Annotated in this window: 55 protein-coding genes (2 of these 55 running past the window's edge); 32 read left to right on the top strand and 23 right to left on the bottom strand. The window is 70.6% G+C overall.

Annotated elements, in window-relative coordinates; all coding sequences use genetic code 11:
* The 5 genes from ACRAKF_RS17770 to ACRAKF_RS17750 all read left to right on the top strand — a co-directional run.
* Positions 1 to 209, top strand: partial view of a phosphatase gene (locus tag ACRAKF_RS17770; protein ID WP_447038141.1) — the end only. Its footprint begins 607 nt before the window's first position; the window shows 209 of its 816 coding nt (coding positions 608-816); the start codon falls outside the window, past its left edge; the stop codon is at positions 207 to 209.
* Positions 210 to 341: 132 nt separating this feature from the next.
* On the top strand, positions 342 to 551 hold the full coding sequence (locus ACRAKF_RS17765; protein WP_062770509.1) for a helix-turn-helix domain-containing protein: 210 nt from the start codon (positions 342 to 344) through the stop codon (positions 549 to 551).
* A 149-nt stretch (positions 552 to 700) separates the two neighbouring features.
* On the top strand, positions 701 to 799 hold the full coding sequence (locus ACRAKF_RS17760) for a 30S ribosomal protein bS22 (RefSeq protein ID WP_003948845.1): 99 nt from the start codon (positions 701 to 703) through the stop codon (positions 797 to 799).
* A 231-nt stretch (positions 800 to 1,030) separates the two neighbouring features.
* The gene (locus ACRAKF_RS17755; RefSeq protein WP_447038140.1) at positions 1,031 to 2,080 is read left to right on the top strand and encodes an NAD-dependent epimerase/dehydratase family protein; all 1,050 of its coding nucleotides are present in this window, start codon (positions 1,031 to 1,033) and stop codon (positions 2,078 to 2,080) included.
* Between the two features lie 14 nt (positions 2,081 to 2,094).
* Positions 2,095 to 3,150 (top strand): lysophospholipid acyltransferase family protein, encoded by a 1,056-nt coding sequence (locus ACRAKF_RS17750; RefSeq protein WP_447038139.1) that lies wholly within the window; start codon positions 2,095 to 2,097, stop codon positions 3,148 to 3,150.
* 54 nt (positions 3,151 to 3,204) lie between these two features.
* Here ACRAKF_RS17750 and ACRAKF_RS17745 read toward each other — a convergent pair whose 3' ends face one another.
* From ACRAKF_RS17745 to ACRAKF_RS17735, 3 genes are all read right to left on the bottom strand, one after another.
* Positions 3,205 to 4,449 (bottom strand): DUF5667 domain-containing protein, encoded by a 1,245-nt coding sequence (locus ACRAKF_RS17745; protein ID WP_447038138.1) that lies wholly within the window; start codon positions 4,447 to 4,449, stop codon positions 3,205 to 3,207.
* Positions 4,450 to 4,737: 288 nt separating this feature from the next.
* Positions 4,738 to 5,532 carry an ECF subfamily RNA polymerase sigma factor, BldN family gene (locus ACRAKF_RS17740; RefSeq protein WP_447038137.1) on the bottom strand — a complete coding sequence of 265 codons (795 nt, stop codon included), beginning with the start codon at positions 5,530 to 5,532 and terminating at the stop codon, positions 4,738 to 4,740.
* A 356-nt stretch (positions 5,533 to 5,888) separates the two neighbouring features.
* Positions 5,889 to 6,833: an HAD family hydrolase gene (locus ACRAKF_RS17735; RefSeq protein ID WP_447038136.1), complete on the bottom strand. Its 945-nt coding sequence runs from the start codon at positions 6,831 to 6,833 to the stop codon at positions 5,889 to 5,891.
* A 139-nt stretch (positions 6,834 to 6,972) separates the two neighbouring features.
* On the opposite strand from ACRAKF_RS17735, the gene ACRAKF_RS17730 reads away from it, so the two are divergent.
* From ACRAKF_RS17730 to ACRAKF_RS17700, 7 genes are all read left to right on the top strand, one after another.
* The gene (locus tag ACRAKF_RS17730) at positions 6,973 to 7,251 is read left to right on the top strand and encodes a glutaredoxin family protein (protein ID WP_447038135.1); all 279 of its coding nucleotides are present in this window, start codon (positions 6,973 to 6,975) and stop codon (positions 7,249 to 7,251) included.
* Positions 7,252 to 7,596: 345 nt separating this feature from the next.
* A complete protein-coding gene (locus ACRAKF_RS17725; RefSeq protein WP_447038134.1) occupies positions 7,597 to 8,352 on the top strand; it encodes a redox-sensing transcriptional repressor Rex in 756 nt (251 codons plus the stop codon).
* Complete coding sequence (locus ACRAKF_RS17720) at positions 8,349 to 10,055, top strand: glutamyl-tRNA reductase (RefSeq protein WP_447038133.1); 1,707 nt, start codon at positions 8,349 to 8,351, stop codon at positions 10,053 to 10,055. The genes ACRAKF_RS17725 and ACRAKF_RS17720 overlap by 4 nt, the downstream gene beginning before the upstream one ends.
* Entirely contained in the window at positions 10,052 to 11,011 is a 960-nt protein-coding gene (gene hemC / locus ACRAKF_RS17715; protein WP_447038132.1) for a hydroxymethylbilane synthase, read from the top strand. The genes ACRAKF_RS17720 and hemC overlap by 4 nt, the downstream gene beginning before the upstream one ends.
* Entirely contained in the window at positions 11,008 to 12,666 is a 1,659-nt protein-coding gene (locus tag ACRAKF_RS17710; protein ID WP_447038131.1) for a uroporphyrinogen-III synthase, read from the top strand. The genes hemC and ACRAKF_RS17710 overlap by 4 nt, the downstream gene beginning before the upstream one ends.
* 64 nt (positions 12,667 to 12,730) lie before the next feature.
* On the top strand, positions 12,731 to 13,720 hold the full coding sequence (hemB, locus tag ACRAKF_RS17705) for a porphobilinogen synthase (RefSeq protein WP_447038130.1): 990 nt from the start codon (positions 12,731 to 12,733) through the stop codon (positions 13,718 to 13,720).
* 92 nt (positions 13,721 to 13,812) lie between these two features.
* Complete coding sequence (locus ACRAKF_RS17700; RefSeq protein WP_447038129.1) at positions 13,813 to 14,793, top strand: zinc-binding dehydrogenase; 981 nt, start codon at positions 13,813 to 13,815, stop codon at positions 14,791 to 14,793.
* A gap of 59 nt (positions 14,794 to 14,852) precedes the next feature.
* Here the strand turns inward: ACRAKF_RS17700 and ACRAKF_RS17695 are convergent, their stop codons facing one another.
* Both ACRAKF_RS17695 and ACRAKF_RS17690 read right to left on the bottom strand, forming a co-directional pair.
* Complete coding sequence (locus ACRAKF_RS17695; RefSeq protein ID WP_447038128.1) at positions 14,853 to 15,761, bottom strand: NAD(P)-dependent oxidoreductase; 909 nt, start codon at positions 15,759 to 15,761, stop codon at positions 14,853 to 14,855.
* A gap of 841 nt (positions 15,762 to 16,602) precedes the next feature.
* Positions 16,603 to 17,133: a DUF4232 domain-containing protein gene (locus ACRAKF_RS17690; protein ID WP_447038127.1), complete on the bottom strand. Its 531-nt coding sequence runs from the start codon at positions 17,131 to 17,133 to the stop codon at positions 16,603 to 16,605.
* 204 nt (positions 17,134 to 17,337) lie between these two features.
* Here ACRAKF_RS17690 and ACRAKF_RS17685 point away from each other — a divergent pair, with 204 nt between their 5' ends.
* Positions 17,338 to 18,711: a helix-turn-helix domain-containing protein gene (locus ACRAKF_RS17685; protein WP_447038126.1), complete on the top strand. Its 1,374-nt coding sequence runs from the start codon at positions 17,338 to 17,340 to the stop codon at positions 18,709 to 18,711.
* 111 nt (positions 18,712 to 18,822) lie between these two features.
* A complete protein-coding gene (locus tag ACRAKF_RS17680; protein WP_447038125.1) occupies positions 18,823 to 20,016 on the top strand; it encodes an aminotransferase-like domain-containing protein in 1,194 nt (397 codons plus the stop codon).
* 36 nt (positions 20,017 to 20,052) lie between these two features.
* Here the strand turns inward: ACRAKF_RS17680 and argS are convergent, their stop codons facing one another.
* Entirely contained in the window at positions 20,053 to 21,816 is a 1,764-nt protein-coding gene (argS, locus tag ACRAKF_RS17675; RefSeq protein ID WP_447038124.1) for an arginine--tRNA ligase, read from the bottom strand.
* 209 nt (positions 21,817 to 22,025) lie between these two features.
* Here argS and lysS point away from each other — a divergent pair, with 209 nt between their 5' ends.
* Positions 22,026 to 23,807 carry a lysine--tRNA ligase gene (lysS, locus tag ACRAKF_RS17670; protein ID WP_447038123.1) on the top strand — a complete coding sequence of 594 codons (1,782 nt, stop codon included), beginning with the start codon at positions 22,026 to 22,028 and terminating at the stop codon, positions 23,805 to 23,807.
* Positions 23,808 to 23,877: 70 nt separating this feature from the next.
* Here the strand turns inward: lysS and ACRAKF_RS17665 are convergent, their stop codons facing one another.
* From ACRAKF_RS17665 to ACRAKF_RS17655, 3 genes are all read right to left on the bottom strand, one after another.
* Positions 23,878 to 25,050, bottom strand: a complete 1,173-nt coding sequence (locus ACRAKF_RS17665) for a DUF2637 domain-containing protein (protein WP_447038122.1) — start codon at positions 25,048 to 25,050, stop codon at positions 23,878 to 23,880.
* Positions 25,051 to 25,238: 188 nt separating this feature from the next.
* Positions 25,239 to 26,180, bottom strand: coding sequence for a DUF3558 domain-containing protein (locus ACRAKF_RS17660; protein WP_447038121.1), 942 nt, complete (start codon positions 26,178 to 26,180; stop codon positions 25,239 to 25,241).
* A gap of 144 nt (positions 26,181 to 26,324) precedes the next feature.
* The gene (locus tag ACRAKF_RS17655; RefSeq protein WP_447038120.1) at positions 26,325 to 27,311 is read right to left on the bottom strand and encodes a DUF3558 domain-containing protein; all 987 of its coding nucleotides are present in this window, start codon (positions 27,309 to 27,311) and stop codon (positions 26,325 to 26,327) included.
* A 173-nt stretch (positions 27,312 to 27,484) separates the two neighbouring features.
* Between ACRAKF_RS17655 and ACRAKF_RS17650 the strand changes: the two genes are divergently transcribed.
* Positions 27,485 to 28,678: an RtcB family protein gene (locus ACRAKF_RS17650; RefSeq protein WP_447038119.1), complete on the top strand. Its 1,194-nt coding sequence runs from the start codon at positions 27,485 to 27,487 to the stop codon at positions 28,676 to 28,678.
* A gap of 32 nt (positions 28,679 to 28,710) precedes the next feature.
* On the opposite strand, the gene ACRAKF_RS17645 is transcribed toward ACRAKF_RS17650, so the two are convergent.
* The 4 genes from ACRAKF_RS17645 to ACRAKF_RS17630 all read right to left on the bottom strand — a co-directional run bounded on the left by ACRAKF_RS17645 (position 28,711) and on the right by ACRAKF_RS17630 (position 31,354).
* Positions 28,711 to 28,920, bottom strand: coding sequence for a hypothetical protein (locus ACRAKF_RS17645; RefSeq protein WP_447038118.1), 210 nt, complete (start codon positions 28,918 to 28,920; stop codon positions 28,711 to 28,713).
* A 2-nt stretch (positions 28,921 to 28,922) separates the two neighbouring features.
* The gene (locus ACRAKF_RS17640) at positions 28,923 to 29,687 is read right to left on the bottom strand and encodes an SDR family NAD(P)-dependent oxidoreductase (protein WP_447038117.1); all 765 of its coding nucleotides are present in this window, start codon (positions 29,685 to 29,687) and stop codon (positions 28,923 to 28,925) included.
* 251 nt (positions 29,688 to 29,938) lie between these two features.
* Complete coding sequence (locus tag ACRAKF_RS17635; RefSeq protein ID WP_447038116.1) at positions 29,939 to 30,451, bottom strand: GNAT family N-acetyltransferase; 513 nt, start codon at positions 30,449 to 30,451, stop codon at positions 29,939 to 29,941.
* Between the two features lie 57 nt (positions 30,452 to 30,508).
* Positions 30,509 to 31,354, bottom strand: a complete 846-nt coding sequence (locus ACRAKF_RS17630) for an AraC family transcriptional regulator (protein ID WP_447038115.1) — start codon at positions 31,352 to 31,354, stop codon at positions 30,509 to 30,511.
* A gap of 220 nt (positions 31,355 to 31,574) precedes the next feature.
* Here ACRAKF_RS17630 and ACRAKF_RS17625 point away from each other — a divergent pair, with 220 nt between their 5' ends.
* The 3 genes from ACRAKF_RS17625 to ACRAKF_RS17615 all read left to right on the top strand — a co-directional run bounded on the left by ACRAKF_RS17625 (position 31,575) and on the right by ACRAKF_RS17615 (position 34,023).
* Positions 31,575 to 32,180 (top strand): TIGR03086 family metal-binding protein, encoded by a 606-nt coding sequence (locus tag ACRAKF_RS17625; protein WP_447038114.1) that lies wholly within the window; start codon positions 31,575 to 31,577, stop codon positions 32,178 to 32,180.
* Positions 32,181 to 32,332: 152 nt separating this feature from the next.
* Positions 32,333 to 33,421, top strand: a complete 1,089-nt coding sequence (locus ACRAKF_RS17620; RefSeq protein WP_447042046.1) for an LLM class flavin-dependent oxidoreductase — start codon at positions 32,333 to 32,335, stop codon at positions 33,419 to 33,421.
* The gene (locus ACRAKF_RS17615) at positions 33,418 to 34,023 is read left to right on the top strand and encodes an FMN reductase (RefSeq protein ID WP_447038113.1); all 606 of its coding nucleotides are present in this window, start codon (positions 33,418 to 33,420) and stop codon (positions 34,021 to 34,023) included. Before ACRAKF_RS17620 ends, ACRAKF_RS17615 begins: the two co-directional genes overlap by 4 nt.
* Positions 34,024 to 34,047: 24 nt before the next feature.
* Here ACRAKF_RS17615 and ACRAKF_RS17610 read toward each other — a convergent pair whose 3' ends face one another.
* The 7 genes from ACRAKF_RS17610 to ACRAKF_RS17580 all read right to left on the bottom strand — a co-directional run bounded on the left by ACRAKF_RS17610 (position 34,048) and on the right by ACRAKF_RS17580 (position 40,706).
* Positions 34,048 to 34,593, bottom strand: coding sequence for a Pycsar system effector family protein (locus ACRAKF_RS17610; protein WP_447038112.1), 546 nt, complete (start codon positions 34,591 to 34,593; stop codon positions 34,048 to 34,050).
* A gap of 65 nt (positions 34,594 to 34,658) precedes the next feature.
* Entirely contained in the window at positions 34,659 to 35,036 is a 378-nt protein-coding gene (locus tag ACRAKF_RS17605; RefSeq protein ID WP_447038111.1) for a hypothetical protein, read from the bottom strand.
* Entirely contained in the window at positions 35,033 to 36,007 is a 975-nt protein-coding gene (locus ACRAKF_RS17600) for a hypothetical protein (RefSeq protein ID WP_447038110.1), read from the bottom strand. Before ACRAKF_RS17600 ends, ACRAKF_RS17605 begins: the two co-directional genes overlap by 4 nt.
* Before the next feature lie 18 nt (positions 36,008 to 36,025).
* Positions 36,026 to 38,263 carry a hypothetical protein gene (locus ACRAKF_RS17595; protein WP_447038109.1) on the bottom strand — a complete coding sequence of 746 codons (2,238 nt, stop codon included), beginning with the start codon at positions 38,261 to 38,263 and terminating at the stop codon, positions 36,026 to 36,028.
* A gap of 56 nt (positions 38,264 to 38,319) precedes the next feature.
* Entirely contained in the window at positions 38,320 to 39,066 is a 747-nt protein-coding gene (locus tag ACRAKF_RS17590; protein ID WP_447038108.1) for a hypothetical protein, read from the bottom strand.
* Positions 39,067 to 39,214: 148 nt separating this feature from the next.
* A complete protein-coding gene (locus ACRAKF_RS17585) occupies positions 39,215 to 39,958 on the bottom strand; it encodes a Crp/Fnr family transcriptional regulator (RefSeq protein WP_447038107.1) in 744 nt (247 codons plus the stop codon).
* Positions 39,959 to 40,097: 139 nt separating this feature from the next.
* The gene (locus ACRAKF_RS17580; RefSeq protein WP_447038106.1) at positions 40,098 to 40,706 is read right to left on the bottom strand and encodes a hypothetical protein; all 609 of its coding nucleotides are present in this window, start codon (positions 40,704 to 40,706) and stop codon (positions 40,098 to 40,100) included.
* Positions 40,707 to 40,870: 164 nt separating this feature from the next.
* Here ACRAKF_RS17580 and hemL point away from each other — a divergent pair, with 164 nt between their 5' ends.
* The 8 genes from hemL to ACRAKF_RS17540 all read left to right on the top strand — a co-directional run bounded on the left by hemL (position 40,871) and on the right by ACRAKF_RS17540 (position 49,937).
* Positions 40,871 to 42,196 (top strand): glutamate-1-semialdehyde 2,1-aminomutase, encoded by a 1,326-nt coding sequence (gene hemL / locus ACRAKF_RS17575; protein WP_447038105.1) that lies wholly within the window; start codon positions 40,871 to 40,873, stop codon positions 42,194 to 42,196.
* Positions 42,193 to 42,897, top strand: a complete 705-nt coding sequence (locus tag ACRAKF_RS17570; RefSeq protein WP_447038104.1) for a histidine phosphatase family protein — start codon at positions 42,193 to 42,195, stop codon at positions 42,895 to 42,897. Before hemL ends, ACRAKF_RS17570 begins: the two co-directional genes overlap by 4 nt.
* Before the next feature lie 261 nt (positions 42,898 to 43,158).
* The gene (locus tag ACRAKF_RS17565) at positions 43,159 to 44,391 is read left to right on the top strand and encodes a hypothetical protein (protein ID WP_447038103.1); all 1,233 of its coding nucleotides are present in this window, start codon (positions 43,159 to 43,161) and stop codon (positions 44,389 to 44,391) included.
* 90 nt (positions 44,392 to 44,481) lie between these two features.
* Positions 44,482 to 45,129, top strand: a complete 648-nt coding sequence (locus tag ACRAKF_RS17560) for a TlpA family protein disulfide reductase (RefSeq protein ID WP_447038102.1) — start codon at positions 44,482 to 44,484, stop codon at positions 45,127 to 45,129.
* 10 nt (positions 45,130 to 45,139) lie between these two features.
* The gene (locus ACRAKF_RS17555; protein WP_447042045.1) at positions 45,140 to 45,904 is read left to right on the top strand and encodes a cytochrome c biogenesis CcdA family protein; all 765 of its coding nucleotides are present in this window, start codon (positions 45,140 to 45,142) and stop codon (positions 45,902 to 45,904) included.
* A gap of 3 nt (positions 45,905 to 45,907) precedes the next feature.
* Positions 45,908 to 47,689 (top strand): cytochrome c biogenesis protein ResB, encoded by a 1,782-nt coding sequence (resB, locus tag ACRAKF_RS17550; protein ID WP_447038101.1) that lies wholly within the window; start codon positions 45,908 to 45,910, stop codon positions 47,687 to 47,689.
* Positions 47,686 to 48,786, top strand: coding sequence for a c-type cytochrome biogenesis protein CcsB (gene ccsB, locus ACRAKF_RS17545; protein WP_447038100.1), 1,101 nt, complete (start codon positions 47,686 to 47,688; stop codon positions 48,784 to 48,786). Before resB ends, ccsB begins: the two co-directional genes overlap by 4 nt.
* Positions 48,787 to 48,989: 203 nt before the next feature.
* Positions 48,990 to 49,937 carry a DMT family transporter gene (locus tag ACRAKF_RS17540; RefSeq protein ID WP_447038099.1) on the top strand — a complete coding sequence of 316 codons (948 nt, stop codon included), beginning with the start codon at positions 48,990 to 48,992 and terminating at the stop codon, positions 49,935 to 49,937.
* Here the strand turns inward: ACRAKF_RS17540 and ACRAKF_RS17535 are convergent.
* On the bottom strand, positions 49,828 to 50,730 hold the full coding sequence (locus ACRAKF_RS17535; RefSeq protein ID WP_447038098.1) for a LysR family transcriptional regulator: 903 nt from the start codon (positions 50,728 to 50,730) through the stop codon (positions 49,828 to 49,830). The genes ACRAKF_RS17540 and ACRAKF_RS17535 overlap by 110 nt on opposite strands.
* A gap of 10 nt (positions 50,731 to 50,740) precedes the next feature.
* Positions 50,741 to 51,052 carry a PLDc N-terminal domain-containing protein gene (locus ACRAKF_RS17530; RefSeq protein WP_447038097.1) on the bottom strand — a complete coding sequence of 104 codons (312 nt, stop codon included), beginning with the start codon at positions 51,050 to 51,052 and terminating at the stop codon, positions 50,741 to 50,743.
* Positions 51,053 to 51,142: 90 nt separating this feature from the next.
* On the opposite strand from ACRAKF_RS17530, the gene ACRAKF_RS17525 reads away from it, so the two are divergent.
* From ACRAKF_RS17525 to ACRAKF_RS17515, 3 genes are read left to right on the top strand one after another with little or no spacing between them, the layout of a single operon-like run.
* Positions 51,143 to 52,600, top strand: coding sequence for a menaquinone biosynthesis decarboxylase (locus tag ACRAKF_RS17525; RefSeq protein WP_447038096.1), 1,458 nt, complete (start codon positions 51,143 to 51,145; stop codon positions 52,598 to 52,600).
* On the top strand, positions 52,597 to 53,499 hold the full coding sequence (mqnP, locus tag ACRAKF_RS17520) for a menaquinone biosynthesis prenyltransferase MqnP (protein ID WP_447038095.1): 903 nt from the start codon (positions 52,597 to 52,599) through the stop codon (positions 53,497 to 53,499). Before ACRAKF_RS17525 ends, mqnP begins: the two co-directional genes overlap by 4 nt.
* Before the next feature lie 25 nt (positions 53,500 to 53,524).
* Entirely contained in the window at positions 53,525 to 54,223 is a 699-nt protein-coding gene (locus ACRAKF_RS17515; RefSeq protein ID WP_447038094.1) for a UbiX family flavin prenyltransferase, read from the top strand.
* Here the strand turns inward: ACRAKF_RS17515 and ACRAKF_RS17510 are convergent.
* Positions 54,220 to 54,357: a hypothetical protein gene (locus ACRAKF_RS17510; protein WP_447042315.1), complete on the bottom strand. Its 138-nt coding sequence runs from the start codon at positions 54,355 to 54,357 to the stop codon at positions 54,220 to 54,222. The genes ACRAKF_RS17515 and ACRAKF_RS17510 overlap by 4 nt on opposite strands.
* A 122-nt stretch (positions 54,358 to 54,479) precedes the next feature.
* On the opposite strand from ACRAKF_RS17510, the gene ACRAKF_RS17505 reads away from it, so the two are divergent.
* Positions 54,480 to 54,935, top strand: a complete 456-nt coding sequence (locus ACRAKF_RS17505; protein ID WP_363248101.1) for an Lrp/AsnC family transcriptional regulator — start codon at positions 54,480 to 54,482, stop codon at positions 54,933 to 54,935.
* Positions 54,936 to 54,998: 63 nt separating this feature from the next.
* Positions 54,999 to 55,874, top strand: the 5' portion of a protein-coding gene (mqnE, locus tag ACRAKF_RS17500; RefSeq protein ID WP_447038093.1) for an aminofutalosine synthase MqnE. The gene runs 288 nt beyond the window's last position; only the first 876 of its 1,164 coding nucleotides appear in the window; its start codon is at positions 54,999 to 55,001; its stop codon lies off the right edge, out of view.

The raw sequence follows: 55,874 nt of genomic DNA, 5'->3' as shown, positions 1-55,874 counted from the left end.
TTGTCGTAGGAGACCACGGATGGGTCTGCGGAGCAGGTCAGCTGGGGTTTGAGGCGATCGGTCTGGCGGATACGGATGATCCCGCGCTGTTCGTCGGAGAGGCCGAGGGGCGGGTGTCCGTCGTCGTTCCGCTTGATGACGCTGTGCGGTCTGATTACTACCGACCGCTTACTCGCTATGTACTCAATCGAGCGTGTCTGTCACAGTAGGCGGCCGATGGCTGCTCCTCTTCCCCACTCGCATCATCCGCCCCTAGTCTGGGGAGTGAGCGCGCAGCGACGAAGAGTCACCGGAAGGGGAAGCCGGTGCCCGTCATGTGCGGAAGGTTCAGGTGGGGTGTCATGGCTGAGAACCAGAGGCCGCTGAACGAGGTTCAGTTTCTGACCGTGGCGGAAGTCGCCTCGGTGATGCGAGTGTCCAAGATGACCGTGTACCGCTTGGTGCACAGCGGTCATCTGCCCGCCATCCGGGTCGGAAGGTCCTTCCGGGTTCCCGAGCAGGCGGTGCACGAATACCTCCGCGAGTCGTATGTGGGGGTCGAGGCAGGCTGAGCGCGGGGGCCTCAGGGCCCCTCGCCGGAAGGGCTCCTCCACCCTCGATTACGTCCTCCACGCCGGGACGGGTAGGCTAGGCCGACGTAGGTCGTGTGGGCCCAGTCTGCTGCCCCGCACTTAGTGAAGAGAAGTGAGCGAGGGTAGTCGTGGGCTCTGTTATCAAGAAGCGGCGTAAGCGGATGGCCAAGAAGAAGCACCGCAAGCTGCTGAAGCGCACTCGCGTTCAGCGTCGCAACAAGAAGTAAGCGACCGCTGCACAGCGAGACCGAAGCCCTCCCGTCATTTTGGCGGGAGGGCTTCGGCATGTCCGGAGCCGGACGCGGTACTTGAGCACGGGGCGGTTGGTCCGTACGTGCTCCTGTGTCCGTCGTCACTTCCCGCCGCGCGCGGTCATCACAGCGCAACACGGACCGGCTAGCGTGGGCCGGGACACGGACTGGTGCGCGGCGAGGGCTGGGGAAAGGCAGGCGCTGATCTTGGGCAAGGTCGTGCTCGTGACCGGAGTGGCCCGGCAACTGGGCGGAAGGTTCGTCCGGCGCGTCCAGCGCGATCCCGAGGTGGACCGGGTGATCGCCGTCGACGCGGTAGCGCCCGAGCACCATCTGGGTGGCGCCGACTTCATCCGGGCCGACATCCGGCAGCCCGCGATCGCCAAGGTCCTCGCCGAGTACGGCGTGGACACGGTCGTCCACATGGACGTCACGGCGACGGCGCTGGGCAGCGGCAGCCGGGGCTCGGTCAAGGAGACCAACGTCATCGGCACCATGCAGCTCCTCGGGGCCTGCCAGAAGTCGCCGACGGTGAAGCGGCTCGTGGTGAAGTCCAGCACCAGCGTGTACGGCTCGGCGCCCAGGGACCCCGCGGTCTTCACCGAGACGACGGTGCCCAAGTCGCTGCCGAGCGGCGGCTTCGCCAAGGACACCGTCGAGGTCGAGGGCTATGTGCGCGGCTTCGCGCGCCGCCGCCCGGACGTCGCGGTCTGCGTACTGCGCTTCGCCAACATCCTCGGGCCCATGGCCGACTCCCCGCTCGCCGAGTACTTCTCGCTGCCGGTCCTGCCGACCGTGTTCGGCTACGACCCGCGCCTCCAGTTCGTCCACGAGGACGACGCGATCGAGGTGCTCCGCCTGGCCTCGCACGAACCGCGGCGCTCCACGCTCAACAGCGGCACCTTCAACATCGCGGGCGACGGCCTGCTCCTGCTCTCCCAGTGCTCACGGCGGCTCGGCCGCCCCACCGTGCCCGTCCTCCTGCCGGCCGTCACCTGGGTCGGCTCGGCGCTGCGGACCATGGGCGTGACGGACTTCTCGCCGGAGCAGCTCCGGCTGCTGACCCACGGCAGGGTCGTGGCCACCCGGCAGATGCGCGAGACACTGGGTTTCGAGCCGAAGTACACCACCGCGGAGGCCTTCGCGGACTTCGTGCGCAGCCGCGGTCCCGGGCTGCTGCCGCCGGGTGCCCTCGCGGGGGCAGTGGACCGGATCGCCGCGCTGCCCTTCGCGGGCGGCAACCGATGCGCCAACTGAGGAGAGCGCCAACGATGGCGGACGCCAAGGTCATTCCGTTCGACGACGACCGGCCGCGCGCGGCGGCGCAGCGCCCCCCGCGCCGCAGGCCCACGCCCCGCCACAAGGGTGATCCCGCGGCCGTGAGCGAGGTCAAGGCGCTGCCAGGACGGCAGCAGGAGGGCGCGCAGGGCGCCGAACCGGAGGCCGGGCGTCCAGAGCCGGCGGGGAGGCCGCCGGAGCCTCGGGGCGGCGGCCTCGACCGCCGTATCGCGGGAGGCCTGGCCTTTCTGCGGCGACGGCTGACGGGTGAGTACGAGGTCGACGACTTCGGGTACGACGAGGAGCTCACCGACCAGGTCCTGATGTCGCTGCTGCGCCCCGTCTACGAGAAGTACTTCCGGGTGGAGGTGAAGGGCGTCGAGAACATCCCTGCCGAGGGCGGGGCCCTGATCGTCGCCAACCACTCAGGGACGCTGCCGCTGGACGGCCTGATGATGCAGGTCGCGGTGCACGACAACCATCCGCAGGGCCGGCATCTGCGGCTGCTCGCCGCGGACCTCGTCTTCATGCTGCCGGTGATCAACGAACTGGCCCGCAAGGCCGGGCACACCCTGGCGTGCGCCGAGGACGCCGAGCGGCTCCTGGAGCGGGGCGAGCTGGTCGGGGTGATGCCGGAGGGGTTCAAGGGCATCGGGAAGCCGTTCAGCGAGCGCTACAAGCTCCAGCGGTTCGGCCGTGGCGGCTTCGTGTCGACGGCGCTCCGGGCGGGCGCTCCGATCGTGCCGTGCTCGATCGTGGGCGCCGAGGAGATCTACCCGATGATCGGCAACGCGAAGACGCTGGCGCGGGTGCTCGGCATCCCGTACTTCCCGATCACGCCCACGTTCCCGTGGCTCGGGCCGCTGGGGGCGATGCCGCTGCCGACGAAGTGGACGATCCAGTTCGGCGAGCCGATCCCGACGGACGGCTATCCGCTGGAGGCGGCGGACGATCCGATGCTGATGTTCAACCTGACGGACCGGGTGCGCGAGCAGATCCAGCACTCGCTGTACAAACTGCTCGTGCAGCGACGGTCGGTGTTCTTCTAGAAGTGGGGGCGTCCCCTGGTGGGGGGCGCCCCCATCACGTACTGACTACGGCCGCTACTTCTCGTCGTCGGCGTTGGCGTCGAGGCCGAGGTCCGGGAGCAGGCCGGGCAGGAGCGGGGGCAGGGTGACGTCCGGTTTGGCCGGGGTCTCCTTGCCGGGTTTGCTCCTGCCCTCCGACGGCTCGGCGCTCGTCTTCTCGTCCGGTGGGTCGAGGAGACCGCCGACGCTGCCGCCGAGGACGTCGTCGTCGCCGTCACTCCGGTGGGGCGAGGACGGCTGCTCCTCGTGGGTGTCGCCGGTGCCGCCGCTTCCACCGCTGTCGGGGGAGGAGGACTGCCTGCCGGTGTCGTCCGAGCGGCTGGGGCTCTGCGGTGTCCCGCCGCCCGGACCGTCCTTCCGCGGGAGACGGGGGAGCCGGGCCCGCAGGGGTTCGACGTCGTTCTCTATGGCGTCGAACACGGAGTCCACCTGGTCGCTCATGTCCCCGAGCTGGACGGGGAGCCGGCCCTGGAGGTCGCTCCAACTCTCCCGGTGCGAGCGGGAGAAGGCGGAGAGCGCCTGCATGGGGTCGAGCGACCCGTCGCGTTCGAACGCCTGGTGCAGCAGACGGTGACCCTCGCTGGCGTCGTGCTGCATGCCGGTGAGGGCTCGCCTGATCTCGCCGATGGACTCGTGGTCCAAGGGGCCCGAGCGGCCTCGCTCCATGAGCCTGTGTGCCTCGTTCAGACGGGTGGAGGCCTGGTCGAGGTAGATCTCGCCGCGGTCGGCACCGTCGTCGGCCAGGCCCAGCTTGAGGTCCTCCATGCCGCGCTTGAGGCCGTACAGCGAGTCGCCGGGGAGGGCGTCGGAGCTGGCGGCCGCGATTCCGCCGAAGGCGCCCGCCGCGACGCCGACGGTGAGGCCGCCGGCGGCGATGCCCTTGGAGAGACGGGAGCGCGGCCGCAGTCTGTTCAGCGGGCCGGCTCGGTGCGCGCCCTTGCGGGAGCGCTGTTCGGGCACCGCGGCACTGCCGTCGAGGAGCATGGCCTCCATCGCGGCCACGAGCTGGGCGCGCTGGACGACCTTGACCTCGGGGTCGAAGACGGGTTTGGGCAGCGCGTCGAGGCCTTCCGTCAGGGCCAGCATGCGGCCCTGCTCGGTCGGCCCGGCGCTGGCCGCGGTGGTTTCGGGGGACTCCTCGGCCGCGGGCGTGGACGCGGAGTCCTCGGACTGCTCGGCCGCCGGGCGCTGGTCGGAATGTTCATCCAGGGCCTGGGCGAAGGCGTTCGCCCGCCGGTGGGCCGATACGTTCGCGATCACTGGCGGCACCTCCTCTCGTCATGACGGTCGACTCCCCAGGGGGTCCTGAGGGTTGCCTGTCCGACCGCTTCCACACGTTCGAGTGAGCGTATGGCGTTTCCCTCGCGCCTCGGGAGCGGAGGGAACGGTCGGTGGCGACCACAGGGAGCCTGCATCCCGCACAACGAGCGTCGCGGCACTTGGGTTACGGACTAAGGATGATCGGACCGCGAAGAGTCGCCAAGGGGCCGTGGGAGCCAACTGGCCGCCACGTGCAGTGAGTCAACCGCCGCTGAAGGCTGCCCAGCGCTACCGCACGTCGTCCGGGAGGAGCCGCGCGAGCGTGCGCACCGCGCGGTACTGAAGGGTTTTGATCGCACCCTCGTTCTTTCCCATGACCCGCGCGGTCTCGGCGACGGAGAGGCCCTGGAGGAAGCGCAGGGTCACGCACTCCTGCTGCTGGGGATTGAGGCGGCGGACGGCTTCGAGCAGTGCCGTGTTCGACAGGTGCTCCAGGACGGAGTCCTCGGGGCTGCGCTCGACCTCGTTGGCGTCGAGCATCTCGCCGGTGGTCACTTCGAGGCGGAACCGGCTCGACTTGAAGTGGTCGGCGACGAGGTTGCGGGCGATCGTGACCAGCCAGGCGCCGAAGTCGCGGCCCTGCCAGGTGAAGGTGCCGATGCGGCGGAGGGCGCGCAGAAAGGTCTCGCTGGTGAGGTCCTCGGCGGTCGCCTTGCCGCCCACGCGGTAGTAGATGTAGCGGTAGACCGTGTCGCTGTACTGGTCGTAGAGGCGGCCGAAGGCGTCGGACTCGCCGGCCTGGGCGCGTTCGACGAGCTCCATCATGCGGGCGCTGTCACTGTCCGCCGCGGGACGGCGGTGGGTGGTCGTTGAAGTGGCGGCAGCGGCGCCGGAGCGGACCCGTCTGCTGACAGCCGCACCGCCGTCCGCCAGGGCGTGGCACGGCCCGGCGGGTGCGGGGACGGCGAATGCGGGGACGGCGGGGACGGCGTACGCGGTGGGGACGAAGCCGCGCAAGCGGTCGATGACCGTTGCGCGCAGCGTAGCCAGGCCCGAGGCGTCAACCCCGACGTGTGGGTACACGGGACTCCCAGAGGCAGAGCTTCCATCACGTGCAGTTCCGGACCATTCACTCGTCGTGACGACAAGCGGTGACGAGCGAGGCCCGTTCATGCGTCTGAGGAGAATAACGCTTCGTACAGGTAGCGCTACACCCAGTTGCTCAAATCGTCGATTACGTCGCTTCTGTAACCGATCCACGCACAGTTGAGCAGCAGAGAGTGACCGTTTATTGATCGCTTCGGTTCACATTCCGTCTTCACGCGAGGCGTGTTGTGGCCGAGTCCATCCCGTGTGACTGCGGGGGAACGGGACGGGGTAGGACCGCGGAATGCGCGCCGGGAGGCGGCGACGTCAGAGGGCGGCCGGGCCGCGGCGGCTCAGTGGCGGCGGCGGTGCAGGGCGATGGCGGCGGCGGTGCCGCCCGCGACCGCGCCCACGCCCGCGGCGGCCGGGATGCCGACCTTCGCGGCCTTGCGGCCCGTGCGGTAGTCCCGCAGCCGCCAGTCCCGCTCGCGGGCGTGCTTGCGCAGCTTGGCGTCGGGGTTGATCGCGTAGGGGTGGCCGACCAGCGACAGCATCGGGATGTCGTTGTGGGAGTCGCTGTACGCGGCGCAGCGGGCGAGGTCCAGGCCCTCGGCGGCGGCCAGGGCGCGGACGGCCTCCGCCTTGGCGGGGCCGTGCAGGGGCTCGCCGACGAGCTTGCCGGTGTAGACGCCGCCGACGGACTCGGCGACGGTGCCGAGGGCGCCGGTCAGGCCGAGGCGTCCCGCGATGACCGTGGCGATCTCCACCGGTGCCGCGGTGACCAGCCAGACCTTCTGGCCCGCGTCGAGGTGGGCCTGGGCGAGGGCGCGGGTGCCGGGCCAGATGCGCTCGGCCATGTACTCGTCGTAGATCTCCTCGCCGATGGACATCAGCTCGGCGACGCGGTGGCCCTTGACGATGGAGAGCGCGCTGTCGCGGGCGTCCTGCATGTGCTCGGGGTCCTCGACGCCGGCGAGCCTGAACCACGCCTGCTGCCAGGCGAACCGGAACAGCTCCTGGCGCTCGAAGAACTTCCGCTTGTACAGGCCGCGGCCGAAGTGGAAGATCGCGGCGCCCTGCATCACGGTGTTGTCGAGGTCGAAGAAGGCGGCGGCCTTGTCGTCGCCGACGACGGGGAAGGCGGGTTCCGCGGGGCCCTCGTCGGGCGTGGTGCGCCCCGCGAGTTCCTCCAGCTCCTGGGAGGACTTGCGTGCTGCCTCAGCCGAGGCCTCGCCTGCCAACACGCTCCGCGCCGTGGCGGAGCGCCTACGGGGGGTGAGCCATCCGAGAGCGGCCATGCCGTGAGCATAGCCAGTCCGTCAGGTGGTTCCGGAGTCGGCCGGATGCGGGGGCCGTGAACTCTCCGCGACCGGGCCGTTAAGCGGGCCGCGCCCTCGGAGGCCCGCCGGGCGGGGGCGCCGGGGCGAGAATGGCGGTATGAGCCCGATTTTTCGTCGTACGGAGAAGAAGAAGCCCGCGGAGCGCACGGTGACCCTGATCGGGAAGCCGGGCTGTCATCTGTGTGATGACGCACAGCAGGTGATCGAGAGGGTCTGCGGGGAGCTCGGCGCCGCGTGGGAGAAGAAGGACATCACGCGGGACGAGGAGCTGCACCGGGCGTACTGGGAGCAGATCCCGGTGGTTCTGGTGGACGGCGAGCAGCACACCTTCTGGCGCGTGGACGAGGCGCGGCTCCGCCGGGAGCTGGCGGGGTAGGGCACTGGCCCCGGCGCGCGGCCGGGGCAGGTCGTTCGTCCGGGCGTGGTTACTGACCAGGCAGTCCAAAGAACCCGCAAAATCGTCTAGGCTTTGGGGCGGTTTTGTTCACGGGGGTGATGATCGCGAGGAGTGTGTGCGGTTTTGCCCCCTTCAGGTGAGCAACGATGCTGCCCGCGCGCCGGTTCCACGATTGCGCGCCGGGGGCGCGTGACCCCCATCACGTTGGCCGGGCAAAACGGACACCATCTTTGTGCACGCGTTCACAAAGGCATAGCCTGCAGGGGACGGGGCGGTCTGGGGACGAGTGACCGCCTGCAGCCCCGCTCTACCCGCAGGAGCACCGTGGCAACTGGCCGAACTCACCGACCGGCGACCCGCAGCCGAGGAATTCCCGAGGCCACCGTCGCCAGGCTTCCGCTGTACCTCCGCGCTCTCACCGCACTGTCGGAGCGCTCGGTGCCCACGGTCTCCTCCGAGGAGCTCGCGGCCGCCGCGGGGGTCAACTCCGCGAAGCTGCGCAAGGACTTCTCCTACCTCGGTTCCTACGGGACGCGCGGCGTCGGCTATGACGTCGAGTATCTCGTGTACCAGATCTCCCGTGAGCTCGGCCTCACCCAGGACTGGCCGGTTGTCATCGTCGGCATCGGTAACCTCGGCGCCGCCCTGGCCAACTACGGCGGCTTCGCCTCGCGTGGTTTCCGCGTCGCGGCGCTGATAGACGCCGACCCGGCAATGGCCGGAAAGCCCGTGGCGGGCATGCCCGTGCAGCACACCGACGAGCTCGAGAAGATCATCGAGGACAACGGCGTCTCGATCGGCGTCATCGCCACCCCGGCCGGCGCCGCCCAGCAGGTCTGCGAGCGGCTCGTCGCCGCCGGCGTGACCTCCATCCTGAACTTCGCGCCGACCGTGCTGTCCGTGCCGGACGGCGTCGACGTGCGCAAGGTCGACCTCTCCATCGAGCTGCAGATCCTCGCCTTCCACGAGCAGCGCAAGGCCGGCGAGGACGCGGCGTCCGACGACGTCGCGCCGCCCGTCGCCGCCAAGCACCACCGCAAGGGACCCGACGGGGATGTCCCCGCCGTGATGCCGGCATGAGCCTCCTTGTCGTGGGGCTGAGCCATCGCAGCGCCCCGGTGAGTGTCCTTGAGCGGGCCGCGCTGAACGCGGACGCGCAGGCCAAGCTGTTGCAGGACACTCTGGCCGCCGAGCCCGCCACCGAGGCGGCCGTGCTCGCCACGTGCAACCGCATCGAGCTGTACGCGGACGTCGACAAGTTCCACGCGGGCGTCGCCGAAGTATCGACACTGCTCGCGCAGCACAGCGGCCAGAGCCTGGAAGAGCTCACCCCCTATCTGTACGTCCACTACGAGGACCGTGCCGTCCACCACCTCTTCTCGGTGGCGTGCGGGCTCGACTCCATGGTCGTGGGCGAGGGGCAGATCCTCGGGCAGATCAAGGACACCCTCGCGCGCGCCCAGGAGCTGCACACCGCGGGCCGGCTGCTCAACGACCTGTTCCAGCAGGCCCTGCGGGTCGGCAAGCGCGCGCACTCCGAGACCGGCATCGACCGGGCCGGGCAGTCGCTCGTCACCTTCGGCCTGGAGCAGCTCGCCGCGCGCGAGCCGGTCGGGGAGTGGGTCAAGGGCAAGCGCGCCCTGGTGATCGGCGCCGGTTCCATGTCCTCGCTCGCCGCGGCGACGCTCGCGCGCGCCGGGGTCACCGAGGTCGTGGTGGCCAACCGCACGCTGGAGCGCGCCGAGCGGCTCGCGGAGATCCTCGGCGAGTCCGGCTCCACCGGGATGACGGCTCGCGCCGTCCCCATGGACGCCGTCGCCGACGAACTGACACGTGCCGATGTCGCCGTCTCCTGCACCGGAGCGACCGGCCTGGTGCTGACCGCGGACGTCGTCTCGGCCGCCGTAGCGGGCCGCGTGCCCGCGACGGCGCGCGTCGGTGACGTACCCGCGCAGGCCAGGAGCGGTTCGGCGGGCACCGCCGTGCGCCCCGTCGACACGGGCGAGGAGCCCTGCCCCTTCGACCTCTCCACGGCTCGCGGCTTCTCCGTGGCCGGTGACGCCGCCGTCGCCGGGATGGACGCCGCCTCCCTGGAGCAGCACGGAGCCTGGGTGGACAACGCCCCGGCCGGGCGGCGCGAGGGCACGGCCCCCGACCCGCAGGCCGAGGCCGAGGCGATCGCCGCGCTCGTGGCGGCCGCGAACCGCTCGGGCCGGCTGCCGGAGCGGCGCGGCCCGTCGCCCTGGGCCGGTGCGGCCCGCGTGGCGGTGCTCGCCCTGCTCGACCTCGCCATGCCCCGTGACATCGACGCCGCCGTGCACCGGATCCCGGGCGTGCGGCTCGTCGACATCGAGTCGCTCGCCGACGCCTCGGCCGACGCGCCCATGGCCGCCGACGTCGAGCAGGTGCGGAGCATCGTCTCCGACGAGGTCGCGGCCTTCGGCGCCGCACAGCGTGCCGCGCACATCACGCCGACCGTGGTCGCCCTGCGCACCATGGCCGCCGGTGTGGTGGCCGGTGAGATGGCCCGGCTCGAAGGACGGCTGCCGGGCCTGGAGGACAAGCAGCGCGCGGAGATCACGCAGACCGTGCGCCGCGTCGTGGACAAGCTGCTGCACGCGCCGACGGTGCGGGTGAAGCAGCTCGCCGGTGAGCCCGGCGGCGCCGGGTACGCGGACGCGCTGCGGACGCTCTTCGACCTCGACCCGCAGACGGTCGCGGCGGTCAGCAGGGCGGACCACACGAACAACGAGAACGACGACCCGAATAGAGGCCGGGCATGACCGAGAGGGCTCTCAGGCTCGGGACCAGGCGCAGCACGCTGGCCATGGCCCAGTCGGGCCAAGTTGCCGAAGCGGTACGGCAGTTGACGGGACGTCCCGTCGAGCTCGTGCCGATCACCACGTACGGGGACACCTCGCGCGAGCACCTGGCGCAGATCGGCGGCACCGGCGTCTTCGTCGCCGCCCTGCGCGAGGCGCTCGTCCGTGACGAGGTCGACTTCGCCGTGCACTCGCTCAAGGACCTGCCCACCACGCAGCCCGAGGAGCTCGTGCTCGCGGCCGTGCCGGTCCGCGAGGACCCGCGCGACATCCTCGTCGCGCGCGACGGCCTGACCTTCCCGGAGCTGCCCGCGGGCGCCCGAGTCGGCACCGGCTCGCCGCGCCGCATGGCGCAGCTCAACGCCTACGCGCGCAGCCACGGCATGACCATAGAGACCGTGCCGATCCGCGGGAACATCGACAGCCGCATCGGATACGTGCGCGACGGGAAGCTCGACGCCGTCGTGCTCGCCGCCGCCGGACTCAGCCGCGTCGGCAGGATCGACGAGGTGACCGACTTCCTGTCGGTCGACACTGTTCTGCCCGCCCCCGGCCAGGGGGCACTGGCGATCGAGTGTGCCGCGCACAACGCGTCACTCGCCGCCGCGCTCGCCGAGCTCGACGACCCGTACACACGGGTCGCCGTGAGCGCCGAGCGGTCCCTGCTCGCCGCCCTGGAAGCCGGTTGCAGCGCGCCCGTGGGCGCGCTGGCCGACTTGCTGGCCGACGGGCAGATTGTCAAGGAGATGCGCCTGCGCGGCGTCGTCGGCACGACCGACGGCTCGACGCTGGTGCAGCTGTCCACCACCGGTCCCGTGCCCGAGACGGAGACCCAAGCCTTGGCGCTCGGCCGTGAACTCGCGGACGAGATGCTTGCCAAGGGCGCGGCCGGTCTGATGGGGGAGCGAGAACTTTGAGCCCCACCTCGAACCTTCCCGGCATTCCCGCACACGGGCACGTCACCTTCCTGGGTGCCGGACCCGGAGATCCGGGACTGCTGACCCTGCGCGCCGTCGAGGCGCTGACCCGAGCGGAAGTGCTGATCGCCGAGCCGGATGTGCTCGACGTCGTCCGTGTGCACGCCAGGGGAGGTGTGGACACACCCCTGCCTACGGCAACTGACGACATGTCAGCAGCCCCTGACACGGCGGCTTTCCGAGCTGCCGCCAATCTTGTCATGGAGGCCGCGAGGGGCGGCAGGCGGGTCGTGCGTGCGGTCAGCGGCGACCCCGGCCTCGACACGTACGCGGCCGAGGAGATGCTCGCCTGCGCCGCCGAGGGCATCCCCTTCGAGGTCGTCCCCGGCATCGCGGCGGCCGTCGGCGTGCCCGCGTACGCCGGTGTGCCGCTGCGCGACGCGCAGGGCACCGACGTGCGGTTCATCGACGCCCGTACGGCGTCCGGCCGCTGCTGGAGCGAGGTCGGCGCGTCCGACGGGACCGTGGTGGTCTCGACGTCGCTCGACTCCGTCGCCGCCGCCGCGGGCGAGCTGGTGGCCGCGGGCCGCAAGCCCGACACCCCGCTGACCGTGACCGTCGGCGGCACGACGACGCGCCAGCGCACCTGGAACGCCACCCTCGGCACCATCGCGCAGGTCTTCAAGCAGACGAAGGTGCTGCCTTCCCCCGAGGGGGGCCGGCCGGTCATAGCCGTGGTCGGTGAGCGCAGCTCGGCCGCCCAGCGCGACCAGTTGTCGTGGTTCGAGTCGAAGCCGCTCTTCGGCTGGCGGGTGCTCGTACCGCGTACGAAGGAGCAGGCCGCCTCGCTCTCCGACCAGCTCCGCTCCTACGGGGCCGTGCCGCACGAGGTGCCGACCATCGCGGTCGAGCCGCCGCGCACGCCCCAGCAGATGGAGCGCGCAGTCAAGGGGCTCGTCACCGGACGGTACGAGTGGATCGCCTTCACGTCCGTGAACGCCGTCAAGGCGGTGCGTGAGAAGTTCGAGGAGTACGGGCTCGACGCGCGTGCCTTCGCCGGGATCAAGGTCGCGGCCGTCGGTGAGCAGACCGCCGCCGCGCTGATCGCCTTCGGCGTCAAGCCGGACCTGGTGCCGAGCGGCGAGCAGTCGGCCGCCGGTCTCCTGGAGGACTGGCCGCCGTACGACCCGGTCTTCGACCCGATCGACCGGGTGTTCCTGCCGCGGGCCGACATCGCCACGGAGACGCTGGTCGCGGGTCTGATCGACCTCGGCTGGGAGGTCGACGACGTGACCGCCTACCGGACGGTGCGCGCCTCGCCGCCGCCGGCCGACACGCGGGAGGCGATCAAGGGCGGCGGCTTCGACGCCGTGCTCTTCACCTCCTCCTCCACGGTCCGCAACCTCGTCGGCATCGCGGGCAAGCCGCACAACGTGACGGTGATCGCCTGCATCGGCCCCGCCACGGCCAAGACCGCCGAGGAGCACGGGCTCCGGGTGGACGTGATGGCTCCCGAGCCCTCGGTCCACAAGCTCGCCGAGGCGCTGGCCGAGTTCGGTTCGCAGCGGCGGGCCGCGGCCCTGGAGGCCGGGGACCCGGTGACACGGCCGAGCGAGCGGCGGCCCGGTTCGCGGCGGCGGCGCACGGCGCCGTAGGTTCGGGTGGGCGGGCGCACCCCGCCCGCCCATGACAACAGCGGTACGAATCCAGGTGAAGTCAGTGACGAAGTACGGGTCATTCCCCGGGTCGCGGCCCAGGAGGCTGCGGACGACTCCGGTCATGCGGCGCATGACCGCCGAGACGCGGCTGCATCCGGCCGATCTGATCCTGCCCGCCTTTGTGCGGGAGGGCATCAGCGCCCCGGTGGAGATCGAGTCCATGCCCGGCGTCTTCCAGCACACCCGCGACACCCTGAAGAAGGCGGCCGTCGAGGCGGTCCAGGCCGGTGTCTCCGGGATCATGCTCTACGGCGTGCCGGAGGAGTCGAAGAAGGACGGCGCGGGAACGGTGGGCACCGATCCCGACGGCATCCTCCAGGTCGCGCTGCGCGACGTCCGCGCCGAGGTCGGTGACGACCTCATCATCATGTCCGACCTGTGCCTGGACGAGTTCACCGACCACGGGCACTGCGGTGTGCTCGACGCCGAGGGGCGCGTGGACAACGACGCGACCCTGGAGCGGTACGCGGAGATGGCGCAGGTCCAGGCCGACGCGGGCGCCCATGTGGTGGCCCCGAGCGGCATGATGGACGGTCAGGTCGGCGTCGCGAGGGACGCGCTGGACCAGGCGGGCCACGAGGACGTGGCGATCCTCGCGTACACCGCGAAGTACTCCTCGGCCTTCTACGGCCCCTTCCGCGAGGCCGTCGGTTCCTCCCTCAAGGGTGACCGCAAGACGTACCAGCAGGACCCGGCCAACGCCCGGGAGTCCCTGCGGGAACTGGCGCTCGACCTGGAGGAGGGCGCCGACATGGTGATGGTCAAGCCGGCCGGTCCCTACCTCGACATCCTCGCGAAGGTCGCCGACGCGGTCGACGTGCCGGTGGCCGCGTACCAGGTCAGCGGCGAGTACGCGATGATCCAGGCCGCCGCGGAGCGGGGCTGGATCGACCGCGACAGGGCGCTCATGGAGTCCCTCACGGGCATCAAGCGCGCGGGCGCGAACATGATCCTCACCTACTGGGCGACCGAGGCGGCGCGGCAGCTCTAGCCGCTCCGGGCGGCGGCTCTTGACCTCAACCTTGGTCGAGGTCGCAGGGTGGCGTGTGTCGAAGCTCGTCCACGCGTTCCGAGGAGCCCACCATGCACGCTGTCGTCCTGCACGAGTTCGGACCCGCCGAGAACCTGACGTACGAGACCTGGCCGGACCCCGTCGCGGGGCCCGGCCAGGCCCGTATCGCCGTACGGGCCGCCGGGGCGCACTTCGTCGAGACCGTGATGCGGACCGGCGAGGCCTCGGACAAGGCGCCGCCGCTGCCGGAGCTGCCCGCCGTCTTCGGCGGTGAGGTCGCGGGCGTCGTCGACGCGGTCGGCCCCGGCGTCGACCCGTCCTGGATCGGCCGCTCCGTCGTCACCGCGCACGGGACACCCGGCGGCTACGCCGAGCTGGCCGTCGCCGACGTGGACGGCCTCCACGCGGTGCCTGACGGCCTCGGCTTCGAGGACGCCGTGACCATGGTCGTGACCGGCGCCACCACCATGGGCCTGCTCGGCATCGCCCGGCTCCGCCCCGAGGACGTGGTCCTGGTGACCTCCGCCGCCGGTGGCGTCGGGCGGCTCGTCGTGCAGTATGCGCATGCCCTCGGGGCGACGGTCGTCGGGGCGGCGGGCGGCCCCGCCAAGGCGGATGCGGTACGGGCGCTCGGCGCCGACGTCGCCGTCGACTACAACCGCCCGAACTGGCAGGAGACGGTGCGCGAACGCCTCGGCGGCGGCCGTCCCGTCACCGCGATCCTGGACGGCGTCGGCGGCGAGAAGGCCGCGTCGGCCTTCGACCTGCTCGGCGACGGCGGGCGGTACGTCGTCATCGGCTGGTCCTCGCAGGAGGCCTTCGAACCGGCCCCCGAACTCCTCGCGGAGCGCGGCATCACCCACGTCAACGCGCTGCTCGAACTCATCGAACACCCCGAGGACGGCCCGGCCCACGAGCGGGAGTCGCTGGAGTCGGCGGCCAAGGGGGAGTTGGTGCCTTCCTGGCAGTCGTTCCCCCTGGCGGAGGCGGCGCGGGCACACGCGGCGATGGAACGCAGGGAGACGACGGGCAAGGTCGTACTGATCCCCTGAACCGCTGAGCCCCTGAACCTCATGGGCCGCTGAACCTCATGGGTTGGCTGCCGCGCGTTTCAGTCCTTCCTCAGGAGCGTGACCAGACGGGACAGGCCGTCGGCGGCGTGCCCCGCCTCGACCGCCTGGTCCAGGAGGTCCTGGAGCGGCCTGAAGAGGTCGTCGCCGATGCCCGCCTGGTCGTACGCGGTGAGGAAGTTCGGCAGCGCGGCCTGGTTGACCGCCAGGGAGGACACGTCGGTCAGGTGCTGCCCGGAGTCCAGCGCCTCGGCCATGCCCGGCACCAGGCCGTCCGTCATCGCGCCGACCCACTCCTTGAGCAGCGGCGCGAACTCACGGGCGGGGACGCCCGCGCTGCCGATCAGGGCGTAGGCCTGCACGACGCCCATCACCATGCCGTACATCCCCGTGAGCAGGGACAGGTCGTACAGCGCGGCGGCGCCCGGGTCCTTGCCGACCCACTTGGTGTCCGCGAGCGCGGCCAGCGTGGGGCGGTGCGTCTCGTACGCCTCTTCGTCGGTGCCGCTGTAGAGGATGTACGCGGCGGGCGTGGCGATCATCTGCGGGACGGCCATGATGCCGCCGTCGATGTACGAGATGCCGTGCTCGCCCGCCCAGCCCGCCAACTCCCGGGCCTGCTCCGGGGTGCCGTTGGTGAGGTTCACGACCGTACGGCCCGCGAGGGCTTCGGCCTCCGGTGCGAGGAGGGCGCGTACGTCGTCGTTGGTCGTGAGGCAGACGATCACGAGCGGGCTCGCCTCGACGGCACCCTTCACCGTGGCGGCCGGGGCCGCGCCCTGCGCCGCGAGGGGGCCAGTCTTGGACGCGGTGCGGTTCCACACGGTGGTGGCGTGGCCGGCCTTGAGGAGCGCGGAGGCGAGCGCGGTGCCCATGAGGCCGAGGCCGAGGACGGATACGGGGGCGGGGGCGGGGGCGGGAGCGGGGGCAGGGGTGCTGGTGCTGGGCACGGGGGCTCCTTGAAGGGGGCGTTCCGGGGGAGAACTCCCGGGTTCTGGGTACGCCTTCGATCCTTGTGGGCCCCTGCGGACGCGACAAGTACGCACTATTTAGTGCGTGCGTGCTCGCCTGCTGGTCAGTGAGTGGAATGGATTAGCGTGGTTGCTCTGGGTGGGTGGCTGATGGAGCCTCCATCCCATGCGGGCATGCGCGGGTCCGGTGGGGGCTGGCTTTCGTCGGCTGATGTCCGAACGGGGCCACGGATGTGCACCGGGATCAACGACAAGGACAAGGGCAAGGCCCCCGCGAGGGAAGCAAAGAGCCCCCGCCCAGCTGGCCGCCCCAAAACCAAAGACGCAGCAACAGCAAGAGCGACGGCCGGGGCAGCGGCCCAGAACCCCCTAGCTGCGCGTGTCGCAGAAAAGTCCCAGCCGGCCGGGATCTGACCTGGGGATTCTGTATTGGCACTTGGGACTTTTCTGCATTCCGCCCCATAGGGCGCAACATGCACCACTCGCGTAACACGCGACGGGCTAGCCCACGAAAGTCAGCCCCCACCGGACCCGAGTGTGCCCACACGGGATGGAGGCTCCATCAGCCACCCACCCAGAGGAACCACGCTGATCAAAAGACGACGGCTACAGCCTGGCGTCGGCGTGTGTGCTGACGGTCAGGAACGAGGTCCAGGCCTCGGGCGTGACGGTGAGGGCGGGGCCCCTTCTGCGGCGATCGACTCACTCGTGCACGCCCGTACGGATTCTCCGCCCGTGTGCGTGTACTGCACGCTCGCGACCGCGCTCTCCGGCGTGTGGGGCGGCGGAGAGCGCGGTCAGCGGGAGGTGGAAGTCGGCGTTACCAGACCAGGGCGTCGGCGGCCGAGGTCTGCCAGTAGCTGACGTACGCGGAGCTGTCCACGTACACGCCGTCCGCCGGAAGCGCCGGCGAAGTCGGGGAGCCCACGCTGCCGTCCATCGCGCGGTTGGAGAAGCTGAGGTCCAGGTCGTGCGTCACGGAGCCGTTGGAGCCGTCGGGGGAGGACGTGCCGATGGACGCGTACGCCGTCTGGCCCGGCTTCAGGGTGACGACGGCCTGGGGCTGGCTCGCCTCCACCCACGGGGTGGCGGACTGGCCCTGGTCGAAGCGCAGGATCGGGGCGCCGTACGCGTAACAGGTCTTCGTGCCCGTGTTCTTGGCCTCCACGAGCAGGTGGTTGACCGGGCGGTCGACCTGCTTGACGGTGACCTTCGTGGTGGCGGCGGTGCAGGTGACCGGGGTCGACTTGGCGGTGGAGGGTGCGGCCGAAGCGGCACCGCCGAGCGCGGTGAGCGAGAGGGCGGCGGTGACGGCGGCGATGGTGGCGGCGGCCTTGGTGCTGATGCGCATGGCGTGTCTCTTTCGATGTGACGGGAGCTACGTGCGCCGCGCCGAGAGGTCCTCCGATGCGGCGTGCTTGTATGGCCCACAGCTTGTGCCGTCTTTCGTCCCAGCAGCCATCGTGAGACGGCAGTACGGGACGCTGGGACGTTCGTACGGCTCTGAACTGGGAAAACGCCGTTCCTTGGAACGGCTGAATGGGATGGGGACAGCGTGGGCGCGGGCGATCTCGCGGAGTTGCTCCGAGAGTTGAAGGAGCGGTCGGGGCTCAGTTACGGGGTGCTGGCCAAGCGGCTGCACGTGTCGACGTCGACGCTGCACCGATATGTGCAGGGAGCTGCCGTACCGACGGAGTTCGCTCCGTTGGAGCGGCTTGCCCGGGTGTGCGGGGCCTCGCGGGAGGAGATGGTCGAGGTCCACCGGCGGTGGATCCTCGCCGACGCGTCGCGCGGAGACCGGAAGGAGGGCGAGCCGACGCCCTCCGCCTCCGCCGCCCCTGCGGCACCGGACGCCGCGTCCGCAAGTGAGGCTCCGGGCCTCGAAGGTGACGCCGACTCCGACGACGGGGCACCCGGCATCGTCATCGGTCCGGCCACCACGGTGGTGGAGGGGCGCGAGGGGAGACGTCTGCCCAGGGCGCGTGTCCTGGTGGCCGCCGGGGTGGTCGTCGCGCTCGGCGCCACCGCCTTCGCCGTGCAGGCCGCCTCCGGCGGTGGGGGCGGCGGCGCACGCGACCACGTGTCCGCCGACTCGCCGAGCGCGTACGGCGGCGAGGCGCAGCGGAGCCCGGCAGGCACCGGCTCCGCCTCGCCCTCCGCGAAGCCGGACGGCAAGAAGTCCGGCAAGGACAAGCCGGGCAAGGACGCCACGGCCTCTGCGAAGCCGGGCGGCAAGGACAGGAAGGGGTCCGGGGGCGAGCCGGGGGTCTCCGGGGACGGGGGCGGCGGCAAGGGCGGCGGTGCCGGCCAGGGTGGTGTCCCGGTGACCGTCTCCACCCAGGCCCAGCACTGGGAGAATCCCTGCGGTCACCCCTACCTCGTCGACAAGGACCCCGGCGTCCTCTCCCCGCCCCCCAACGAGCAGGACGCCGCCAGTTGGGTGGCCGCGAACGGCGGGGTCTCCGCGAGGGACCAGACCGTGAAGCTGACCGTGCAGGGCACGGGCAAGGACACCGTCGTCCTGGAGTCCCTGAACGTCCGCGTCGCCGGGACCAGCGCGCCCCTCACGTGGAACAACTACAAGATGGGGTACATCGGCGTCGGCTGCGGAGGCAACGTGCCCCAGCACTCCTTCGCCGTCGACCTGGACGCGGCGGTGCCCCGCCCCACCCCGCTGGAAGGGGACAGCGGCTTCCCCTACAAGGTGAGCGCGAGCGACCCGGAGGCGTTCTACATCAACGCGACCGCCAACAACCGCTACGTACGCTGGTACTTGGAACTGGAGTGGTCCAGCGGCACCCGGAAGGGCACGGTGCGCATCGACGACACGGGCAAGCCGTTCGCCACGAGTGGCGACAAGGGCCGCCCTGTCTTCGGGTATTCGCTCGACACCAAGAAGTGGATGAAGACGAACCGCGAAGGCGCGTAGGAGCAGGACATAGCGGCGTGCGGGAGCGCTCCCCGTACGTCCGTATCCCGGAATGCCGCCGGTATGCGCCCCACAGGTCATTACGCTGCCGGGAAAACGAAGGAGCCACTGATGACCGTCACCGTTGCCCCTGTCCCCGCGCTCGCGGCCCGCGTCGCCGCCGTCGGCGGCTCTCCCGTGCGGGACATCCTCGCGGTCACCGCGCGGCCCGAGGTCATCAACTTCGCGGGCGGGCTGCCCGCGCCCGAGTTGTTCGACGCGGTGGGGGTGGCCGCCGCGTTCCAGGCCGTCCTGACGGCGACGCCCGGTAGGGCCCTTCAGTACTCCACGACGGAGGGCGAGCCCGTCCTGCGTACCGCGATAGCCGCCCGGACGGCGGCGCGCGGGCCGGCCACCGGGGCGGACGACATCCTCGTCACCACCGGTTCGCAGCAGGCGCTCTCGCTGCTCGCGACGGTGCTCGTCGAGCCCGGGGACACCGTCCTCGTCGAAAGTCCCTGCTACCTGGCGGCACTTCAGGCGTTCTCCTTCGCCGGGGCGCACGTCGTCGCGGTGCCGGGCGACGACGAGGGCATCGACCCGGCCGCGCTCGACGAGCTCGTCGCCGCGCACCGGCCGAAGCTGCTCTACACCGTCCCCACCTTCCAGAACCCGACGGGCCGCACGCTGCCCGCGGAGCGCCGCGCGGAGATCGCCGCCGTGGCCGCGCGGCGGGGCCTGTGGATCATCGAGGACGACCCGTACGGGGAGCTGCGGTTCGAGGGCGAGCGGGTGCCGTGGATCGCCACGTACCCGGGGGCCGAGGACCGCACGGTGCTGCTCGGCAGCTTCTCCAAGGTCATGGCACCGGGCCTGCGGCTCGGCTGGCTGCGGGGGCCCGCGGAGCTCGTACGGGCGTGTGTCGTCGCCAAGCAGGCGGCCGACCTGCACACCCCCACCGTCAACCAGCTGGCGGTGGCGCGGTACATGGCCGACAACGATCTGGACGCCCACGTCGCCCGCGTCGCCCGGGTGTACGGCGAGCGCCGGGACGCCATGCTCGCGGGCCTGCCGTCCGCGCTGCCCGAGGGGTCCGTCTGGAGCCGTCCCGAGGGCGGCATGTTCCTGTGGGCCCGGCTGCCGGGCGCCGTGGACACCACGGAGCTGCTGCGGAAGGTCATCACGCATGACGTGGCGTACGTCCCCGGAGCCCCCTTCTACGCGGGCGAGCCGGACCGGGCGACGCTGCGGCTGTGCTTCGTCACCCAGACGCCGGAGGAGATCGCGGAGGGCCTCCGGCGGCTGGGCGACGCACTGGGGGGCTGAGTCCGACGCACGGTGCCCGGCGCCCGACGCCCGGGCTCAGAGGCGCTCGGGCGTCCTGATGCCCATCAGGGCCATGCCCTGGTGCAGCGTGCTCGCCGTGATGTCGCACAGGAACAGGCGGTTCTCCACCTGGGCCGGGGTCTCCGCCTTCAGGACCGGGCACTCGGCGTAGAACGTCGTGTAGAGCGAGGCGAGCTGGTAGAGGTACGCCGCCAGCTTGTGCGGGGCGTACTCCTGGGCGGCCTCGGCGACCGTGGCCGCGAACTGGTCCAGGTGCAGGCCGAGCGCCCGCTCGGCCGCGACGAGCTCCAGCTCCGGGTGGGCCACCGGCGAGGCCTCACCGCGCAGCCGCAGGATCGACTTGATGCGGGCGTACGCGTACTGGAGGTAGACCGACGTGTCGCCGTTCAGCGAGACCATCTGGTCCAGGTCGAACTTGTAGTCACGCGCGGCCGAGGTCGAGAGGTCGGCGTACTTCACGGCACCGATGCCGATCTGCTTGCCGTTCTCGACGATCTCCTCCTCGGTGAGGCCGACCTTGTCGTTGTTCTTCTCGCGCACGACGGACGTCGCCCGCTCGATCGCCTCGTCGAGGAGGTCGATCAGGCGCACCGTCTCGCCCTCACGCGTCTTGAACGGCTTGCCGTCCTTGCCGAGGACCGTGCCGAAGCCGAGCTGCACCGCCTTGACGCCGTCGGTGAGCCAGCCCGCCCTGCGGGCCGTCTCGAAGACCATCTTGAAGTGCAGGGACTGCCGCACGTCCACCACGTAGACCAGCGTGTCCGCCTTCAGGTTGAAGACGCGGTCGCGGATCGCCGAGAGGTCGGTGGCCGCGTACCCGAAGCCGCCGTCGGACTTCTGGACGATCAGCGGCGACGGGTTGCCGTCCGGGCCCTTCACGTCGTCGAAGAAGACGCACAGCGCGCCGTTCGACCGGACGGCGACGCCGGACTCCTCCAGCATGCGGCAGGTCTCCGCCAGCATGTCGTTGTAGCCGGACTCGCCGACGATGTCCTCGTCGCGGATCGCCACGTCCAGCTTGTCGAAGACCGAGTAGAAGTAGATCTTCGACTCGTCCACGAACCGCTGCCAGATCGCGAGCGTCTCCGGGTCACCGGCCTGGAGGTCGACCACCCGGCGCCGGGCCCGCGTCTTGAACTCCTCGTCGGAGTCGAAGAGCGTGCGCGAGGCCTTGTAGACGCGGTTCAGGCTGGACATCGCCTCCTCGCCGGCCAGCTCGCCCTCGGCGTCCTTGTGGCTCAGCTCGTCCGGGTGTTCGAGCAGGTACTGCACGAGCATGCCGAACTGCGTGCCCCAGTCGCCGATGTGGTGCCGCCGGACGACCTTCTCGCCGGTGAACTCCAGGAGCTGGACGACCGAGTCACCGATCACCGAGTTCCGCAGGTGACCGACGTGCATCTCCTTGGCGACGTTCGGCTGGGCGTAGTCGATCACCGTCGTGCCCGCGTCCGCCGCGTACGGCACACCGAGCCGCTCGCCGTCCGCCGCCCGTGCCGCGAGGTTCCTGGTGATCGCCTCGTCGGTGACCGTGATGTTCAGGAAGCCGGGCCCGGAGACCTCGATGTCCTTGATCAGCTCGGGGGCGGTGATCCCGGAGACGACCTGCGTGGCCAGCTCCCGCGGGTTGCCCTTGAGCTTCTTGGCGAGCGCCAGGAGGAAGTCGGCCCGGTCGCTGCGTCGCAGCAGCGGGTCCGCGGCACCGGCTTCCGGCAGGGCAGCCGAAAGGGCGTCCGCGAGGCGCTGGTGGACGGAGGCGGTGAGGGACGTGACCGGGGCCATGAGCTTCCGTTCTCGTGAGTACGTCAGTACGTGGGTTCTGGTGAACGGGACGCGGTAAATGAGGTGCGTCGTCGTGCCCGTCAAGTGTCCCATGAGGGCGGACACCGCTTCCCCTCCATTGAACGAGGGCCGAGGGCCCGGGACCGGGTCGCTCCGTCTGGGACAATGGCGGAGGCCAGCTTCCAGGAACCCCGAGGAAACAAGAGGACGTGCCGATCGTGGCAGCTCAGAGCACCGATACCACCGACTGGGTCTCCCGCTACGCGGACGAGGTCATCGCGGAGTCGGAGCGTCGTGCCGCGGGCGCGAAACAGTCCGACGCCGCGGCGCCGGTGATCGTCGTCGCCTCCGGGCTCTCCCCCTCGGGTCCGATCCACCTCGGCAACCTCCGCGAGGTCATGACCCCGCACCTCGTCGCCGACGAGATCCGGCGGCGCGGCCACCAGGTCCGCCACCTGATCTCCTGGGACGACTACGACCGCTACCGCAAGGTCCCGGCCGGCGTCCCCGGTGTCGACGAGTCCTGGGCCGAGCACATCGGCAAGCCGCTGACGTCCGTGCCCGCCCCGGCGGGCTCGGCGTACCCGAACTGGGCCGAGCACTTCAAGGCCGCCATGGCCGAGGCGCTCACCGAACTCGGCGTCGAGTACGACGGGATCAGCCAGACCGAGCAGTACACCTCGGGCGTCTACCGCGAGCAGATCCTGCACGCGATGAGGCACCGCGGCGACATCGACGCCATCCTCGACCAGTACCGCACCAAGAAGGACCCGGCCAAGGCGGGCAAGGGCAAGCAGCAGAAGCCCGTCGACGAGGCCGAGATCGAAGCCGCCGAGGGCTCCGGCGCGGCCTCCGAGGACGACGGCAGCGGCGGCGCCAGCGGCTACTTCCCGTACAAGCCGTACTGCGGCCGGTGCGAGAAGGACCTGACGACCGTCGTCTCGTACGACGACGAGAGCACCGAGCTGGTCTACACCTGCACGGCGTGCGGCTTCGGCGAGACCGTCCGGCTCAGCGAGTTCAACCGCGGCAAGCTGGTCTGGAAGGTCGACTGGCCCATGCGCTGGGCGTACGAGGGCGTCGTCTTCGAGCCGAGCGGCGTGGACCACTCGTCGCCCGGTTCGTCGTTCGTCGTCGGCGGCCAGATCGTGCGGCAGATCTTCGACGGCGTGCAGCCCATCGGCCCCATGTACGCCTTCGTCGGCATCTCCGGCATGGCGAAGATGTCCTCCTCCAAGGGCGGCGTGCCGACCCCGGCCGACGCGCTGAAGATCATGGAGGCGCCGCTCCTGCGCTGGCTGTACGCGCGCCGCAGGCCCAACCAGTCCTTCAAGATCGCCTTCGACCAGGAGATCCAGCGGCTCTACGACGAGTGGGACAAGCTGGAGTCCAAGGTCACCGACGGGTCGGCGCTGCCCGCCGATGCCTCCGCCCACTCCCGGGCGGTGCGCACCGCCGCCGGTGAGCTGCCGCGCACCCCGCGACCGCTGCCGTACCGCACGCTGGCCTCGGTCGCCGACATCACCGCCGGTGCCGAGGACCAGACGCTGCGCATCCTGCGTGACCTGGACCCGGCGGACCCGATCTCGTCCCTGGACGAGGCCCGGCCGCGGCTCGACCGCGCCGAGAACTGGATCACCACCCAGGTCCCGGCCGAGGCCCGCACCATCGTGCGCGCCGAGCCCGACACCGAGCTGCTCGCGTCCCTGGACGACGAGTCCCGCGAATCGCTGCGGCTGCTTCTGGAGGGCCTCGACGAGCACTGGTCCCTCGACGGGCTCACGCACCTGGTGTACGGCGTCCCGAAGGTCCGCGCGGGCTTCCCGGCCGACGCCACGGCCAAGGAGCTCCCGCCGGAGATCAAGGTCTCCCAGCGCACGTTCTTCGCGCTGCTGTACCGGCTTCTCGTGACCCGGGAGACGGGTCCGCGACTGCCCACGCTGCTGCTCGCCGTGGGCGCGGAGCGGGTCAGGAAGCTGCTCTCCGCCTAGCGGTCACGTGGACGGGGCCTCGCTCCTTCGGGAGCGGGGCCCTTTCGCCTGCCGCGGGCCACGCACCGCTCTACGCGATGTGGTCTTCCATCAGTTCGTCGTTGAGGCGGGCCGTGAACTGGTCCATGTAGGCGTTGAGTTCGCGTGACTGGAGGCGCAGGCCGTAGGCGGCCTCGGCGTTCGCCGCGAACGCCCCCGGCGTCGGCATGCCCTCGCCCGCTATCGACTGCCGGAAGACCTGGTACAGCTCCTCGACGGTGGGCGAGGGCTGGGGCTGGGGCTGTGCGTGTTGCTGGTGGGGCTGCGGCTGCTCGGGGGTCGGGTCGTACGTGGGGTCGTAGCCGCCCTCGTAGGTCACTTCCTGCGGGTCCTTGCCGAGGAACCACGGGCTCGGGGCGGGCTGTTCCGCTTCGGCGGGAGCGGGAGTGGGCTCAGGAGCGGGCTCGGGTTCGGGCTCGGGGACAGCGGCGGCCGGGGCAGGGGCCGGGGGCAGCTCGGCCGCGGGGGCCGGGGCCGTGACCTCCTGGGGCCGGGCCGGAGCGGGGGCCGGGGGCAGCAGCGCCGGTTCGATGCCGGCGGCGGCCAGGCCCGCGGGGGCGGTCTCGGCCAGGGGGACGCCGTAGCGGGCCAGCCGCAGCGGCATCAGCGACTCCACCGGAGCCTTGCGGCGCCAGGAGCGGCCGAAGCGGGAGCGGAGCCGGGCCTGGTAGACGAGCCGCTCCTGCTCCAGCTTGATCACCTGGTCGTAGGAGCGCAGCTCCCACAGCTTCATGCGCCGCCACAGCAGGAACGTCGGCAGCGGCGACAGCAGCCACCGGGTGAGGCGCACGCCCTCCATGTGCTTGTCGGCGGTGATGTCCGCGATCCGCCCGATCGCGTGCCGCGCGGCCTCCACGGCGACCACGAAGAGTATGGGGATCACCGCGTGCATGCCCGTGCCGAGCGGGTCCGGCCAGGCCGCCGCGCCGTTGAACGCGATCGTCGCCGCCGTGAGCAGCCAGGCGGTCTGGCGCAGCAGCGGGAAGGGGATGCGGATCCAGGTCAGCAGGAGGTCCAGGGCCAGCAGGACACAGATGCCCGCGTCGATGCCGATGGGGAAGACCACCGAGAAGCTGCCGAAGCCCTTCTGCTCGGCGAGCTCGCGCACGGCCGCGTACGACCCCGCGAAGCCGATCCCGGCGATGACGACCGCACCGGCGACGACGACTCCGATGAGTATCCGGTGCGTGCGTGTCAGCTGCATCGCGGCCACCCGCGAACCCCTCCCTGTTCAGCCTCTGCCGGCTTTACCGCGAGCCTGTGTCGGCTTGTTGCGTGCGACAGCCTGGCACACGTGTGCGTGTGGACCACGGGCCGGTACGCCCGGAGCCCGGCCCCCATGGGCCGGGCTCCGTCAAATGCTTTGCTTATGCGGCGAATTGAGATCCGGCGTCAGGACTTGGCCTTGGAGCCACTGGACTTCGAGCCGTCCGACTTCGAGCTGTCCGACTTCGCGGCGTCCGACTTCGAGCCGTCGGACTTCGCGTCGTCGTCCTTCGGCGCGCCCTCGTCCTTGGGCGCACCCTCGTCCTTCGTGGGCTCGTCCGCCTTCGGCTTCTCGCTCGGGCCGGAGGCCTTGCCGCCGCCCTCGTTGGCGGAGACGACGGAGGCCGCCGCCTCCTTCGCGGCCTTCTCGGCGGCCTTCGAGAGGTCACCGGCGTCCGGTGCCTTGTCGCCGGCGAGGCCCGCGCCGTTGTAGTCGACCGTGACGACCGCGTTCTCGACGCGCGTCACGACCGTCTGCTGCTTAAAGGTGTCCTTGTCCTTCTTCAGGTCGTAGCGCACCAGCGTCGCCTCGTCGCCGACACCCTGCACCGGCTCCGCCTTGACGCCCTTGGCGTCCTTGGCCGCCTGGGCGTCCGCGACCTGCTTGGCGAAGTTCTCCTGTGCACGCTTGGCGCCGCTGCCGAGCGAGGCGTCCGAGTCGAAGCGCAGCAGCGAGACGCGCAGCCAGCGGAACTGCGAACCGGCCACGCCGTTGTTGGCGAGGCTGTCCCAGGAGCAGCTCCCGCGCACGGCGGTGTCGTTGGACGTGCCGGCCTTGCCCGTCTTGTCCTTCGCCTTCGGGACCAGGTCCTCCAGCGACTTCTTCGAGAGGACCTCGCAGGGCTCGGGGAGCTTGCTGTACGCGGCCTTCTCCACGCTCGCGGCCTTGTCCCCGCCCTTGGCCGAGGCGGAGGACTTGGCGCCCGATTCCTTCTTGGCCCCGTCGGCGCCGGATCCGGAGTCGGAGTCGGAGGAGCAGCCGGAGGCGACGAGGATCACCGGTACGGCGGCCGCGCAGACGAGGAGGCGGCTGCGGAGCTGTCGCTTTCGCTGTGCAGGTCGGTGCATGGTTCCTTCACTCAGTTCGTCTCGTGACGTCCGGTTCGTCTCGTGACGTCGTCGGGGTCCGAGTGGACACCGTACGCGCATGGGACCACGGACGGCTCTTGTTCATGGGGCCCGGGGTTCCTCCCGCGAGCACCGGGCCATCGCCTACTCGTCGAACTTCGACACCAGGCTGTCGGCCAGCTCCTGCGCTTTGTCCTGCATTTCCTTGCTGTCGGGGACATCCGTGCGCCGGCCGGGCTGCTCGTCGTACTCGATGGTCACGATGACGTTCGACGTGCGGAACACCACAGTCACGGTGCGGTGACGGGTGGCCGACGCGGCGGTGGTGAGGGCGTCGTCGAGGAACGCCTCGTCGCCGAGGTCGTCGAGAACGCGCGGTTCGAGACCGGCGGGCGGGGTGGCGGGCAGGGATGTGGGACCGCCGTCCTCGCCAACCTTGTCCGTGCCGCCCTTGTCTGTGCCGCCCTTGTCCGTGCCGCCCTTGTCCGTGCCGCCCGAGGTCTCGCCGCTCCCGGCCTTGCTGCTCCCGGCCTTGTCACTCCCGGTCTCGCCGCTCTCGGTCTCGCCGCTCCCGGCCTTCCCGTTCTCGGTCTTGCCGCTCTGGGGCTTGTCGTCGTCGCCGGGCGAGTCCTCGGGGCCGTCGGACTCCCCGTCGGTGCTGTCGGCGGGGTCCGGGGCGGGGGCCTCCGGCAGGCCGGCGGCCTCGCGCTTCTTCGTGTAGAGCTCCGTGGCGCGGTCGTCGTCGCTGACGGTGGCGTCGTACGAGACGACGCGCTCGAAGTCGACGAGGAGGTGGTGCGAGGCGCCGGACGACTCGACCTTCCAGCGGCAGCCCACGCGGCGGTCGGTGTCGTACGTGACCGTGGGCGTCCCCTCGTACGCCTTCTCGCGCTGTTCGTCGTCCATCTCCTCCATGCCGGGCAGCATGGCGTCGAGCGTGCTCGGCTCGACCTCGCCGCAGGGCTCGGGGAGCGTGCGGTACTTGCCCGGCTCGGCGGGGGCGGAGGAGCTGCCGGTGTCGCCGGGCTTGGAGTCGCCGGCGTCGTCGCCGAGGCCGGAGCCACCGGTGCAGCCGGCGAGCACGGCCGCCAGGAGCGCGGCGACACCGGGTACGTAGACCTTCCGCTGCACCGTGATGGCCTCTCTCGTCGCTGATTATTCGGTTGCCGCTGGTGGGCGACCGGTGGACACAATGTCTATCGCACGCACTGCCGTGGATGCCGGTCCGTCACCCTTTTCGTCGACCTTGGCTCCGGTATTTGCGATTCTGGGCTTGTAGCCGATTACGGGGGAATGAGGACGATATGTCATACGCGGAAGTGCCCGGCGCCAAGGTGCCGATCCGGATGTGGGCCGACCCGGCGTCGGTCGAGGAAGCGGCGATGCGCCAGTTGCAGAACGTCGCGACGCTGCCCTGGATCAAGGGTCTCGCGGTCATGCCGGACGTCCACTTCGGCAAGGGCGCGACGGTCGGCTCGGTGATCGCCATGCGCGGCGCGGTCTGCCCGGCGGCGGTGGGCGTCGACATCGGCTGCGGCATGTCGGCGGTGAAGACCTCGCTGACGGCGAACGACCTGCCCGGCGACCTGTCCCGCCTGCGGTCGAAGATCGAGCAGGTGATCCCGGTGGGGCGGGGGATGCACGACGACCCCGTGGCGCCGGGACAGATCCACGGGATGGCCACGTCGGGGTGGGACGACTTCTGGGGACGGTTCGGAGGGGTCGCGGAAGCGGTCAAGTTCCGTCAGGACCGTGCCGTGAAGCAGATGGGAACGCTCGGCGGGGGAAATCACTTCATCGAGTTCTGTCTCGACGAGTCGGGTTCGGTCTGGCTGATGCTCCACTCCGGGTCGAGGAACATCGGCAAGGAACTGGCCGACCACCACATCGGCGTGGCGCAGAAGCTCCCGCACAACCAGGGTCTCGTCGACCGTGACCTGGCGGTCTTCGTCTCGGACACCCCGCAGATGGCGGCGTACCGGAACGACCTGTTCTGGGCGCAGGAGTACGCGCAGTACAACCGCGCGCTCATGATGGGGCTCTTCAAGGACGTCGTCCGCAAGGAGTTCAAGAAGGCGAAGGTGACCTTCGAGCCGGTGATCTCCTGCCACCACAACTACGTGGCGGAGGAGCGTTACGAGGGCATGGACCTGCTGGTCACGCGGAAGGGCGCGATCCGCGCCGGCGGCGGGGACCTCGGAATCATCCCCGGCTCCATGGGCACGGGCTCGTACATCGTCAGGGGCCTCGGCAACGAGGCGTCCTTCAACTCCGCATCCCACGGCGCGGGCCGGCGCATGAGCCGGGGCGCCGCGAAGCGCCGCTTCTCGACGCGGGACCTGGAGGAGCAGACGCGGGGCGTCGAATGCCGCAAGGACTCGGGCGTCGTGGACGAGATCCCGGGCGCCTACAAGCCGATCGAGCAGGTCATCGACCAGCAGCGCGACCTGGTCGAGGTGGTGGCGAAGCTGAAGCAGGTGATCTGCGTGAAGGGCTGACCCTTTCTCCGGGCGCGGAGGGTGGACCTCCGTTACTTGGCGTGAGTGACGGCGTAGATCATGACGAACGCGACGATGTGGATGCCGAAGAGGAAGTACGCCAGGTACCACCACACCATGCGTTCGTTCTTCTTCTCCTCGGCGAGGCGTCGGGTCTCGTACTCGTGCGTCAGGCGTTCGAGCGGGTCAGGGGAGTCCGAGGAGAAGGCGGGGGTGCCCGGGTCGTCGCCGGGGAGTGTCATGGTCACGCCTCCCGGTGGACCTTCGTGTTGGAGGCCTGGGCGCGCGGGCGTACGACCAGGAGGTCGATGTTCACGTGCGGCGGGCGCGTGATCGCCCACGTGATCGTGTCCGCCACGTCGTCGGCCGTGAGCGGCTCGGCGACGCCGGCGTAGACCTTCGCGGCCTTCTCGGAGTCCCCGCCGAAGCGGGTGAGCGCGAACTCCTCCGTCTTCACCATGCCGGGCGCGATCTCGACGACCCGGACCGGGGTGCCGACGATCTCCAGGCGCAGGGTCTCGGCGAGGACGTGCTCGGCGTGCTTGGCGGCGACGTAGCCACCGCCTCCTTCGTACGTGCCGTGGCCCGCCGTCGAGGAGAGCACGACGACCGTGCCGTCGCCGCTCGCGGTGAGCGCGGGCAGGAGGGCCTGCGTGACGTTCAGCGTGCCGAGGACGTTCGTCTCGTACATCCGGCGCCAGTCGTCCGGGTCGGCCTTGGCGACGGTGTCCGCGCCGAGGGCGCCGCCCGCGTTGTTCACCAGGACCGCGATTTTCTTGAACGCCGTGGCGAAGGCGTCCACCGCGGCGCGGTCCGTGACGTCGAGCGCGTACGCCATGGCCTCGTGTCCGGCCTCGGTCAGCTCGGCGGCGAGGGCTTCGATGCGGTCCTTGCGGCGGGCGGTGAGGACGACGCGGTAACCGGCCGCGGCCAGGCCGCGCGCGGTGGCGGCACCGATGCCGCTGCTCGCGCCGGTGACGATCGCGATGCGGTTGGCTGCGGCGGTCATGGGGCGCTCCTTGGGGTGCGGCGGGTCGCCGGTGGGCGGGCGGCGGGTGGTGGTCCCCGCAAGGATATGCGTGCGGTTTCGCGGCCTCGCGGCGCATGGGAAGGGGCTGCCGTGCCCCGCCCCCACATCCGGCCGAACCCGCCCACCTCCTCCACCACCACCGGCCGAACACCCCTGCCGGGCGGCGGCGGAACCCCGCCCTGCGTCGGTGAACGCCCCGCCGCGCAGCGGCGAACACCCCCCGGCCGGGGCTACGGGCCGGTCAAGGCGAGGCGCCAGTCGTTGCAGGGGTGCCAGCTTCCCTTCGGGTACTCGACCGACACCTCACCCCGCAGCGTGAACCCCGCCTTGCGGCAGACCGCGTTGGACGCTCCGTTCCCCGTCGCGGGGAAGGCGTGCAGATGGGCGTGGCGCCCCGCCGCCCTCGCCTCCGCCACGGTCAACCGCGCCGCCTCCGCCGCGACCCCCCGGCCCTGGAACTCCGGCAGCACCCCCCACCCCGTCTCCCAGACCGCCTCGCCCTGCCAGGTCGTCTCCCAGAGGCCGATCGAGCCGGCCGTCTCCCCGCCCAGCGTGATGCGGAACATCTGGCCCCTGCCGTCAAGGCCGAGATAGCGACGGTGCCGGTCCGCCAGCTTCTCGGGAGTCTCGGGGCCGCCCAGATGCGCCGTCATCTCCGGTGTGTTCAGCCGTTCGAGCAGCGCGGGGCCGTCCGCGTCCGACCAGGGTTCGAGGCGCATGACCGGCATCTGTGATCGCTCCATGGTCACACCGTAGGACCAGGGTCTGACAACACCCCCTGATCAAGCCCTCGCCCGGCTTCACCGAGGCCCGTACGCCGTGGGCGGCACCCCCACCGTCGCCGTGAAGTCCCGTACGAGATGGGCCTGGTCCGCGTAGCCGAGCGTGGCCGCCAGGGCCGGCCAGTCCACGTCCGTCGCCGACTCGGCGTGCTCCAGGGCCTCGTGGATGCGGTAGCGCAGGATGACCCACTTGGGGCTCACGCCCACGTACGTGGCGAAGAGCCGTTGCAGCGCCCGTACCGACAGGCCCTGCGCGTCGGCGAAGGCCGCCACGCGCCGGATCGAGCGGTCCTCGCGGATGCGGTCGACGAGCCCCATGGCGAGGTCGGCCTGCGCGTCCGGCGCGGGGGAGAGGCTCAGCAGGAAGGCGTCGAGCGCCGCCACGCGCGCGTGCTCGTCGGCGGGGGCGAGGATCAGCTCGGCCGTGTTCGCGGGAGCCCGGGCGAAGACGTCGTGCAGCGGCAGCCGCCGCCCCGTCCAGTCCGCCACGGGGTGCCCGGGGGCGAACGGGCGGAACCCACCGGGACGGAACTGCACCCCGCACACCCGGCCCCGCCCCTCCAGCTTGGTACTGAAGAGCTCCGGACCGACCCCGGCCACCTCCCTGAACCTGCGCGGCCCGGCGTCCGGCGGCTGGGCCGTGTCGGAGGAGTACGCGGCGTACGACTGAAAGACCACGTTGACGCTGGGGTGCGGGACGACGTGGGAGGCGTAGGGCTCGGGCAGGTCCCAGTCGATGAGCCAGTAGTGCTCCAGGTAGGGGCGCAGCGCCTCGGCGGGCGCGTGGCGGCGGAACCGCACCCGGGAGAAGAGCCCTGCGGCGTCGACGATGCCTCGGGTGTCGCGGCGGGGGGCATCCGGCATGACCGGATCGTAGAGCGCGGGCAGCGATCGGCGGGGAGCGATCGGCGGGCAGCGGTCGGCGGGCAGCGGCCAGCGGCCAGCGGCCAGCGGGCGGCGGGCAGCGATCGGCGGGCAGCGGGTGAAGTGGTGCGGGCGAAGTGGGGCGGGCACGTAGGGGCGCGGACGCGTGGTGTCGTGTTTGTTCAAGCCGTGGCCCGCCCCGCCTGCGTACCGTCGCCATATGGATATCTCGGACAGCAGCCGTGCCACCCTCAGGATCAGCGAGCTCCTCGCCCTGGCCGCCGCGAGGGCCGTCCCCGTCGTCCGCGCCCTTCCGGACGACCGCCTCGCCGACGCCACGCCCTGTGCGGAGTACGACGTGCGCGCCCTGGTCGACCACCTCCTCCACGTCGTCATCCAGTTCCAGGAGCTGGCCGCCAAGCGGAACGCGGACTTCTCGGTCACGCCCGCCTATGTGGCCGAGGGCGGCGACTGGCGTGAGCGGTTCGCCGCCGAGGCGGAGAAACTCGTCGCCGCCTGGGCCGAGCCCGGCGCCGACCAGGGCGTGACGGGGGCGATGGACATGCTGGCCGAGACGGTCGGCTGCATGGCGCTCCTCGACCTGACCGTGCACGCCTGGGACCTGGCCAGGGCCACCGGCCAGGCGTACGAGGGCGCCGACGACGCGGTCGTGCGGCGGCTCACCGAGGCCGTGGAGGAGATGGGCCCCATGGCCCGCAAGATGGGCGTCTTCGAAGAGGCCGCCTCCGTCCCCGCCGGAGCCACCCCCTTCGAGCGCCTCTTGGCGGCCACGGGACGCGCCCCGCACTGGCGACCCGCCCGGTAAGCCCGACGTCCCCGCACGTCCGCACCCCGCGCCCCGTATCCCGCACCCCGTCCCGTATCCCGTACCTCCGGGGAATACGGAGCCCCCACCCCCCGTTCAAAGGTATAGTTGAACAGTCAACAACCTGCGGAGGGTGAGTCGCCATGTCGACCATGCAGTTCGGGATCTTCAGCGTCGGTGACGTGACCGTCGACCCGACCACCGGGCGGGCGCCGAGCGAGGCCGAGCGCATCAAGGCGATGGTCGCGATCGCGCTCAAGGCCGAGGAGGTCGGGCTCGACGTCTTCGCGACCGGCGAGCACCACAACCCGCCCTTCGTGCCGTCGTCCCCGACGACCATGCTGGGCTACATCGCCGCCCGCACGGAGAAGCTGGTCCTCTCCACCTCGACCACCCTCATCACCACCAACGACCCGGTGAAGATCGCGGAGGACTTCGCGATGCTCCAGCACCTCGCCGACGGCCGCGTCGACGTGATGATGGGGCGCGGCAACACCGGCCCGGTCTACCCGTGGTTCGGCAAGGACATCCGCCAGGGCATCAACCTCGCCGTCGAGAACTACGCGCTCCTGCGCCGCCTCTGGGACGAGGACGTGGTGACGTGGGAGGGCAAGTTCCGTACGCCGCTCCAGTCGTTCACGTCCACGCCGCGCCCGCTGGACGGCGTCGCGCCCTTCGTCTGGCACGGCTCCATCCGCTCCCCGGAGATCGCCGAGCAGGCCGCGTACTACGGAGACGGCTTCTTCCACAACAACATCTTCTGGCCCGCGGACCACACCAAGCGGATGGTCGAGCTGTACCGGCAGCGGTACGCGCACTACGGGCACGGCACCGAGGAGCAGGCGATCGTCGGGCTCGGCGGCCAGGTGTTCATGCGGGCCAACTCGCAGGACGCCGTACGCGAGTTCCGGCCGTACTTCGACAACGCGCCGGTGTACGGGCACGGGCCCTCGCTGGAGGAGTTCACCGAGCAGACCCCGCTGACCGTCGGCTCCCCGCAGCAGGTGATCGAGCGGACGCTGTCGTTCCGCGACACCGTGGGCGACTACCAGCGGCAACTGTTCCTGATGGACCACGCCGGGCTGCCGCTGAAGACCGTCCTGGAGCAGCTCGACATCCTCGGCGAGCAGGTCGTCCCGGTGCTGCGCGAGGAGTTCGCCAAGAACCGCCCGGCCGACGTCCCGGACGCCCCCACCCACAAGTCCCTCTTGGCCACCTCGAAGGAAGAAGTCCACGCATGAAGCTCGTCGTCGTATCGGCAGGGCTGAGCGTGCCCTCGTCCACCCGGCTGCTCGCCGACCGCCTCGCGGCGGCCACCGGGCACCACGCCGACGTGGCGGCCGAGGTCGTCGAGGTGCGCGACCTCGCCGTGGAGATCGCGCACAGCCTCACCACCGGCTTCCCGGGGCCCGCCCTGGCCGCCGCGGTCGACGCGGTGCGCGAGGCGGACGGCCTGATCGCCGTCACGCCCGTCTTCTCCGCCTCGTACAGCGGCCTGTTCAAGTCCTTCTTCGACGCCGTCAGCGGCACCGACAAGGACGCGCTCGCGGGCAAGCCGGTCCTGGTCGCCGCCACCGGCGGCTCGGCCCGGCACTCCCTGGTCCTCGACCACGCGCTGCGCCCGCTCTTCGCCTACTTGCGGGCCGTCGTCGCACCGACTGGGGTGTACGCGGCGTCCGAGGACTGGGGCGCCGAGGGCCTCGCCGAGCGGATCGACCGGGCGGGCGCGGAGCTGGCCCGGCTCATGGGGCCGGCACAGCCCGAGCGGCCCACCCCGGCCCCGGCCCCGGTCCAGGCCGTCGTGCCCTTCGCGGAGCACCTCGCTGCGCTCGGCCAGCGGTAGCCCGGACGGGAGGAAGCATGCGACTCATACCGCCGTCAGCGCGCTTCCTCCCAGGGCGATCGCCCCGCAGAGGAAGCACGCCAGTCCCGTTCTGATCCAGCGGTGCTTGGCCGCGACGATGTCGCTCGTGTTGCGGAGGGCGATCACCAGACTGCCCAGATGGTCCTCTTCCGTGCTCCGGAGGGCGTCGGTGAGCGCCTCGGCGTCCGCCGCCCTGCGAATGTCGAGGAAGTACGTCAGCGGGCCACCGGTCCGCCATTGGCTCGGTCGGTAGCGCGGGGCTGTGGCGAACAGCAGGAAGCCCAACGAGAGGGCCCAGGTCAGGGCGGTGGTCGTGCCCATGAAGCGGCTGAGGTCCGTGGCCGGCATCCGGCTCAAGTAGGTGCTCAGGGTGACTCCGGAGCAGGCGCTCAGCGCACCGATGAGAACGGATGCCTTGGTGTCGGCCCGGCCGATCTCGGCCCGTACCTCGTTCAGCAGCCGCTCTGCCGCCCTGGCCCCTGCCGGGCAGGAGGCAGGGCCCGGGGCAGCTGCGCGGAAGGAGGATGTCGTGTTCGTGACGTCAGTCATTCCGTTTCTCCCTGCATCGCCTCGATCACCGTCCGCGGCGGATGCTCCGCCGTCGTTGGATCAGGTCAGAAGGACCACAGCAGTGCCACGGCCGCCAGCAGCCCGCCATACAGCGAGCCGCGGTGCCCGAGTCGGCTCGCGGCCTCCCGCAGAGCCGACAGCACGGTGCCCACACAACGGTGCCCGCCACTCGCGACGGCGCAGACCGCGTCCCCGTAGGTGTAGGCAAAGGGTGCGGCATGGCCGGTGACGCGGCGTTGGGCCCGCGTCCAGCAGTACTCGGGCAACAGCAGTCCGACGACCACGATGTTCACCGCGTACTCCATGCCGGTCTCCAGATGGCTGAGCAGCGGCGCCGCCGCCCACCGAAGCAGCACGTAACAGATGACGCCGGTGAGGAGAGCGGGCACGAGTGCGCTCCCGGCGTCCGAGGGGACGCTCACCGTCGCTCTCCTGGTGTGTCCGGCCGGTCGTCCTGGTCGCCCACCCCTCGCTCCAACTGTTCCTTGTAGAGCGGCTGCTTGCGTGTCCGGCCCCGCCCGGCATCGTTCAGCCGTTCCTTCACGGCTGTCAGCGCCGCCCGGGCGGCGTCCTCCACCATGTGGTCCTCGACGGCCCCGGAGTCGAGGACCCGCTCGATGACGCGGATCTGGTTCGCGCTCGCCTCGCGCTCGTCGTCGCGGATGGACTCGATGGCGAGTGGGATGTCCGCCGGGTTCTGCGCCAGGTGCGCGCCCCACCGCTCGATCTCGCCCTGGGACAGCAGCCGGGTGTAGAAAGTGCTGCGTTCCTCCATGACCTCCTGCTCGTTACGGGTGCGCAGCCGGGTCAGTTCGTGCTCGCTGCGCGTCCGCTGCTTCGTGTAGTCGAGCGAGCGCAGCGAGGACATCTGGTCGACCGCCTCGTCGTCGAGGCTGAGCCGTACCTCGCACTGGATCTCCAGCCCTTCGTCGGCGGCCAGCGGTCCGACGCTCAGTGCCTCCCATACCGCGACCTCGGCCGCGGCGCTCTCCTCGATGGCGTACCGACGGCTCTCCCGGCGCATCCGGGCCAGCATGCGGGGCTCCAGCAGGGCGCGGACGTCCCGGATCTGCCGCTCCACGATCCTGGTGGGGTCGACGACCCGCCAGGTCAGGTCCGTCTCCGCGGAGAAGAACGCGGCATCGCCGCCGCTCGGCAGCCGGTGGGCGAGCGACATGTGCTGGACTGCCATGTCCACCTCGTACAGCGTGCGGAAGTTGCTGGTCACCAGCTCTCCGCGGGTGGGCTGCTGATGCGGGAGATACGTCTGGGGACGCCCCCCGGACGTCAGGAACACCAAGGCCCGTTCCGCGTAGGTCGGCGGCCGGTGGCGGACGTATTCGAAGCGGCCGAGGTTGCGGACCTGGCGTACGGGGTCATTGACGAGTGCCATCTGTTCTCCTGCTGTCGGCTACGAACGGGCGGGGCGCGGCAGCGGTGCGGCGCCACCGTCGGTGAGGGCGGCCCGGAGGCGGGCCGTGGTCGCGCCATGGGGCCCGTCCGGGGCCTCGCTCCGGCGCAGGAGGTAGTCCAGCCGCTCCCAGTCGTTCTGGGTTTCGACCAGCAGCGGAAGCAGCCCGGCCAGCGCCGATTCCACCTCCGAGGCCGTGCCGTACCTCGCGGACACGCGGGCAGCGACCCGCACCCAGCGGGCCAGCTCGGCACGGGCCGCGTCCCGGCTGGAGCGGCTGCCGAGCAGCGCCCGCCACATCGCGACGACGCACTGCCGTGCGGTGGCGTCCTGGGCCGCCAGCCGGAGCAACCTCGGCCAGGTGACCGTGTCGGCCTCCACGACCTGCCGGCGCCTGCGTGCGCCACGCAGGAAGCCCGCCGCCGCCAGTTCGCGCAGGGGGCCCCGGCTGTCGTGCCACCGCACGAGCTGCTCCAGGACGGTCACGGCGGCGGGTCCCTGAAGCAGTGCCTCCAGGGCCTGTTCGTACGCCGACTGCAGCGCCCCGTCCGATGCCGGTCCGGTCTCGGCCATCCGGCCGATGTCCCGGAGCGCGCTCGTCGCCGTGGCGCCGCCGAGCAGGGCGTAGGAGCGGGCGACCGTCCATCGCCGCGCCGGGTTCTGCCGCCTGCTCCAGTCGGAGAGCAGGCGCCTGACCGCGGAGTCCATGCCGTGGTCGGCTGCGGTGTACAGCGCCCATGCGGCGAGCTGGCGCTGCGCCGGCCTCGGCGATGAACCCCAGGAATCGAGGAAACTGTTGTACGCGTGGCCGAAGTCCGCGGCCGCCAGCACCCCGGAGGCCACAGCGGCCCGAAGCCGTACGGCGAGCCGTCCGTCCGCCATCAGGCCGTCGAACCAGCCGAGCAGCGGTCTCCTGATTGCCGGGTGACTGGTCCAGACGTGGCTCAGGACGGTGCTCCAGAGGGAGCCGTTCCGGAAGGCGACGACTCGTTCGGGCAGCCGCCCCCAGGGAGTGTCGGTCTCGTCGTCGTACTCCTCGGCCCTGGCCAGCGCCAGACGGTCCGCGGGGGAGGAGCCGAAGACCTTGTACCCGGCGGTGCGATCAGGCTCCTCGACGGTGCGCAACCGCAGATAGAGGAGGTCCCCGAGCTCGGCCACCAAGGGGTAGGGCAGGCCGTCGAAGACCGCGAGCGAGATCAGGAACGCCTTGTCGCGCAGATGCACCTCGTCCGGCTGGTGCCGTGCGCCGAACCACCTGCTGGTGATGTCCTCGGCCGCCGTGTGGCCGTACCTCGACAGCTCCTCGTGGTCGCAGCGGCCCGCCGCGTACTCCATGAGGAGCCGGGCGTAGCCGACCGTCTCCCCGGGGGGCGGGCCGGAGCCCAAGTACGCCACGCTGGCATCGAGTTCGAGCAGGCCCTGAACCGTGTCGGCCGGTACCGCATCGGCGGTGGGTGCCTCGGCTGCGGCGAGCCGCATCGCGTGCCGCAGGTGCGCCCGCGTCACGTCGGTGGCCGACGGCGGCGACCAATCGTGCGCCGTCACTCCCTCCGTGGCGGTTCCGTGCGTCAGGACGACGACGAGGAGGCCGTCCTCGCCGAGCCGACGGCGTACGGCGTTCAGGTGGACGTCCCGCAGAGGGCTGCTCGGACCGGTGACCGGGTCGACGACCACATGGATTCCTCCGGGCCGGACGTGGTCGGCGAGACTGCCCGGTTCGACCCCCGGATCCAGGGCGATCACCTCGCCGCCCTTCGGGCCGTTCTGCATGAGCATGCGCAGCGCGGCGGTCCTGCGGCCGGTGCCGGGCCGGCCGCGCAGCAGGAGCACGCGGTGCTCGGCGAGAGCCGCACTCAGCTCGTCATACCTTCGGGTCGGCGCGAACGTGTCGGCCAGGTGACCGAGTTCCGCCGTGGGCAGGGGGCCGACCGCGTGTAGCCGGGTCTCGGAGCTGTCGTGGAGATGCAGGCTCAGGCGCTTGTCGCCCGCGACGACGTCACCGGAGACCTGCGTGTCCCCCATGACGTTGGCCCGGCCCGACCGCAGGTGCGGGGCGAGGGTGAAAAGTTGCTCGATGGCCTCCCATGCGTCCGGAGCGGGGTCCTCCTCCGGCGGGGCCGCCGTGGCCCCGGCATCGATGGGCCGGCCGGCTTCTTTCGCCTCGGGACCGGAGTCGGCCACGGGGTCGGGCCCGGCTTCGCGCTCGGCGCCGGCGGGGGTTTCCTGGGGCTGGGTCACTGTCCGCTCGCTCTCTGCATCGCGCCCTGTCCGCTCGATTTCTGCACCGCGCCCTGCTACTTCGCCGACCCGGTGGGGCCCGTACCGACGTGCTTGTCGCCCGCTACCGCGTCGCCCGCGACACTCGCGGTGCCGAAGAAGAAATTGCCGGTGTGCGCGTGCAGAGACGGAACCGTGCCGTTCGTCTGCTCCGCCCTCGGCGGAGGCGCGGTCTTCTCGGCGGTGCCGCCGTGCCGGAGCGAGCTGTCGTGGTACCAGCCCCGCAGCCGGCCCTCCTTGCTGTCGGCCTCCAGCGGATGGAAGTGCTCGGGCCGTACGCCGGGGTGCGCGTGCTGCACCACCCCTTGGTACACGGCGTCGGACACGCACAGGACACTCGGTTCCGACGACTCGGCCAGGCTCTTCCGCAACGGCGGTGCTTCCAGAAGCCGGAAGGCGTGGACGAGGTCCGCGCCGACCGCGCCGTATTCGTCCAGGGCCACTTCGCCGGTGTGGACGACGATCCGCAGCCTGATCCGAGCGCCCTCGGCTGCCAGCCGATTGATGCTGACGAGCTGCTCGGGTGTCGCGGTCAGCAGGGACCTGAGCAGTGCGGGCTTCGGTACGGACGGGTCGATGAGCACGAAGACGCCGTCGCCGCGGTCTTCGCTGCGGTACTCGGTCGGTTCGATGGCGGCAGCCGAGAGAGTCTCGTGGAGGACCGTGTACAGCATGCGGTGGATGACGGCCTGTTCGCTGTCGCGTCGTCGCCCCGATCCCTCCATGTCCATGAGCAGAATCGTCTTGTTGCTGGGGTCCACCACGGGTCTCTCCTCGGATGTGCGCGAACGCCGCGTCTGACCAGGCAAGGCGCGAAGAAGGGTGCACGGCCCGGCCGGGCCGCTCGGTACTCAGGATTCAGCACTGTGTCGGGCGCCGCGAGGACGGTTGCCGCACGGGGAACGTGACGGATTACGCAGAACCGCCGATGCGCCGCAGCATCTCCGGACGCACCACCACGAGAGCCTGACGCCGGGTCACCACATAACCCCGGTCGCGCAGTTCGCGCAGCAGCCGCGTGACCGACTCGCGGGAGGAGCCCACGGCCCCGGCGAGTTCTTTCTGGGTGAGCGGCACCTTGATGAGAACGCCTTCCGGCACTGGCTCTCCATGGGATTCGGCCAGTTCGAGCAGCAGGCGTGCCAACCGCTCCTTGACGCCGCAGGCCGCGAATTCCAGACGGCTGCGGTCGGCGGCACGCATCCGGTCCGTGATGAGGGCCATGAGCTGTCGCGCGGCGGTCGGATGTTCGTCGAGAAAGGCCCGGAAGCGGTCGGACGAGATGACGACCGCCTTCACCGGTTCCAGAGTGGTCACAGAGGCGGACCGCGACGTGTCCTGCAGAGCCGCGCTCTCACCGAGGACGTCACCTGGTCCGCGCAGTGCCAGCAGGGCCTCGTGTCCGTCGGAGGAGTCGTCGGTGACCTTCAGCCAGCCGTCCAGGACCAACAGGACGTGGGACGACGGCTCGCCCTTCATGAGCACGACTGTCCGAGCGGGATAGCGCAGTTCGGAACCGGCCGCCATCAGCGCCGCCGATGCCGCCTCGGTGAGCCGGGCGAGATACGGGACGCGATCATCGGTCAGAAGGGGTACGGCGGTCCTGGCCGAGGCGCGCAGGGCCTTGCTCCTCGTGCTGGCGGCGGCGCTGTCCACGGCAGTGTCCCTCCCACAGCTGAACGCGTCTGAACGCCCGCTGATTCTGGCGCACGCCTCTGACAACGGGCAACGTTCCCCGGACAACGCGTGACAGACGGGGGGAGCGCCTTGCCCGGAGGGCGTCGCCCGCGGTGGCTCAGGGCCACACCAAGCAGTAAGCCTGGTGCCCCGCGTCATGCAGGCGGTGGCTGAAGTCCTGCCACTCGTGGAGGAGCTGGTAGACGTTGTAGGCGTCGCGGGGGCCGCCGCGGTCGGGGACCGTGGACCAGATGAAGGCCGCGGCGCCCACCGACTCCTCGCCGACGCCGCGCAGCGGGTCGACGACGGTCATGGGGAGCTTCACCACGGCGTAGTCCGGGTGGAGGACGACCAGCTCCAGCGGGGGGACCTTGTGGAGGGGTATGCCCTCGATGCCGGTCAGGACCATCGCGGCCATCGTCTCCGGCTTGATCTTCGTGAACATGCCGCCCATGCCGAGCTCGTCGCCGCCGAGCTCCTCGGGCCGCATGGAGATGGGCACGCGTGCGGCGGTCGCGCCGTCCGGGGCACCGAAGTACTTGTACGTCACCCCCACCCCGCCACTCCTGCTGCTCGCCCGGTCCAGCCGGGAGTCACTGGAGGCGTCCCGCACCTGCTCGGGCGCCTGCGCGGGCTGCGCTTCCGCCTCGCGTCGGTGCTTGCCACGCCGGGCACGCCGCGGGCCCAGGCCTTCGGTCCCCTCGCCCAGTCCGCCACCGCGATGCATATCTCCACCCGACTGCTTTGCCAGGGCGGCACGGCCCTGTCTGTTCTAGGCCTCGCGGCCCCCGCCACGCAACCCGATCATCGTGTCAGTGACCTCCCCCACGTTCACCCGCTAAAACGTGGAGTGAAACACCTGTCCGCAGGATGTCCGAACCCTCTGACACCATGGCTCGTGTGAGCTTCCCGTATAACGCCCCAGTTTCGCAGACTCTTTTCGACCGTGCGGCGGCCGTGACGCCCGGCGGTGTGAACTCTCCCGTGCGCGCGTTCCGCGCTGTGGGTGGTACGCCCCGTTTCATGGTGTCCGGCACCGGTCCGTACCTGACTGACGCGGACGGCCGCGAGTATGTCGACCTCGTGTGTTCCTGGGGTCCGATGATCCTCGGTCACTCGCACCCCGAGGTCATCGCCGCAGTTCAGGAGGCCGTCGCGCGCGGCACCTCCTTCGGCACGCCCGGCGAGGGCGAAGTCGCGCTCGCCGAGGAGATCGTGGCCCGCATCGAGCCCGTCGAGCAGGTGCGGCTCGTCTCCAGCGGCACCGAGGCGACCATGTCCGCCATCCGCCTCGCGCGTGGTTTCACCGGGCGCGCCAAGGTGATCAAGTTCGCCGGGTGCTATCACGGGCATGTCGACGCCCTGCTCGCCTCCGCGGGCTCCGGCGTGGCCACCCTCGGCCTGCCCGACACGCCGGGCGTCACCGGCGCCCAGGCGGGCGACACGATCGTCGTTCCGTACAACGACCTGGAGGCCGTGCGCGCCGCCTTCGCGGCGCACGCCGGGCAGGTCGCCTGCGTCATCACCGAGGCCTCGCCGGGCAACATGGGCGTCGTGCCGCCGGCCGAGGGCTTCAACCAGGGCCTCGCGGACCTGTGCAGGGAGAACGGCGCGCTGTACATCTCCGACGAGGTCATGACCGGCTTCCGTACGTCGAAGGCCGGCTGGTTCGGCGTCGACGGCGTCCGCCCCGACCTGATGACCTTCGGCAAGGTCATGGGCGGCGGCTTCCCCGCCGCGGCCTTCGGCGGGCGGGCCGACGTGATGGCGCACCTCGCCCCCGCGGGCCCGGTGTACCAGGCGGGCACGCTCTCCGGTAACCCGGTCGCGACGGCCGCGGGCCTCGCGCAGCTCCGCCTCCTGGACGACGCGGCGTACGACACGGTGAACGCGGTCTCGGAGCGGCTGCGGGCGCTGGTGAGCGAGGCGCTGAGCAAGGAGGGCGTCGCCCACACGGTGCAGAACGCCTCCAGCATGTTCTCCGTGTTCTTCACGGAGAACGCGGTGCGCGACTACGACGACGCGAAGGCCCAGGAGTCGTTCCGCTTCACCGCCTTCTTCCACTCGATGCTGTCGCAGGGCGTCTATCTGCCGCCCTCGGCCTTCGAGTCGTGGTTCGTCTCCACCGCCCACGACGAGCGCGCGGTCGAGCGGATCGCCGCCGCCCTGCCCGCCGCCGCGCGCGCGGCGGCGGAAGCCACGGAGGTCGCCGCATGAGCGGCACGGCAGGGGGCGACGAGCTGACCGTCGTCCATCTGATGCGCCACGGAGAGGTGCACAACCCCGACGGCATCCTGTACGGGCGCCTGCCCGACTACCACCTCTCCGATCTCGGCCGGCGGATGGCCGACCGGGTCGCCGAGCACCTCGCCGAGCGCGACGTGACGCACGTCGTCGCCTCGCCGCTCGACCGCGCCCAGGAGACGGCCACGCCGATCGCCAAGGCGCACGGCCTCGACCTCGCCACCGACGGCAGGCTCATCGAGGCGGCCAACACCTTCGAGGGCAAGACGTTCGGTGTCGGCGACGGCGCCCTGAAGAAGCCCGAGAACTGGAAGCACCTCGTCAACCCCTTCAAGCCCTCCTGGGGCGAGCCGTACGTCGAGCAGGTCGTACGGATGATGGGCGCCCTGGACGCGGCCAAGGACGCCGCGCGCGGGCACGAGGCGGTCTGCGTCAGCCACCAGCTGCCGATCTGGATCGTGCGCAGCTTCGTGGAGAAGCGGCGGCTGTGGCACGACCCGCGCAAGCGGCAGTGCACGCTCGCGTCCCTGACGACGTTCACCTACCGCGGTGACCGCATCGTCTCGGTGGGTTATTCCGAGCCCGCCCGCGATCTCGTACCGGCGCATCTGCTCGCCGGCGCGAAGCCGGTGAAGGGTAAGGACAAGGCGGCCGGCAAGGCCTTCGGGGCCTGACGTCTTTCCCCCGGGAGGCCGTGCGGTTTCCTCCCGGGGGCCTCGCGGTTTCCCCCGGGGGCGCCGCCATTTCATTCACTTCACGTGATCACGCGGCAACTGTATGTCTATTTCGGGGTCGTTGTGGTGGCTCTGCGGGTAAAACAGCGCAAATAAAAGTGATGCGCTGGAACCCCGCTCTTCGTCGTTCCCTCTAACTGGTCAACCGTCTGCATGGCACATACAGCGGACGGGGCCAGGGGCGCGACGAATGGGGATGGAATGCTCGACATCAGCCGCAGGGGAATGCTCGGACTCGGAGCGGGCGCGGCCGCCGCTCTCGGGCTCGCGGCATGCGGCTCCGGGGCCGGCGGCGACTCCTCGGGGCCTGCGGACAAGGCCAAGGACGGGCAGGGCGGCGCCGGTAAATACCCGGTCAAGCCGATCGGTGACGGGTCCACCGCCTACACCGGGCCCCAGCCCCACCAGCCGGGCAAGCCGGTGCCGCTCCAGCCGGGCGAGACGCCCCCGCAGTTCGTGATCTTCTCCTGGGACGGCGCGGGCGAGGTCGGCAACGGGCTCTTCCCGCGCTTTCTGAAGCTCGCCGAGGACCACAACGCGCACATGACGTTTTTCCTCTCCGGGCTTTATCTGCTCCCGGAATCGAAGAAGCGCATGTACCGGCCGCCGAACAACTCGGTCGGCGCCTCCGACATCGGTTATCTCACCGACGGTCACATCAAGGAGACGCTGAAGTACGTACGCCAGGCGTGGCTCGACGGTCACGAAATCGGCACGCACTTCAACGGGCACTTCTGCGCGGGCACGGGAACGGTCGCCAACTGGACGCCCGCGCAATGGCAGGACGAGATAGACCAGGCCAAGTCGTTCGTGAAGAAGTGGCGGACGAACACCGGCTGGACCGATCTGCCGCCGCTGCCCTTCGACTACGACAAGGAACTCGTCGGCGGCCGTACGCCGTGCCTGCTCGGCCAGGACAACCTGCTGCCGACCGCGAAGAAGCTCGGCTGGCGCTACGACGCGTCCTCGTCCGGCGGCCGCCAGAAGTGGCCGCAGAAGAAGATGGGCATCTGGGACCTGCCGCTCCAGGGCATGCCCTTCCCCGGGCACTCCTTCGAGGTCCTGTCGATGGACTACAACATCCTCGCCAACCAGTCGAAGAACTCCACGAAGGCGCCGCCGGTCAACTACCCGGGCTGGCGCAAGCAGGCCGCCGAGTCCTACATAGCGGGCTTCAAGCGCGCCTACGAGTCCAACCGCGCCCCGTTCTTCATAGGCAACCACTTCGAGGAGTGGAACGGCGGCATCTACATGGACGCCGTCGAGGAGGCCCTGAAGCACATCGCCGGCAAGAAGGACGTGCGCCTGGTCTCCTTCCGGCAGTTCGTCGACTGGCTCGACGTGCAGGACCCCAAGGTGCTCGAACAGCTCCAGGGCCTGGAGGTCGGCCAGGCACCGACGGGCGGCTGGAAGGCGCTCGGCAACCCGTCCTGACGGGTGCTCGGCAACCCGTCCTGAAATGGGACTTTCCGCGACCGCGGGGGGTGCGGAAGATCCCCGAAACAGACATGCGAAACTTTTCACATGAGTGCCGCCTGCCGCGCCCCCCAGAGCACGAACCACAGCCGTAGCCACCGCGTCGGCGGTCGCAGCGGCCGTGCCGCCCTGCTGGCCGCCGGGGCCGCGGTCGCCGCCCTGACCCTGTCGGCCTGCGGCTCGGGCGGCACGTCGGGCGGCGGCGGCAACACCAACTTCGTGACGGGCTCGGACGGCATCGCCACCCTCGCCAAGGGCGACCGCAAGGACGGCCCGAAGCTCGACGGCGAGACGCTGACCGGCGACCACCTCGACCTCGCCGACTACAAGGGCAAGATCGTCGTCCTGAACGTGTGGGGCTCCTGGTGCCCGCCCTGCCGGGCCGAGGCCCCGAACTTCGTGAAGGTCGCGAACGCCACCAAGGACCAGGGCGTGCAGTTCGTCGGGATCAACACCCGGGACCCGCAGAAGGGCCCGGCGATCTCCTTCGAGAAGGACTACAAGGTCCCCTATCCGAGCCTGCACGACCCGATGGGCAAGCTGATGCTGCGCTTCCCCAAGGGCACGCTCAACCCGAACTTCATCCCCTCCACGGTCGTCATCGACCGGGACGGCAAGGTCGCGGCCCGCTCGCAGCAGCCACTCGACGAGCAGAAGCTGCGCAAGATGATCGACCCGCTGATCGCGGAGAAGTGATCTCCCCGTGATGTCCACGCTCGCCGCCGCAGGCGATCCGAACCAGACCGTCATGAACGGGGCCCTGCTCCTCGCCCTGCCGGTCGCCCTCCTCGGCGGCCTCGTCTCCTTCTTCTCGCCCTGTGTGCTGCCGCTCGTACCGGGCTACCTGTCGTACGTCACCGGGGTCAGCGGCCAGGACATGGCCGAGGCCAGGCGGGGCCGGATGGTCGCGGGCTCCGGGCTCTTCGTGCTCGGCTTCACCGCGGTCTTCGTCTCCTACGGCGCGCTCTTCGGGGAGTTCGGACGCACCCTCCAGCAGCACCAGGGCGTCGTCACGAAGGTGCTCGGCGCGGTGATGGTCCTGCTCGGGTTCTTCTTCATGGGGCTCATGCCCTTCCTCTCCCAGCGCGAGTTCCGCTTCCACAAGAAGCCCGCCGTCGGCCTCGCGGGCGCCCCGATACTGGGCGCCCTGTTCGCCGTCGGCTGGGCGCCCTGCGTGGGACCGACGCTCGCCGCCGTCAGCTTCCTCTCCCTCGATCAGGCGAGTGCGGGGCGCGGGGCGCTGCTGAGCGTCGCGTACTGCGTCGGTCTGGGCGTACCGTTCATCCTCGCGGCCGTCGCCTTCCGCAAGGCGCTCGGCGCCTTCAGCTGGGTGAAGCGGCACTACGTCTGGGTGATGCGCATCGGCGGCATCATGATGATCGCGACAGGCCTGCTCCTCCTCACCGGCGTGTGGGACAGCATCGTGCAGCAGATGCAGGTCTGGTCGAACGGCTACACGGTGGGGATCTGATCCATGAGCAAGACCGAAGCCCCCGAAGAGCAGAGCGAGCAGGGCGGACTCGAAGCGGCGGGCGCGCAGCTCTCGACCGCCCCCAGGGAGGACGCGCCGAACCTGCCCTCCCTGGGCGTCATCGGCTGGGCCCGCTGGTTCTGGCGGCAGCTCACCTCGATGCGGGTCGCGCTGATCCTGCTCCTGCTGCTGTCGCTGGGCGCCATCCCGGGCTCGCTGATCCCGCAGAACAACGTGGACGAGCTCAAGGTCCAGGACTTCATGGACCGGCACACCACGCTCGGGCCGCTCTACGAGAAGTTCCAGCTCTTCGACGTCTACAGCTCGGTGTGGTTCTCCGCGATCTACATCCTGCTCTTCGTCTCCCTCATCGGCTGTATCGTGCCCCGCACCTGGCAGTTCGTGGGCCAGCTCCGCGGCCGCCCGCCGGGTGCGCCGAAGAAGCTGACGCGGCTGCCCGCGTACACGACGTGGCGCACCGACGCCGAGCCCGAGCGGGTGCACGAGGCCGCGCTCGCGATGCTCAGGCAGCGCCGCTTCCGCGCGCACACCGCGGGCGCCGAGGGCACGGGCTCCGTCGCCGCGGAGAAGGGCTATCTGCGCGAGGCCGGGAACCTGATGTTCCACATCGCGCTGATCGTGATGCTGATCGCCTTCGCCGCCGGGCAGCTCTTCAAGTCCGAGGGCGGCAAGCTGATCACCGAGGGCGACGGCTTCGCCAATACCCTCAGCCAGTACGACGACTTCAAGTCCGGCAGCCTCTTCGACACCGACGAGCTGGCACCGTTCAGCTTCAAGCTGGAGAACTTCGAGGGCACGTACGAGAAGTCCGGCCCCAACCGCGGCACGCCCCGCACCTACCGGGCGAACGTCACGTACACCGAGGGTGTCGACGGCCCCGAGAAGAAGAAGTCCATCGAGGTCAACAAGCCCCTTGAGGTCGGTGGCTCGAAGGTCTACCTCATCGGCCACGGCTACGCCCCGACGGTCACCGTCCGCGACGGCAAGGGCAAGGTCGTCTACCGGAACGCCGTGCCGCTGCTGCCCATCGACCAGAACGGCACCGCGACCGGCGCCATCAAGGTCCTGGACGGCTACAAGAACAAGAGCGGCACCAAGGAGCAGCTCGGCTTCAACGCCTTCTTCGTGCCGACGTTCGCGGGCGAGGGCAAGGGCCAGATGTTCTCGCAGTTCCCCGCCCCGGACTTCCCCGTGCTCGCGCTCTCCGCGTACCACGGCAGCCTCGGCGTGGACTCCGGTGTCCCGCAGAACGTGTACCAGCTCGACACCCGGAAGATGACGAAGTTCAAGGACTCCAAGGGCGAGCTGTTCAAGAAGCGGCTGCTGCCCGGCGAGACCATGAAGCTGCCGGGCGGCGCGGGGTCGATCACCTTCGAGAAGGACATCAAGGAGTGGGCGACCTTCCAGATCTCGCAGGAGCCGGGCTCCCTGTGGGCGCTGGTCGGCGCGGTCTGCGCCATCGCCGGCCTCGCCGGATCGCTGTTCATCCAGCGCCGCCGGATCTGGGTGCGGGCGGTGCGGGGCGCCGACGGCGTGACCGTCGTGGAGATGGCGGGCCTCGGCCGCAGCGAGTCCGCGAAGCTTCCCGAGGAACTCTCCGACCTCGCCGCCCACCTGCACGAGAAGGCGCCGAGCGCGCCCGACGCGACCCCCGCCCCGGACGCGGAAACCTCTTCCGACGCCGCCTCTGACGCCGACTCCGACGCCGGCCCCCACGCCGACTCCGACCCCGATGCCGTACCTGCCGAAGGGGCTGAGAAGTGAATCTCGCCACCACCCTGGCCGCCGCCGAACCGAACGAGAACCTCGCGCACATCAGCAACGTGCTGATCTACTCGTCGATGGCCGTCTACCTCCTGGCCTTCTTCGCACACATGGCGGAGTGGCTCTTCGGCAGCCGCAGCAAGGTCGCCCGCACGGCCGCCGCCCTGACCCCGGCCAGGACCACGGCCAAGGCCGAGGCCCCCGAGGTCACCGCCCAGGCCAAGGGCGGCACCGCCACCCTTGAGCGGCCCAAGGTCGTCACGCGGTCGGTCTCCGGCGCCCGTGACGTGCCGGACGGCCCCGGCGCCGCGGCGGGCGACGAGAAGGGCGACCTCTACGGCCGCGTCGCGGTCTCGCTCACCGTGCTCGCGTTCCTCCTGGAGTTCGGCGGCGTCTTCACCCGCGCCCTGTCGGTGCAGCGGGCGCCGTGGGGCAACATGTACGAGTTCAGCATCACCTTCTCCACCGTCGCCGTCGGCGTCTACCTGGTGCTGCTCGCGCTGAAGAAGAACATCGCCTGGCTCGGCCTGCCGCTGGTCACGACGGTCCTGCTCGACCTCGGCCTGGCCGTCACCGTCCTGTACACCGACAGCGACCAACTGGTCCCCGCCCTGCACTCGTACTGGCTGTGGATCCACGTCTCCACGGCGATCTTCTGCGGCGCGGTCTTCTACGTCGGTGGCGTCGGCACGCTGCTCTACCTCTTCAGGGACAGCTACGAGACGAAGCTCCAGAACGGCGGACAGCCGGGCAAGTTCGCCACGTCCGTCCTGGAGCGGCTCCCCTCGGCGGCCTCGCTGGACAAGTTCTCGTACCGCCTGAACGCCGCGGTCTTCCCGCTCTGGACGTTCACGATCATCGCGGGCGCCATCTGGGCGGGCGACGCCTGGGGCCGCTACTGGGGCTGGGACCCCAAGGAGGTCTGGTCGTTCATCACCTGGGTCGCCTACGCCTGCTACCTGCACGCCCGCGCGACCGCGGGATGGAAGGGCCGCAAGGCCGCCTACCTGGCCCTGATCGCCTTCGGCTGCTGGCTGTTCAACTACTACGGGGTCAACATCTTCGTCACCGGCAAGCACTCGTACGCCGGCGTCTGAGCGCCTGTGCTCTGACCCTCCGCACCGCCCCGTGAGGCCGGTTCCCGTGACCCAGGTCGCGGGCACCGGCCTCTGTGGTGCCGGGGCGCCGCAGCGCGGGAGAGCCCCCCGCCAGCCCTCATCGGCGGGGCCGATCGGCCCATCGGCAGGACGCCCCACTGGGCCGTGGACCAGGGCGTACGCCCGTTCGTAGCGTCATCGGCATGACAGCGACCACGTCCTTCGAACGCACCGGCACAGTCCAGCTCACCGCCGCGATGACGCTCTCCGGCACCCTCGGCATCTTCGTCGTCGAATCCGGCGCGTCCGCCTTCAACGTCGTCTTCTTCCGCGTCCTGTTCGGCGCCCTGGCCCTCGGCGCGTACGCCTTCGCCCGCGGCTACTTCCGCGACCACGGGCTCACCCCCAAGAAGCTCGGCCTCGCCGCGCTCGGCGGCGTGTTCATCGTCTTCAACTGGGTGTTCCTCTTCAAGGCGTACGAGGCCGCCTCGATCTCACTGGCCACCGTCGTCTACCACACGCAGCCGTTCTTCCTGGTGCTGCTCAGCGCCGTCGTCCTGCGCGAGCGCCTGACCCGTGCCCAACTGGGCTGGCTGACGGCCGCCTTCGCGGGTCTCGTGCTGGTCTCCGGGGTGCGCCCGGGGGACGCCGGTTCGCTCGCGGGCATCGGCCTCGCGCTGCTCGCGGCCGTCCTCTACGCCCTGTCCACCCTCGTCACCAAGCGCGTCACGGGCGTCCGGCCGCACCTCGTGGCCCTGGTCCAGGTCCTGGTCGGCATCCCGCTGCTGCTGCCCTTCACCGACTTCGGCGCGATGCGCGGAACGGGCACCGGGTGGGCCTGGCTGGTCGGGCTCGGCGTGATCCACACCGGGCTGATGTACGTCCTGATGTACGCGGCGTACGCGAAGCTGCCCACCGCCAAGATCGCCGTACTGGCCTTCACCTACCCGGCGGTCGCGATGGTCGCCGACTGGGCGGTCTACGGCCACCACATCGGGCCCGTCCAGGCGCTCGGCGTCCCGCTGATCGTCCTGGCCGGACTCAAGGTGACGCTTGCTCCCGCACGAGCCGCACGGCCTGCTCCACGAATAGCCGCACATGGGCGGGAAGCCGCTTCCCCGACCGCCACGCGAGCTGCGTCCACAAGGTGAACGGCGGCGTCCACGGCAGCCGTACGAGCGTGCCCTCCGCCAGCTCCCGCGCCACGGCCACGGCGGGCAGCAGCGCCACGCCGAGCCCGCCGGCCACGCCCTGCTTCGTCGCCTCGATGGTGCCGAACTCCATGAACGGCGGCGGCCCGCCGGTCCGCTCGCGCAGCTCGGCCTCGAACAGATCCCGGTAGGGGCACCCGGGTTCGGTGCCGACGAGCTGCACCGCCGCCAGGTCGGCCGTGGCGAGGGCGGCGCCGCCGCCGGTGGCCAGTGGATGCGTGGGCGCGCAGACCAGGACCAGCGGCTCCTGGGCGAGCACCTCGGTCACCAGCCCCTGGTGCTCGGTCTCCGGCTCCATCAGGAAGCCCACGTCGTACGTGCCCTGGCGCAGCGCACGCCGTGTCTCGTCGCCGAGCGTGGGGCGCAGGGAGAGCCGCACCTTCGGGTAGCGGTGGTGGAAGAGTTCGAGGAGCGGCGGCAGCCGGTAGGACGTCAGCGACTCCATGGTGCCCACCGCGATCGCCCCCGAGGGCTCCTCGGCGCCGACGACCGCGGCCCGCGCCTCCTCGGTCAGCCCGATGATCTGCCGGGCGTAGGGCAGCAGCCGTTCCCCCGCCTCGGTGAGGCGGATGCGGCTGCCGAGCCGGTCGAAGAGCTCCGCGCCGAGCGACGTCTCCAGGGCCCTGATCTGGCTGGTCACGCTGGACTGGGCGTACTTCAGCTCGGTGGCGGCACGGGTGAAACTGAGGACGGTGGCGACCTTCTCGAAGGTCACGAGCAGCCGGAGTTCCATGGCCGGCCCCTCAGCCCTCGCCGCCCTTGTCCCGCTTGTTCTCGTCCGGGTCCTCGTCCTTGAGGGACCGCAGGAAGTCGGGGTTGTCGTCCGGCGCCACCCACGTGGTCCGGCCGCGTCCGCCGCCGCCCCCGTTGCGCCGCACCTTGCCCGTCGCGAACCAGGCGATCGGGCCGAGCAGCACCTCTCCGAAGAGCAGCACGATGATGACCCACACCACCTTGGGCAGGTGTCTGACCTCCTTCTCCGGGGTGTTCAGGACGTCGATGAAGGCATAGATCCACACTGCCAGGACCAGCAGGAACGGCAGATACCTGAGCATGGTGGCGCGATCCCCCAAGGGTGGCGGCAGGAGGCGTGTGCGTGCCCCCGGTGACGGGGCCAGGGTAACCGGTACCGGATACTGGAACGCATGGCTTACGACGATCTTCGCTCCCTGCTCCGGGCACTGGACCGCGAGGGCGATCTCAAGCGCGTCAAGGCAGAGGTCGACCCGTACCTGGAGGTCGGTGAGATCGTCGACCGGGTGCAGAAATCGGGCGGCCCCGCACTCCTCTTCGAGAACGTCAAGGGCTCCGCGATGCCCCTGGCCATGAACGTGTACGGGACGGACCGGCGCCTGCTCAAGGCGCTCGGCCTCAAGTCGTACGGCGAGATCAGCGAGAAGATCGGCGGCCTGCTCAAGCCGGAGCTGCCGCACGGCTTCGTCGGGGTGCGCGAGGCGTTCGGCAAGCTCGGCGCGATGACGCACGTACCGCCGAAGAAGGTGAAGTCGGACAGCGCGCCCGTGCAGGAAGTGGTCCTGACCGGCGACGACGTCGACCTGGAGAAGCTGCCCGCGCTCTTCACCTGGCCCGAGGACGGCGGCTCCTTCTTCAACCTGGGCCTGACGCACACCAAGGACCCCGACACGGGCGTCCGCAACCTCGGTCTGTACCGCCTCCAGCGCCACGACAAGCGCACCATCGGCATGCACTGGCAGATCCACAAGGACAGCCGCAACCACTACCAGGTGGCCGCCCGCAGGGGCGAGAAGCTGCCCGTCGCGATCGCCTTCGGGTGTCCGCCGGCCGTCACGTACGCCTCCACGGCGCCGCTGCCCGGCGACATGGACGAGTACATGCTGGCCGGATTCATCCAGGGCAAGCGCGTGGAGATGGTCGACTGCAAGACGGTGCCGCTCCAGGTGCCCGCGCACGCCGAGGTCGTCATCGAGGGCTGGCTGGAGCCGGGCGAGATGCTCCCGGAGGGCCCCTTCGGCGACCACACGGGCTTCTACACGCCGCAGGAACCGTTCCCCGCGCTGAAGATCGACTGCGTGACGATGCGGAAGCGCCCGCTGCTCCAGTCGATCGTGGTCGGCCGCCCGCCGACGGAGGACGGTCCCCTCGGCCGCGCCACCGAGCGCTTCTTCCTGCCGCTGCTCAAGGTGATCGTCCCGGACATCGTCGACTACCACCTGCCGGAGTCGGGCGGCTTCCACAACTGCGCGATCGTCTCGATCGACAAGAAGTACCCCAAGCACGCGCAGAAGGTCATGCACGCCATCTGGGGCGCGCACATGATGTCGCTGACGAAGCTGATCGTGGTCGTCGACAAGGACTGCGACGTCCATGACCTGCACGAGGTCTCCTGGCGCGCGCTCGGCAACACCGACTACGCCCGCGACCTGACCGTCGTGGAGGGCCCGGTCGACCACCTCGACCACGCCTCCTACCAGCAGTTCTGGGGCGGCAAGGCGGGCATCGACGCCACGCGGAAACTCCCCGAAGAGGGGTACACACGGGACGGGGGCTGGCCCGAGATGGTCGAGTCCGACCCGGAGACGGCGGCGATGGTCGACCGCCGCTGGAAGGAGTACGGGCTGTGAGCTCCGCTTCAGCAGCCATCCCGCGGCCGGGACGCACCAAGGCGTTCCTGCGGCTCGTCATGATCGAGCACTCCGTGTTCGCGCTGCCGTTCGCCTACATCGCCGCGCTGACCGCGATGTTCCGGCTGGACGAGAACATCCACTGGGGGCGGCTGCTCCTGGTCACCGTCTGCATGGTGGGTCTGCGGACGTTCGCCATGGCCGCGAACCGCATCATCGACCGGGAGATCGACGCCCGTAACCCGAGGACCGCGCACCGCGAGCTGGTGACGGGCGCCGTCTCGGTGAAGTCCGCGTGGACCGGCGCCCTGATCGCCCTCGTGGTGTTCCTCGGCGCCGCCGCCCTGCTCAACCCGCTCTGCCTGGTGCTGGCGCCCATCGCGGTGATCCCGATGGTCGTCTACCCCTACGGCAAGCGGTTCACGAACTTCCCGCAGGCGATCCTCGGCCTCGCCCAGGCGATCGGCCCGATCGGCGCCTGGATCGCCGTCACCGGCGAGTGGTCGTGGCAGGCGGTCATCCTCGGCCTGGCGGTCGGCGTCTGGATCGGCGGCTTCGACCTGATCTACGCCTGCCAGGACGTGGAGACCGACCGCGAGGTCGGTGTGAAGTCGGTGCCCGCGCGCTTCGGCATCCCGGCCGCCATCCGGGGCGCCCGCGGCTGCCACCTCGTGACCACGGCGCTCCTGGTCTGGTACGCGGCGTCCACCGACGCGGGCGCGTTCTTCTGGCTCGGCCTCGCGATCGTCGCGGGCGCCTTCGTCTACGAGCACTCGATCGTCAAGCCGCACGACCTGACCCGGCTGAACCGCGCCTTCTTCCAGGTGAACGGTTTTATCGGAATCGCCCTGTTCGTCTGCGCGTTGCTCGATCTGCTCGTACGCGGGCTCACCGTCTGAACGGCCGCCGGATAGGCTTCAGAGCGTGAATCCAGGAGATACGCAGCGTAGGCCTTGGATCGTGGGGGTGTCGGGCGCCTCGGGGACGCCGTATGCCGCGGCCGTGCTGCGGGCGCTGCTCGCGGCGGGGGAGAGCGTCGACCTCGTCGTCTCGCGGGCCTCGCGCCTCACGCTGCTCGACGAGACGGGCATCGCCTTCCGCGACGCGCACTGGCGGGACGACCTGCGGCAGTGGCTCGCGCGGGGGGCGGACGGGAAGCCGGGCACCTTCGAGGTGCCGGTGGACGACGTGCGGTACTGGCCCGCGGGTGATCTGGCGGCGGGGCCCTCGTCGGGGTCGTACGCGGCCAAGGGGATGCTGATCGTGCCGGCGTCCACGGCGTGCGTGGCCGGCGTGGCGCTCGGGCTCTCGAAGGACCTGCTCCAGCGGTCGGCGAGCGTGACGCTCAAGGAAGGCCGCCGGCTCGTGGTCTGCGTACGCGAGACGCCGCTGAACGGGCAGACGTTGAAGCACATGGTGAGCCTGGACGAGGCGGGCGCGATCGTGCTGCCCGCCTCTCCGGCGTTCTACGCGGGGGCGACGCACATCCAGGATCTGGTGGACTTCGTCGCCGGGCGGACGCTGGACGCGGCGGGGGTGCCGCACAGCCTCTACCGCCGTTGGGAGGGAGAGCTCGGCTCCGGTGGAAGCCCCGGGGGCGGCTCCGGCTCCCGGCCGCTCTAGCGCTTCTCGGCGGCGCGCTTCTCGCGGCCGTCCTTGGGCGCGGCGATCTTGTGGGCACGCGAGCGGTTGGCCAGGTCCTGGAGCTCGCGCATACGGGCGTAGGCCATCTCGATCGAGTACACGGGGTGACTCACTCCTGAAGGATCGTTGCTGAACGGCTGTGATTGAGAAAGATTCGCGGGGTGTGAACCCTGTGCAGCCTTAGATTCTACACATAGACTCGCGGTATCGCTGATTAATGAAAGGCATCGCACCTATGGACGCCGTCGACAGGCAGCTCATCCAGGCTCTGCGGGAGAACGGCCGCGCCTCGTACGCCGAACTCGGGCGGCTCGTGGGCCTCTCCGGGCCCAGCGTCACCGACCGCATCAACCGCCTCGAAGCGGCCGGTGTCATCACCGGCTACCGCGCGACCGTCGACTCCGCCTCGCTCGGCCTGGGCGTGATCGCCCTGATCGGCATCTCGCTCTCCGACGCCGCCGACCACGAGGACGTGGCACGCCGCCTCAAGGACCTGCACGAGATCGAGGACTGCTGGTTCATCGCGGGCGACGACTCGTACATGCTCAAGGTCAGGGCCAGCGACGTGGACGGCCTGGAGAGGACGATCCGCAGGCTCAGCGGCACCCGAGGGGTCTCCCGCACGAGGACCACGATCGTGCTCTCCACCAAATGGGAGAACCGGGTCGGAGAGCTGCCCGAGGAGGAGTGAGCGGGGCGGAGTACGGTTGGCGGAGTTTGTGGCAGGTCGGTAGGGAAAGGTAAGGGCGAGGGCATGGACGCAGGTCTTAAGCGCGATCTCGAGCAGAAGGTCCGGGACGGCGAGCGGCTGTCCCGCGAGGACGGCATCGCCCTCTACGAGTCGGACGACCTGGCCTGGCTCGGCGGCCTCGCCCACGAGGTGCGCACGCGCAAGAACGGCGACGTCGTGCACTTCAACGTCAACCGCCACCTCAACATGACCAACGTGTGCACCGCCTCGTGCGCCTACTGCTCGTTCCAGCGCAAGCCGGGCGAGAAGGACGCGTACACGATGCGCATCGAGGAGGCCGTCCGCCTCGCCAAGGCGATGGAGGGCGAGAACCTCACCGAGCTGCACATCGTCAACGGCCTCCACCCGAACCTGCCGTGGCGCTACTACCCGCGTTCGCTGAGCGAGCTCAAGAAGGCGCTCCCGAGCGTCTCCCTGAAGGCGTTCACGGCCACCGAGATCCACCACTTCGAGACGATCTCCGGCATGTCGGCCTCCGACATCCTGGACGAGCTGATCGAGGCGGGCCTGGAGTCGCTGACCGGCGGTGGCGCGGAGATCTTCGACTGGGAGGTCCGGCAGCACATCGTCGACCACCGCACCCACTGGGAGGACTGGTCGCGCATCCACCGCCTCGCGCACGAGAAGGGTCTCAAGACCCCGAGCACGATGCTGTACGGCCACATCGAGGAGCGCCGCCACCGCGTCGACCACGTCCTGCGCCTGCGTGAACTCCAGGACGAGACCGGCGGCTTCCAGGTCTTCATCCCGCTGCGCTACCAGCACGACTTCGTGGACATGAAGGACGGCAAGATCAGGAACCGCCTCCAGGCGCGCACGACCATGGCGTCGGGCGCCGAGGCGCTGAAGACCTTCGCGGTCTCGCGCCTGCTCTTCGAC

The sequence above is a fragment of the Streptomyces sp. DSM 118878 genome (genome assembly GCF_052936595.1).
The sequence above is the reverse complement of the archived record's forward strand: the minus strand, read 5'-3'. Positions and strand labels throughout refer to the sequence as shown.

Coding starts and splice junctions, on each gene's coding strand:
- ACRAKF_RS17765 (WP_062770509.1), top strand. CDS start 342: ATGGCTGAGAACCAGAGGCCGCTGAACGAGGTTCAGTTTCTGACCGTG.
- ACRAKF_RS17750 (WP_447038139.1), top strand. CDS start 2,095: ATGGCGGACGCCAAGGTCATTCCGTTCGACGACGACCGGCCGCGCGCG.
- ACRAKF_RS17735 (WP_447038136.1), bottom strand. CDS start 6,833: ATGGCCGCTCTCGGATGGCTCACCCCCCGTAGGCGCTCCGCCACGGCG.
- ACRAKF_RS17730 (WP_447038135.1), top strand. CDS start 6,973: ATGAGCCCGATTTTTCGTCGTACGGAGAAGAAGAAGCCCGCGGAGCGC.
- ACRAKF_RS17720 (WP_447038133.1), top strand. CDS start 8,349: ATGAGCCTCCTTGTCGTGGGGCTGAGCCATCGCAGCGCCCCGGTGAGT.
- hemC (WP_447038132.1), top strand. CDS start 10,052: ATGACCGAGAGGGCTCTCAGGCTCGGGACCAGGCGCAGCACGCTGGCC.
- ACRAKF_RS17700 (WP_447038129.1), top strand. CDS start 13,813: ATGCACGCTGTCGTCCTGCACGAGTTCGGACCCGCCGAGAACCTGACG.
- ACRAKF_RS17690 (WP_447038127.1), bottom strand. CDS start 17,133: ATGCGCATCAGCACCAAGGCCGCCGCCACCATCGCCGCCGTCACCGCC.
- ACRAKF_RS17680 (WP_447038125.1), top strand. CDS start 18,823: ATGACCGTCACCGTTGCCCCTGTCCCCGCGCTCGCGGCCCGCGTCGCC.
- argS (WP_447038124.1), bottom strand. CDS start 21,816: ATGGCCCCGGTCACGTCCCTCACCGCCTCCGTCCACCAGCGCCTCGCG.
- ACRAKF_RS17665 (WP_447038122.1), bottom strand. CDS start 25,050: ATGCAGCTGACACGCACGCACCGGATACTCATCGGAGTCGTCGTCGCC.
- ACRAKF_RS17660 (WP_447038121.1), bottom strand. CDS start 26,180: ATGCACCGACCTGCACAGCGAAAGCGACAGCTCCGCAGCCGCCTCCTC.
- ACRAKF_RS17650 (WP_447038119.1), top strand. CDS start 27,485: ATGTCATACGCGGAAGTGCCCGGCGCCAAGGTGCCGATCCGGATGTGG.
- ACRAKF_RS17645 (WP_447038118.1), bottom strand. CDS start 28,920: ATGACACTCCCCGGCGACGACCCGGGCACCCCCGCCTTCTCCTCGGAC.
- ACRAKF_RS17640 (WP_447038117.1), bottom strand. CDS start 29,687: ATGACCGCCGCAGCCAACCGCATCGCGATCGTCACCGGCGCGAGCAGC.
- ACRAKF_RS17635 (WP_447038116.1), bottom strand. CDS start 30,451: ATGGAGCGATCACAGATGCCGGTCATGCGCCTCGAACCCTGGTCGGAC.
- ACRAKF_RS17630 (WP_447038115.1), bottom strand. CDS start 31,354: ATGCCGGATGCCCCCCGCCGCGACACCCGAGGCATCGTCGACGCCGCA.
- ACRAKF_RS17625 (WP_447038114.1), top strand. CDS start 31,575: ATGGATATCTCGGACAGCAGCCGTGCCACCCTCAGGATCAGCGAGCTC.
- ACRAKF_RS17620 (WP_447042046.1), top strand. CDS start 32,333: ATGCAGTTCGGGATCTTCAGCGTCGGTGACGTGACCGTCGACCCGACC.
- ACRAKF_RS17615 (WP_447038113.1), top strand. CDS start 33,418: ATGAAGCTCGTCGTCGTATCGGCAGGGCTGAGCGTGCCCTCGTCCACC.
- ACRAKF_RS17610 (WP_447038112.1), bottom strand. CDS start 34,593: ATGACTGACGTCACGAACACGACATCCTCCTTCCGCGCAGCTGCCCCG.
- ACRAKF_RS17600 (WP_447038110.1), bottom strand. CDS start 36,007: ATGGCACTCGTCAATGACCCCGTACGCCAGGTCCGCAACCTCGGCCGC.
- ACRAKF_RS17580 (WP_447038106.1), bottom strand. CDS start 40,706: ATGCATCGCGGTGGCGGACTGGGCGAGGGGACCGAAGGCCTGGGCCCG.
- hemL (WP_447038105.1), top strand. CDS start 40,871: ATGGCTCGTGTGAGCTTCCCGTATAACGCCCCAGTTTCGCAGACTCTT.
- ACRAKF_RS17570 (WP_447038104.1), top strand. CDS start 42,193: ATGAGCGGCACGGCAGGGGGCGACGAGCTGACCGTCGTCCATCTGATG.
- ACRAKF_RS17565 (WP_447038103.1), top strand. CDS start 43,159: ATGCTCGACATCAGCCGCAGGGGAATGCTCGGACTCGGAGCGGGCGCG.
- ACRAKF_RS17560 (WP_447038102.1), top strand. CDS start 44,482: ATGAGTGCCGCCTGCCGCGCCCCCCAGAGCACGAACCACAGCCGTAGC.
- ACRAKF_RS17555 (WP_447042045.1), top strand. CDS start 45,140: ATGTCCACGCTCGCCGCCGCAGGCGATCCGAACCAGACCGTCATGAAC.
- resB (WP_447038101.1), top strand. CDS start 45,908: ATGAGCAAGACCGAAGCCCCCGAAGAGCAGAGCGAGCAGGGCGGACTC.
- ACRAKF_RS17540 (WP_447038099.1), top strand. CDS start 48,990: ATGACAGCGACCACGTCCTTCGAACGCACCGGCACAGTCCAGCTCACC.
- ACRAKF_RS17535 (WP_447038098.1), bottom strand. CDS start 50,730: ATGGAACTCCGGCTGCTCGTGACCTTCGAGAAGGTCGCCACCGTCCTC.
- ACRAKF_RS17530 (WP_447038097.1), bottom strand. CDS start 51,052: ATGCTCAGGTATCTGCCGTTCCTGCTGGTCCTGGCAGTGTGGATCTAT.
- ACRAKF_RS17525 (WP_447038096.1), top strand. CDS start 51,143: ATGGCTTACGACGATCTTCGCTCCCTGCTCCGGGCACTGGACCGCGAG.
- ACRAKF_RS17505 (WP_363248101.1), top strand. CDS start 54,480: ATGGACGCCGTCGACAGGCAGCTCATCCAGGCTCTGCGGGAGAACGGC.